The organism is Streptomyces angustmyceticus, assembly GCF_019933235.1.
Taxonomy (GTDB): Bacteria; Actinomycetota; Actinomycetes; order Streptomycetales; family Streptomycetaceae; genus Streptomyces; species Streptomyces angustmyceticus.
The window spans coordinates 954,830-1,010,885 of the sequence record NZ_CP082945.1; the positions used below are offsets into that span (position 1 = coordinate 954,830).

Consider the following 56,056-nt stretch of genomic DNA (forward strand, 5'->3'; position numbering starts at 1 on the left):
GTGCTGGGCAAGGACGGCGCGCACTATCCGCTGACGGCGGCGGAGCTGGCCGACGCGCAGGAGACGTTCGTCGGCGAGTACGGGCTGTCGCTGGTCGGCGGTTGTTGCGGGACGACGCCGGAGCATCTGCGGCAGGTCGTCGAGCGGGTGCGCGGCATCGCCCCGCCGGCGCGTGCGCCGCGCCCGGAGCCGGGTGCCGCCTCCCTCTACCAGACGGTCCCCTTCCGCCAGGACACCTCGTATCTGGCGATCGGGGAGCGGACGAACGCGAACGGGTCGAAGAAGTTCCGGGAGGCGATGCTGGAGGGGCGCTGGGACGACTGTGTGGAGATGGCCCGCGACCAGATCCGCGAGGGCGCGCACATGCTGGACCTGTGCGTCGACTACGTCGGCCGGGACGGCGTGGCGGACATGGAGGAGCTGGCGGGCCGGTTCGCCACCGCCTCCACCCTGCCGGTCGTGCTGGACTCCACGGAGCTGGACGTGATCCAGGCCGGCCTGGAGAAGCTCGGTGGCCGTGCGGTGATCAACTCCGTCAACTACGAGGACGGGGACGGGCCGGAGTCACGGTTCGCGAAGGTCACGGCACTCGCCCGCGAACACGGCGCCGCACTCATGGCGCTGACCATCGACGAACAAGGGCAGGCCCGCACCGTCGAAACCAAGGTCGCCATCGCCGAGCGTCTCATCGAGGACCTGACGACGCGGCGGGGCATCCGCGAACCGGACATCCTCATCGACTGCCTGACGTTCACGATCTGCACGGGTCAGGAGGAGTCCCGCAAGGACGGCGTCAACACCATCGAAGCCATCAGGGAGTTGAAACGCCTCCATCCGGACGTGCAAACGACCCTGGGCCTGTCGAACATCTCCTTCGGCCTGAACCCGGCCGCGCGGATCGTCCTCAACTCCGTCTTCCTGGACGAGTGCGTCAAGGCGGGGCTGGACTCCGCGATCGTGCACGCGAGCAAGATCCTGCCGATCGCGCGGCTGGAGGAGGAACAGGTCACCACCGCCCTCGACCTGATCTACGACCGCCGCCGTGCCGGCTACGACCCGCTGCAGAAACTTCTCGCACTCTTCGAGGGCGCCACCGCCCAGTCCATGAAGGCGGGCCGTGCGGAAGAACTGCTCGCCCTGCCGCTGGACGAGCGTCTGCAGCGGCGGATCATCGACGGTGAGAAGAACGGTCTGGAGGCCGATCTCGACGAGGCGCTGCGGGAGCGTCCCGCGCTGGACATCGTCAACCAGACCCTTCTGGAGGGGATGAAGGTCGTCGGTGAGCTGTTCGGCTCGGGGCAGATGCAGTTGCCGTTCGTGCTGCAGTCGGCCGAGGTGATGAAGAGCGCGGTGGCCTATCTGGAGCCGCACATGGAGAAGTCGGAGGACGGTTCGGACGCCGCCAAGGGCACCATCGTGCTGGCCACCGTCCGCGGCGACGTCCATGACATCGGCAAGAACCTCGTCGACATCATCCTGTCCAACAACGGCTACAACGTCGTCAACCTCGGCATCAAGCAGCCGGTCTCGGCGATCCTGGAGGCCGCCGAGGAGCACCGGGCCGATGTGATCGGCATGTCCGGGCTGCTGGTGAAGTCCACGGTGATCATGAAGGAGAACCTGGAGGAGCTCAACCAGCGCAAGATGGCGGCCGACTTCCCCGTCATCCTCGGCGGCGCCGCCCTCACCCGCGCCTACGTCGAACAGGACCTGCACGAGATCTACGAGGGCGAGGTCCGCTACGCCCGCGACGCCTTCGAGGGCCTGCGCCTGATGGACGCCCTGATCGCCGTCAAGCGCGGCGTGCCCGGCGCCACCCTCCCCGAACTCAAGCAACGCCGGGTCAGGACCGCCACCGTCCCTCTCGACGAGCGGCCGGAGGAGCCCCCGTCCCGTTCGGACGTCGCCCTCGACACCCCCGTCCCGACCCCGCCGTTCTGGGGCACACGCGTCGTCAAGGGACTCCCGCTGAAGGAGTACGCCGCCTGGCTGGACGAGGACGCCCTGTTCAAGGGGCAGTGGGGTCTCAAGCAGGCCCGCACCGGCGACGGCCCCACCTACGAGGAGTTGGTGGAGACCGAGGGCCGCCCCCGGCTGCGCGGCTGGCTCGACAAGCTGCAGACCGAGAACCTGCTCGAAGCCGCCGTCGTCCACGGCTACTTCCCCTGCGTCTCCAAGGGCGACGACCTGATCCTCCTGCACGAGGACGGCACCGAGCGCACCCGCTTCACCTTCCCCCGCCAGCGCCGCGGCCGCCGCCTGTGCCTGGCCGACTACTTCCGCCCCGAGGAGACCGGCGAGAAGGACGTCGTCGGCCTCCAGGTCGTCACCGTCGGCTCCCGCATCGGCGAGGAGACCGCCAAACTCTTCGCCGCCAACTCCTACCGCGACTACCTCGAACTGCACGGCCTGTCCGTCCAGCTGGCCGAAGCACTCGCCGAGTACTGGCACGCCCGCGTCCGCGCCGAACTCGCCATCGGCTCCGGCGACCCGACGACCCTGGACGGCATGCTGCGCACCGAGTACCAGGGCTGCCGCTACTCCTTCGGCTACCCGGCCTGTCCGGACCTGGAGGACCGTGCCAAGATCGCGGTCCTGCTGGAGCCGGAGCGGATCGGCGTCCAGCTCTCCGAGGAGTTCCAGCTCCACCCCGAGCAGTCCACCGACGCCCTCGTCGTCCACCACCCCGAGGCCGGCTACTTCAACGCCGGAGGCCGGGGATGAACACCCGGGGCGAGACGCCGGCGAGGGGAGTGCGGCACCGGGTCCGCACCACATCATCCTGAGCCCTGAACCGCTCCACGGCGACACCGGAGATCCCCAGAACCTCGGCCCGTCCGCCGCCGACGTCGTGCGGCGGCAGCCGGTCCGACCCTAGGAGAGGACGACCCATGCAGCCCCTGGTCCCGGCGGAGGCCGGCCGATGAAAGTCCTGGTGACCGGCGGAGCCGGGTTCATCGGCTCCCACTACGTCCGTACCCTCCTGGCCGGCGGCTTCCCCGGCCAGGAGGACACCGCGGTGACCGTCCTGGACAAGCTCACCTACGCCGGCAACCGGGCGAACCTTCCTGCGAGCCACCCGCGGCTGTCCTTCGTCGAGGGGGACGTCTGCGACCGGGACCTGCTCCTCGGTCTGCTCCCGGGGCATGACGCGGTGGTCCACTTCGCCGCGGAGTCCCATGTCGACCGTTCCCTGACCGACGCCGGGGCGTTCGTGCGCACCAATGTCGGCGGCACCCAGACACTGCTGGACGCCTGTGTCGCCGTCCGCACACCGCGGGTCGTGCACATCTCCACCGACGAGGTCTACGGGTCGATCGCCGAGGGCGCCTGGACCGAGGACCACCCGCTGCTGCCCAACTCCCCCTACGCCGCGTCCAAGGCGTCCGCCGACCTCGTCGCCCGCTCCTACTGGCGCACCCACGGCCTGGATCTGTCGATCACCCGGTGCTCCAACAACTACGGCCCCTACCAGCACCCGGAGAAGCTGATCCCCCGGTTCGTGACGAATCTGCTGCAGGGGGAGCCGGTGCCGCTGTACGGGGACGGCAGGAACGTACGGGAGTGGCTGCACGTCGACGACCACTGCCGGGCCATCCAGCTGGTGCTGACCCGGGGGCGGCCCGGCGAGGTCTACAACATCGGCCAGGGCAACGAGCGCTCCAACCGGCAGATGACCGACCTGCTGCTGGAGCTGTGCCACGCGCAGCCGCACCTGGTGCGCCCGGTGCCGGACCGCAAGGGCCACGATCTGCGCTATGCGCTGGACGACGGCAAGATCCGCCGCGAGCTGGGGTACGCGCCCGCGGTGTCGTTCGCGCGGGGCCTGAGCGAGACGGTGGCGTGGTACCGGGACAACCCGGCCTGGTGGAAGCCGCTGAAGAGCGGGACGGGGTGACCGGGCCCTGGTGTGCGGCCGCCTGAGGGAGGCCGCACACAGCCGCCCGGCAGGGGAGAGGGGTGGTGCGGCTCGCGGGCCGCGCCACCCCTCTCCCCTGTCTCCTCTGCCGGGCCGGTCCGTTCAGACGCCGGCCGCCCCGATCAGGACCGCCGCGTAGTTCTTGCGGGCCGCCGTGTCGTACTGGAGGGCGATGTGGCCGGCGGCCGAGGTGACGTCCCGCCACAGCCGCTGGAGGGGTGCGGACTCCCCCAGGCCGCCGGTGCCCGCCGCACGGACCAGCAGGCCGACCGCGTCGGTGCACAGCTCGGCGGCGAAGGTGGCGTTGCGCTCGTTGCGGGCCATGTGCGCGGGGGTGAAGCGGCGTTCGTCGAGCACCTCGGCGTTCTCCTCGACGAGGTGGCGGGCGGCGTCGATCCGGCCCGAGGCGCGCACCAGCAGCAGTTCGTTCGTCGGGTTGCGGCGCCGCCCGCTCATGGTCGCCGCGCTCGCCGTCAGCGCGCCGGCGGCGGCCCCCACGACGGGCGCGATGAAGGTCAGTCCGCCGACGGCCTGGAACGGCACGTGGTGGGCGGGCACGTCGGAGTCGGCGCTGCGGCCGGCCAGCATGTCGGCCCGGTCGAAGGAGAGGTGACCGGGGACGGCGAGGCCGTCCACCGACACCGTGTGGCTGCCGGTGGCGCGCATCCCCACGTTGTCCCAGGTCCGTTCGACGGTGCAGGCCGCGCGCGGCAGGGCGAAGAACCGCGTCGGGGGCGGCCCGTCGCCGCCGTCCGGGCCGCCGGGCACCGTGGCGCACACCAGCACCCGGTCGGCGAAGTCGATGCCGCTGACGTACGCCCAGCGGCCGGTGAGCCGCCAGCCGTCGCCGTCGGGCACCGCACGGCCGCCCGGCATCAGGGCGGTGGCGATCACCGGGTCCGGCCCCGTGCCCCAGACCTCCTGATGGCCGCGGGCGGGCAGATGGCCGGTGAAGCGGGCCGAGTAGGCGCTGAGCGAGGCGCACCAGGCGGTCGCCGCGCAGACCTCGCCGAGCGTGAGGACCGCGCGGGTCAGCTCGGCGAAGGTGCCCTCGGTGCCGCCCCAGGAGCGGGCGACGAAGTGCCGGGCGAAGCCGGCGGTGCGCAGGGCGTCGACGACGTCGGGGGAGAGCGCTCCGGTGCGGTCCGCCTCGGCCGCGTGCTCGGCCGCGAGGATGCGCACCTTCTCCGCGGCCGGGACGAGCCCGGTGTCCAGCTGTGTTTCGGCAGGCATCCTCATGTCCTCCTGTGCGGGCGGGCGTTGTGGTGGTGACGGGTCAAGGGTGCGGGGTCCGGCTGGAAGCCGGGTGCACCGGCTCTGGAACCGGGGCGGGGTCCCGGGGCGGCCCGGGAGCCGTGGAACCGGCGAGGCCCCGGACCGCGCCATCGGGGTCCGGGGCCTCGGAGGGCAGGGGCGTACGGGGGTGGCGGCGCCCCTGCGCGGTGGCGCGGTGTGCCCTGGGGGTGGTGGACGCACCGCGCGCCTCACGGCGGCGGGGCACCGCCGCGGGAGCCGTTGGACGGACGGGAGAACGGTCCGCCGGGCGAGCGGGCCGGCCGCCGAGTCCGGTGCCGGCCGGTGGCTGTCAGACGGCGCGGGCGAAGCGCTCCAGCGTCTCCCCCGGGCTCGGCCCGTCGAGGGCCTTGAAGATGCCGTGCGCGCCCTCACCGTGCCGGTGCAGCTTGACGTGCGCCAGCTCGACCTTGGTGGTGTGGGGGTCGACGGCCGTGAAGTCGACCTCGATCTCGCTCGCCCGCTCGTCGTCCGGGAGGGACTGCCAGTGCCCGTCGATGCGCCAGGTCATCACGAGGCGGCGCGGCGGGTCCCACTCCAGGACGCGGCCCCAGGCGATCTCGTTGCCGTCCACGTCCCACTCGTAGTAGCGGCCGCCGACGCCGGGTTCGAAGGCGAGGCCGGCGCGCTCCTTCTTGACGAGGATGTGCGAGGGCGGCCACCAGTCGGCGGGGCGCTCGGTGAACACCGCGAAGCAGTGCTCGGGTGTGGCCGCGACCGTCACCGACTTGCGTACGTCCGGGATCGTCTGCGGCGGTGTCGGTGCCTGTGTCTGCTCGGGCACGGCTCCTCCTTCGTGTCCTTCGTTGCGGGGCGCACCGGCACGCTGGACCGCCCGCCTCGACACCGCGTCGAGCCCCGCTCGACCCGCCGGGCGCCCGTCGCGCTCCAGGGGCGGTCGAGACGCGCGCAAGGCCGCGCCGCCACCGTCGTCGGTCCGCGGCCACGACAACGGGAGAGCACCATGACTGACGCACCACGACGAATCGCCTTCGTCACCGGCGCCACCAGCGGGATCGGCCTGGCGGTCACCGAACTGCTGGCCCGCGGGGGCACGGCCGTGTTCGCCGTGTCCCGCGGCGAGGAGAACGTGCGCGGCACCGTCAAACGGCTGCGCGCCGAGGGCCTGGAGGTCTCCGGGACCACCTGTGACGTCTCCTCCGGGGAGCAGATCGGCGCGGCGGTCCGGGAGGCCGTCGACACCTACGGGCGCGTCGACATCCTCGTGAACAACGCGGGCCGCAACGGCGGCGGCGAGACCGCGAAGATCGACGACGCGACCTGGCTCGATGTCATCGACACCAATCTCACCGGCGTGTTCCGGGTCACCCGCGAGGTGCTGACCACCGGGCGGATGCTGGACGGGACCTGGGGCCGGATCATCAACATCGCGTCCACGGGCGGCAAACAGGGCGTGGTGCTGGCGGCGCCGTACTCCGCCTCGAAGCACGGTGTCGTCGGCTTCAGCAAGGCCGTGGGCCTGGAGCTGGCCAAGACCGGGATCACCGTGAACGCGGTCTGCCCGGGCTTCGTCGAGACGCCGATGGCGCAGCGCGTGCGCCAGGGCCACGCCGAGTACTTCGGCATCTCGGAACGGGACGTCCAGGACAGGTTCGAGGCCAAGATCCCCACCGGCCGCTATGTCACCCCCGAGGAAGTGGCCGGCCTGGTGGGCTACCTGACCACCGACGCCGCCGCCTCGGTCACCGCGCAGGCGCTCAACGTCTGCGGCGGACTCGGCAATTACTGATCCGGCACCCCGCCGCGGACCACAGAGACGGAGCCCCACCGATGACCGACCCCGGCACCACCCTGCTGGCCCCTCCCGACACCGCCGCGTTCCGCGCGGCCATGGGAGCCTTCCCCACCGGCGTCACCCTGCTGACCCAGGGCAGCGGTGACGGCACGATCGTGATGACGCTCAACAGCCTCGCCTCGGTGTCGCTCGACCCGCTGCTGATCCTGGTGTCCGTGAAGAAGGACGGCCGGATGCGGCCGAGGATCCGGCGCGGCGGCGGCTACGCCGTCAACGTGCTCGGCGAGCAGCACCGCGAGCTGTCCTCGGAGTTCGCCCGGCCCGACCGTCCGGAGGGGCGGCGGGCGATGACCCGGATCGGCGCGGTCGAGGGCACCACCGGTCACGCCGTCGTGCCGTCCGCCGTGGCCGCCTTCGAATGCCGGCTGGACACCGAGGTCGAGGCCGGCGACCACGTCCTGCTGATCGGCCGGGTGGTGGCCGTGCACCGCGCGCCCGACGGGGCCCGCCCGCTCGTCTTCCACCAGGGCGGCTACACCCGGCTGGCCGGCACCGGGGAGACCCCGTGAGCGCCCCCGCGGCGGCCCGTCCCCCGCTGCCGGCCACCGGCGCGCCCGCCCTGCGGGAGGTGGCGGACGGCGTCCTCGTCTACGAACAGCCCGACGGCGGCTGGTGTCTGAACAACGCCGGAGTGATCACAGGAGGCGGCCGGTGCATCCTCGTCGACACGGTCGCGACCCGTCCCAGGGCCGAGCGGCTGCGCGACGAGGTGGCGCGGGTGGCGCCCGGCGGACCGGACACCGTGGTCAACACCCACTTCCACGGTGATCATGTCTTCGGCAACTCCCTGTTCACCCCGCGCGCCACGGTCATCGCCCATGAGGGGACCCGCAGCGACATGGCCGAGTCGGGGCTCGGCCTGTGCGGCCTGTGGCCGGACGTCGACTGGGGCGAGATCACCCTCGCCCTGCCGGACCTGACGTTCACCGAGCGGCTGACGCTGCGCGCCGGCGAACTGCGTGTCGAACTGCTCTCCGTCGGCCCGGCCCACACCGCCGCCGACGTGGTCGTCTGGGTGCCCGAACGCCGGGTGCTGTTCACCGGCGACGTGGTGTGGTCGCAGGTGACGCCGTACGTCCTGATGGGCTCCGTGTCCGGCTCCCTGCGTGCCCTGGAGCGGCTGCGCGCCCTGGAGCCGCGGATCGTCGTCCCCGGCCACGGCCCGGTCGCCGGCCCCGAGGCGCTGGACGCCACGGAGGACTACCTGCGCTGGGTGGCCGGGCTGGCGCGGGACGGCCTGCGCGCCGGCCGCACCCCGCTGGAGACCGCCCGCGCCACCGAACTGGGCCGCTTCGCGGGCCTGGTGGACCCCGAGCGTCTGGTCGGCAACCTGCACCGCGCGCACGCCGAGGCGAGCGGTCTGCCGCCCGGCGCGCGCCTCGACGTCGCGGCCTCCTTCCGGGAGATGGTCGCCCACCTCGGGCGCCTCCCGGACTGCCACGCCTGACGGCCGCTCCCCCACGAGCGCGACGGGCGCCCGGCACGCGCGTGGGCGGTGGGAGATCTCCCACCGCCCTCCTGGCCTGTGCCTCACCGGGCCGGGCGCCGTGCCGCCCCGCGCCGCGGCCCCGCGGTACCGGGCGGCGTGCCCTCAGACGGCGGCCGGCCCGTCGCGGTGGATCACCCGCGACCGCGTCAGCAGCCGCCCGTCCCGCCGCACCAGCACGTCCTCGACGGTGAAGGTCGGTTCGAAGGTCACCACGCCCGCCCGGTCGGTCCGGGTGACCAGGGAGTAGTACGACACCCGCAGCTCCTCGTCCCGCGGGCCCGCGGGCTCGATCAGCAGGTGGTCGAACCAGTGCCGTACGGCGATGTCGCGGTAGCGGGGCAGCGCCGCGCGCATCCCGGCGACCATGGCCTGCCGCCCCTTCGCCAACTCGCCGTTGGCGTGGAGCACTTCACCGTCCTCGGTGAACGTCTCGGCGAAGCCCTCGATGTCCAGGGCGTCCACGCGGCGCATCTGGCGCGCGTAGAAGGTCCGCACCTCGGCGTAGAGGTCCCCGGTGACCTGACGTTCCGTCGTCCGTACCGCCTGCGACACGGCTGCTCCCTCCGCTGACCGCCGGCCGCCACGGACGGCGGCCGGGCCACGGCCCACTCTCGTGCCCGGGACTGCAGCGCCTCTCCAGCGCCGCTGGAGCCCGGCGGCCGCGACGAGCGGAGACCTGCGGCGACGGACGAGAGCGACGGCAGAGCACCGACCCCGGTCGAGCCGATGGCCCACCCGAACCCGCTTCCACCGAGCCATTGGTACAGTCGCCACTCCCCCGGAAGCCCGCCGCTCCCCCTGAGGAGGCCGTTGCCCCATGGCCGTGGACGCTCTCGACGCCAAGATCCTCCGGCTGCTGCTGGAGCAGCCGCGCACCAGCGTGCGGGAGTACGCCCGCCTCCTCGGCGTCGCCCGGGGAACCGTGCAGGCGCGCCTCGACCGCCTGGAACGGGACGGTGTGATCACCGCCTACAGCCCCCGGCTGTCGCCCGCCGCACTCGGCCATCCCGTGCTCGCCTTCGTCCACATCGAGGTCACCCAGGGCCATCTGGAGGAGGTGGCCGACGCGCTGGCCGAGGTCCCGCAGATCATCGAGGCGTTCTCGACGACCGGTGGCGGGGACCTGCTGACCCGGGTGGTGGCACGGGACGCGGAGCATCTGGAGGATGTGATCCAGCGGCTGATCAGCCTGCCGGGCGTGGTCCGCACCCGTACGGAGGTGGCGTTGCGCGAGCGGGTGCCGCATCGGATGCTGCCGCTGGTCGAGGAGGTGGGCACCGCCGGGTCGCGCTGAGCCGGCCGCTTGGCATGCTGGTGGGTATGCACACCCCCGCCGCCCACCCGGTCACACCCGCCGCGCCCGCTCCGGTGATCTTCGATCTCGACGGCACGCTGGTGGACAGCGAGCCGAACTACTACGAGGCCGGGCGCCGGCTGCTGGCCGGGTACGGCGTGCCGGACTTCAGCTGGGAGCAGCACGCCCGCTTCATCGGCATCGGCACCCGCGAGACCCTGGAGATCCTCAGCCGGGAGTTCGGCATCGACGCGCCGCTCGACGAGCTGCTGGCCGGCAAGAACCGCGCCTACCTGGAGCTGGCGCGGGCGCACACCGAGGTCTTCCCCGAGATGCGGGCCTTCGTGGAGCGGCTGGCGGCGGCCGGGCATCCGATGGCCGTGGCGTCGGGTTCGTCCCGGGCGGCGATCGAGGCGGTGCTGGCCGGCACCGGGCTCGATGCGCTGCTGACCACCGTGGTGTCCGCGGAGGAGGTGGCGCACGGCAAGCCCGAGCCGGACGTGTTCCTGGAGGCGGCACGCCGGCTGGGCGTCGAACCCGGGCGCTGTGTGGTGCTGGAGGACGCGGCGCCCGGTGCGCTCGCGGCACACCGGGCGGGCATGCGGTGCATCGCCGTGCCCTATGTGGCCGCCACCGCCGACGACCCGGCGTTCGCGAGCGCCGGGCTGCTGTTCCGGGGCGGTCAGGGGGAATTCACGGCGCAGGCCGCCTGCGCGTGGCTGGGGCGGCCGGTCCGCTCCTCCCCCTGACCGGGGAAGGTCACGCCAGGTCGAGGGACTTGCAGGCGGCGGCGAGAGCACCGTCGCAGAGCAGGTCGACCCGGACCGCGCCGTCGCGGACGACGGTGTCCTTCATGTTCTTGCGGGTGACGAGCTGCGCCTTGAACAGCTTGGCCGGGATACCGGACTTCGTCTTGTTGTCGGCGGTGTCCGAGGTGAAGGACTTGATGCTCTTGCCCCGCAGCAGGCGGAAGGCGATTTCCGCGGCGGTTTCGGCCTCCGGCCTGACTTCCTTGTAAATGGTGAAGGACTGGGTGCCGGCCACCAGTCGCTGCAGCGCCGGGAGTTCGGCGTCCTGCCCGCCGACCGGCACATTCTTGATACCGGCCGACTTCAGCGCCTCGGCGATACCGCCCGCCATGCCGTCGTTGGCCGAGTAGACCGCGTCGAATCCCTCCGGGCCGTGCGCGTCGATGAAGTCGCCCATCTCCTTCTTGGCCGTCGCCGCCGACCAGCCGGGGATGTCCTTCTCGTAGACGATCTTACGGACCTTGCCGTCGAGGACGTCGTGCGCGCCCTTCTTGTAGGACGGGGCATTCGGGTCGGTCGGCGAGCCGTTCATCATGACGACGTCGGACGCGGCCGCCTGGGAACCGAGAGCCGCGAGAATCCCCTTGCCCTGGAGGCGGCCGATTCTCTCGTTGTCGTACGAGACGTATGCCGCGACATCGCCCTCGGCGAGCCGGTCGTAGGCGATGACCTTGACGCCCTTTTTGGCGGCGGCGTCCACCCAGCTCTTGGCCGCCTGGGCGTCGACCGGGTCCAGGATGATGACCTTGACGCCCTTCTTCACCAGCGCCTCGAACTGTGTCTTCTGGGTGTCGGCCTGCTGCTCGGCATTGTGGTAGTCGACTTTGCACTGGAGGCAGAGGGAAGCAATGCGCGAGGAAATGATGCGGCGGTCGAACTTCTCGTAGCGGGCCGCCTTGCTCTCCGGGAGGAGCAGCCCGATGGAGTCCTTGCCGGCACCGGTGTCCTGCTGCTGGCCGCCACACGCCGCCAAGGGCGCCGCAAGCGAAATCGCCATTGCGCCGGTGAGGGCACGCCGCATTATTGCATTCATTCCCGGTACCTCCAAAGGGGCCTCCTGACCGGCCCAGAACGGCTGAATTGAACGCTATCCGCGGCCGTACCGTCAAGAATCGAAGCAACAGCGACGGGGAAGCGTGCTGCGATTCGACTTCCCGAACCCGGTCACTCGACGGGAGTTCCGGACGGGATCGAAACGGTCAATTCATTCCGGAACACGCCGTATCGCTCCCACCCCTTCCACCCTCCGGGCGGGCGGCCGCGGGGCACCCCGCCACCAGCCAAAACGTCAACCGGGCAGGCCAGGAGGGGAGTTGTGCGGCCCTACCGACCCCGGGCCCACCGGCCGGCGCCGAGGAATCACTCCGCCGCCCCTGCCGGACCACCGGAAGGGAGAAATAGCTGCCGCCCACAGCCTTTCCGGGACACTCTCGATCCGGGCGGCGAGTGGTCGAGACCAATTTGCACACGGCAGCGACATCTGTACACCGGAAGCATCCCGGCCTTTCCACTCCACCGCCGAATAGGACAGCCGTTAATGGGGATTCTCTTGGGAATATCTTTGACGTGACTTTTTACGCCCGGGCCCCCTCGCGGGAGGGCCCGGGCCCCACTCCGTCCGCGCCGGGTCAGCCCACCCAGCCGCCGGTCAGGCCGAGCACCGCCGAGCCGTCCAGGTCGGCGAGCTTGACGCCGGTGAAGTCGCGCGCCCAGTCCGAGGTCTGGAGGCGGAACGCGGGCCGGTCCGCGGTGAGCGCCTCCAGCACGGCCTCGGCAGCCTCGGCCGGGGTCTGCGCGCCGTTGTGGAACTGCGCGACGGTGCGGTCCACGTAGGCCTGCAGCGCCTCCGCGTACGGCCCCGCGGCGGCGACCTCGCCGGCCAGGTCGAGCCCGATGTTGTTGACGAACTCGGTTGCCACGGCGCCGGGTTCGACGACGGAGACCGTCACCCCGAGCCGGGCCGCCACCGGCGCCAGGCTCTCCATGTAGCCCTCGACGGCGAACTTGGCGGCGCAGTACGCCTCATTGAAGGGCTGGCCGACGACCCCGCCGACACTGGTGACGGTGATCAGGCGGCCGCCGGAGGCCCGCAGGTGCGGCAGCGCCGCCTTCGAGACGTGCAGCACCCCGAAGAAGTTGACCTCCATCACCGCGCGCACCGCGTCGACGGACTCGTTCTCCAGCGTGCCGAGGTGACCGGCCCCGGCGTTGTTGATCACGGCGTCGAGGCGGCCGTGGTCCGCGACGACCCCGTCGATCGCGGCGGCGACGGACGCCTCGTCGGTGACGTCGAGCCGCCGCACGTCGAGCTCCACACCGGCGTCCGCGGCCGCCGCGCACAGGGCGTCGGCGCGGCCCGGGTCGCGCAGCGTGGCAACGACCCGCCAGCCGGCCCGCGCCGCGGCGACCGCGGCGGCCAGGCCGATACCGGAGGACGTGCCGGTGATCAGAACAACCTTGGAAGACATGGTGAACCCTTCGGCCCCGTGCGACGGAGCAATTTAAGTGCGTGTACACACACCATAGGCATTATGTGCGCGCACACGCAACCGGTAGCCTGGCGGCATGGCGAAAAGGAAGCTCACCCAGGCCGAGATGCCCGTGGCCGACCATGCTTTCTACGGGCTGGTCTGGGCCGGAACCGTCCTCACCGAACGCGTGGACCGCGCCCTGACCAAGGCGCACGACCTCCCGGTCTCCTGGTTCGAGGTGATGCTCTGGCTCGCCTCCAGCCCGGACCCGGTCCCCGCCTCCGTGCTCGGCAACAGCACCATGCTCAGCCGCAGCCAGGTCTCCCGCGTGGTGGACGCGCTGCGGAACCGCGGTCTGGTCACCCGCACCCCCTCCGCGAGCGACGCCCGCTCCGTGGAGGTGTCCCTCACCCCGGAGGGCCGCCGTCTCTTCGAGGAGGCCGACGCCACCCGCCGCTCCTGCCTGGCCCCGGTGTTCACCGATGTCCTCGACGAGGACGACCTCGCGGCGCTCAGCACCGTCTGGAAGAAGCTCAAGGCGCACAAGAACGCCTGAGGCCCCTGCGGCCGCCGCACGGGCCGGTCCGGACGCCGGCCCGGACGCCCCGCGCCTCAGGGCGCGATCGTGCGGGCGATGTCGAGGGTGAGCCGCTGCCAGGGATCGCGCGGGTCCCGCGCGGTGAGGTCGCCGATGCGGCGCAGCCGGTAGCGCAGCGACTGCGGGTGGAGGCCGAGCCTGCGCGCGGCGGCGGTGGCGGAGCCCGTGTCGAGGTAGGTGGTGAGCGCCTCCATCAGGTGGCGGCGGCCGGGCTGGACGAGCGGGCCGAGGATCAGCCGGCCGATCTGCTCGGGAGTGGCGGCGGGGCGTCCGCCGAGGAGCGCCAGCACCTGGGCGTCTCCGTCCGTCAGGAGCCGCCCGGGGTGGTGGGCGTGCGCGGGTGCCGCGTCCAGGGCGTCGGCCGCGAGACGGTAGGCGACGGCGACCCGGTCCAGGCTTTCCCCCGAGATCGCGCAGCCGCGCAGGCCCCGCTCGCCCAGGACCCGGGGCGCGGCCCGGCCGGACGCGACGGGCAGCAGCAGGACGGCGCGCGGGCCCCGGACCGTCACCAGCGGGGTGAGGCCGCCGCCGGGCCCGTCGAGCGCGGCCAGGAGCCCGGTGGCCGCCTCCGGTGTCAGGCCCGCGCCGTCCGCGTCGGCGGACTCGGCCACCAACAGGCAATAAGGGTCCGGGAGTTGGCTGCCCAGCCGGGCGGCACGGTCGGTCAGCGCGCCGATGGAGGCGTGCCGTCCGGCGATCAGGTCGTCGAGGAGCAGGCGCAGCGACCGGTCGCGGTCCGCGGTGAGGTCGTCGCCGGCCGCGGTGTAGGCCGTGGCCATCTCCTCGGAGAGGGTGTCGAGGGTGGTCAGCGCCATCCGCGCGAGCGCGAAGGCGTCCGACGCGCCCGGCGGGGGCGTCGCGGCGGCCACCTCGTCCGTCATCATCGTCGCCGCGACCCGGTAGGCCCGCAGGACCGCCTGCACCGGGCGGCCGTCCGCGGCCCGTGCCGCCGCGATCCCGCGGAACCGGCGGACGTCGGCCGGGGTGAGGGCGCTGTCGGTGGCCCAGAGGTGGAGCAGCCGGTCCAGCGCCCAGGCGGCGATGGCGCGCACCTCGTGCAGCCGGCCGTCGTCGAGGGCGGCGTAGGCGGGCACCTGCTCGCGCACGGCGGTGACGATCGTCGCGACCACGCCCGGGTCGGCGATCAGCTGCTGCCGGATGCGCTCCCGTTCCTTCATCACGGGGTGATGATTCCACCCGCGTGTTGTGCGCAGCGCGGTGGACGGGTGTGGTCACGGTCGCCAGGATCTCGGGGAGCACGCAGTCTCAGCGACGAGAGGCGGGACCGACGGATGGCGAAGCACTGGGCGGACTTCCAGTACGAGATCTATCTCCACGGCATGACGGGCGCGGTACCGCGGCTGCCGACCGATCCGACCCGGCTGGAGGAGCTCGCCGAGCGGCGCCTGGGGCCCGGTCCGGTCGGCTATGTGGCGGGCAGCGCGGGCACCGGCAGCACCGCCGCCGCCAACCGGGCGGCGCTGGACCGCCGGCGGATCGTGCCGCGGATGCTGCGCGAGGTGCAGGACCGCGATCTGTCCGTGGAGCTGTGGGGGCGGTCGCTGCCCGCGCCGCTCGCGCTGGCGCCGGTGGGCGTGCTGTCGATCATGCATCCGGACGCCGAGTCCGGCGCGGCACGGGCCGCCGCGGCCCAGGGCGTTCCCTACATCCTGTCCTCCGCCTCCAGTACGCCCATGGAGGAGGTCGCCGGGGCGATGGGCGACGGGGAGCGGTGGTTCCAGCTGTACTGGGCCAAGGACCGCGAGGTCACCAGGAGCTTCCTGCAGCGGGCGAAAGCCGCCGGGTACACCGCGCTGTTCGTCACCCTCGACACCCCGCTGCTGGCCTGGCGGCCGCGCGACCTCGACCAGGCGTACCTGCCGTTCCTGCACGGCGTGGGCACCGCCAACTACTTCACCGATCCCGCGTTCCGCGCCGGGCTCGCCAAACCGGTGCACGAGGACCCGAACGCGGCCGTGATGCACTTCCTGGGGATGTTCGCCGACCCCGCCAAGACCTGGCCGGACCTGGCGTTCCTGCGCGAGAACTGGGACGGCCCGATCGTGCTCAAGGGCATCCTGCACCCCGAGGACGCCCTGCGGGCCGCCGAGGCCGGCATGGACGGGGTGGTCGTCTCCAACCACGGCGGCCGCCAGGTGGCGGGCTCCGTCGCCGCCGCCGACGCCCTGCCCCGCGTCGTGGCGGCGGCGGCCGACCGGCTCACCGTGCTCTTCGACAGCGGCATCCGCACCGGCGACGACATCGTCAAGGCGCTGGCGCTGGGCGCCGCGTCGGTGCTGGTGGGGCGCCCGTACGCCTATGGGCTCGGCCTCGACGGACAGGCGGGCGTCGAGCACGTCATCCGCTGTCTGCTCGCCGAACTCGACCTGACCCTCGCGCTGTCCGGGCACTCCCGCCCGGCCACGCTGACCGCCGACGACCTCATCGAGGAATCCGCATGACCACTTCGCCGGACCCGTCCCCCGCCGCGGCACCGCACCCGGTGCGCAACGTCCTCGCGGTCGTCTCCCCGCACGTCGGCGGCCGCGCCGCCGGCGCCGCGCTGGCCGGCCTCTTCCCCGGACAGGCCCGGGTCACCGTCGTCGAGACCACCGACGAGGACCCCGAGGCGCTGCGCGCGGCCCATCTCCTCATCACCGGCCTGGGCCCGGTCACCGCCGCGCATCTGGCGGCCGCGCCGGACCTGGAGGTCGTCCAGTGCGCCAGCCACGGCTTCGACTACGTGGACGTGGACGCGGCCCGCGAGAGGGGCATCCCGGTCTGCAACATCGGCTCCAGCGGAGCGGAGAAGCAAAACGTCGCCGAGCAGACCTTCGCCCTGATGCTCGCCCTGGCCAAGCAGCTGGTCCCGGCCCATCAAGCGCTCGTCGAGGCCGACTGGGCGCTGCCGCGCCTGCAGCAGTCCATCACCGAGCTGTCCGGGAAGACCCTCGGCATCGTCGGTCTCGGCCACATCGGCGAGGAAGTCGCCCGCCGCGCCGTGGCGTTCGACATGAACATCGTGTACACGGGGCCGAAGCCGGCCGCCCCGGAGACCGAGGCCCGCCTCGGCGGCGCCCGCCACCTCGACCTCGACGCGCTGCTGCGCACCTCCGACTACGTCACCCTGCACGCCCCGCTCACCGACCGGACCCGCAACCTCCTCGACGCGGAGCGGCTGGCCCTCCTCAAGCCCACCGCCTTCGTGATCAACACCGCCCGCGGTGCGCTCATCGACCAGGACGCCCTCGCGGACGCCCTGGCGGCCGGCACTCTCGCCGGCGCCGGCCTGGACGTCTTCGACCCCGAACCGCCGACGGCGGCCCTGCGGCTGCTCAAGGCCCCGAACGTGGTGCTCTCCCCGCACGTCGCGGGCGTCACCCGCGAGACGCTGGTGCGCATCGCGCTGGCCGCCGTGCAGAACGTCCTCGGCCACCTGGAGGGCAAGCCGCTGCGGGACGTCGTCGCGTAGCGGCCGCGCCACGTCCGCGTGCTGCCGGTGCCGGCGCGGCCGCTCGCATTCGGCCATTGTCCGGCGCAGCGGTGACCGGACCGGTCCGGTTGTGATCACCATGGGGCGGTGTCCCGCCGATCACGCCCGGCCGGTCCGGCCGGTCCGCCACCGGCCGGGTGTCCGGGCGGCCCGGTGGGGCCTTTGGCAGGACACCCCAGGGCCGTCGCGCGTTCCGTGACGGCCGCGGCAGGAAAGGCTGGTTCACCCGCGTGGCACCCCGTGGACGGATCCGTTGGGCGATGGGCGGACTCCTCGCCACCGGCATCCTCGTCAACTTCCTCGACCGCACCGCGCTCTCGGTGGCGAGCAGCTCGATCGCCGACGACTTCGGGCTGGACCTCGGACAACTCGGGGTGGTCCTCTCGGCGTTCACCTGGTCGTACTGCCTGGTCCAGTTGCCGGCCGGCCTGCTGGTCGACCTCCTGGGCGTCTCACGGCTGACCCGGATCGCCGCCGCCCTGTGGAGCGTCGCCGGGCTGCTGACCGCGGTGGCCGGCGGGGTGGGGCCCCTCATCGCGGCCCGGCTGCTGCTCGGGGTCGCCGAGGGGCCCTCGATGGTCGGCGCCTCCAAGGCGACCGCGGCGTGGTTCCCGCTCAGCGAGCGCGGTACGGCCACCGCGATGTTCGACGGCGCCACCAAACTCGCCAACATGGTGGCCTTCCCGGTCCTGGCGTTCGTGATGAGCGAGTGGGGCTGGCGGGCCGGGTTCGTATTCACGGCCGTGGTCAGCGCGCTGTTCACCGCCGTGTGGTGGTGGGGTTACCGGGACCCGTCCGCCTACCGCTCGCTGCGTCCGGCGGAGCGCGCGTTCATCCTCGAAGGCGGGGCCAGGGACGCCGACCGGGGCGGCGCACGGCAGTTCCGCCCGGCGCTGCGTTCGGGCCGGATCTGGCTCCTGTCCTGCGGCTTCGCCTGTTACGGCTACACCATCAACATCGTGCTGACCTGGATGCCGGAGTTCCTCCAGCGGGAGTTCCATGTGCGGCTGCTGCAGTCCGGCTTCTACGCGATGATTCCGTGGGCGGTGGCGACGGTGGCCGAACTCCTCGTCGGGGGGCTGCTGGTGGACCGGCTGGTGCGCCGGGGACGTGACGCGTGGACGGTGCGCAGGACGGTGCTGACGTGCGGGCTGGCGCTCGGCGCGACGATCGGCGCCGCGGGGAGCGCCGGCTCGCCCGCCATGGCCGTCGTCTGGATGTCCCTCTCCCTGGCGGGGCTGGCCATCGCCGCGCCCGTCGCCTGGGGCCTGCCGGGGCTGCTCGCCCCGCCGGGGACCGTGGGAGCGGTGAGCGGCCTGATGAACTTCCTCAACACGGCGGCCACGGCCGGCGGGGTGCTGCTCACCGGCTGGCTGGCGCAGGCGACCGGGTCGTTCGCGACGCCCTTCCTGTTCGCCGTCGCCGTGCTGGCCGTGGGGGTCGCGCTCTACTGGGCGGCGCTGCGGCAGGCCGCGGTGGCCGACGCCGGCCCGGCCCGGCAGCCGCTCCGGGTCTGAGGGCCGGGCCCACGGTCTCGTGCGAGGTCAACGCACCTGCACATGCCGGGCAGTTGCTGTGTCCGTCATCACAGATTCACCACCGACCGCCCGGGCATCCCTAGGATTGTCAGGCAGTTCTCGGCAGGGGGGCGTGAAAGCAGGTATGCACACCGTCGGCCCGATCCGGCTCACGCCCGGCACCCCGTCGGAACACCCCCCGCCCCTCCCGGAGCCGGGCGATCCCGCTCCGGACACCACCACGCCGGCGGCGAGCGCCGCCGCGGCCGAGGTTCCCCGCCGATGAACGACACGTCCGTCTTAGCGTCCTGCCTGGCGCGATTATCCTGGCCGCCGGAGCGGCTGGCCCGGGAGATCAACAAACGGTGCGGCAACGGCACCATCAGCAGCAAGGCGCCCTACAACTGGCTGAAGGGCGCGTGTCCCCGGCGCCGGCTGCCGCACATCGTCGCCACGATCCTCTCCGACCACCTCGGCGAGCCGATCGGAGTCGCGGCGCTGTGGCCCGAGCACTTCCCCGCGGCCTCCTGCCGGCGCCCGTCCGCGCAGCGGCGCACCGCGAAGCCCCTCTCCCGCCCGGCCGCCCCGGACCCGCTCGCCGCCTCGGTGGACTGGCTGGTGACCGACGACCCGCCGCCGCCCGCCCGGCCCCGCGGCGAGGAGATTCCCGACGTCGCGGTCGGGATGCTCACCGACCGGATCCAGCAGCTGCGCAGGCTGGACGACAGCTGCAGCAGCGGGCTCGTACTGGACTGGGCGCTCCATGACCTGCAGTGGGCCAAGAAGCTGGCGGCGGCCTACTCCTACGACGCCCCGACGGGCCTGCGACTGCACCGGATCATCGCCGAACTCGGCCAGCTCTGCGCCTGGTTGACCGCCGACCAGGGCAGGGACGAGCTGAGCAGCTCCCGCTTCCTGACGGCGCTGGGCGCCGCACGTGCCGCCGGCGACCGGCCGCTCGCCGCGTACATCATCTCCTGCATGAGCTACCGCGCCCTGTGGGCCGGACGGCCGGAGGACGCCCTGCGGCTGATCCGGATCGCCCGCAAGGGATCGGCGCGGGAGGACATGGGCATCGGCCAGGCGCTGCTGGCCACCCGCGAGGCCAGGGCCCACGCGGGTCTCGGCGACGAGGCGGGCTGCCGGCGGGCCCTGGACGAGGCCGCCGAGCTGAGCCGGACCGGGCGGCCCTCGTCCGGCGCGCCCTGGGCCTACTGGCTCACGCCCGGCGTCATGGTGGCCGATGCCGGACGGGCCTGGCTGGAGCTGGGGCGCCCCCAGGAGGCGGAGTCGTATCTCGCCCAGGGCATCGACATGCTCCGCGGCAGCCAGCCGCGCAACCTGCTGCTGCACAGCACCTCGCTGGCCGAGGCGCGGTTGGCGCACCGTGAGGTCGACGGCGCCGCCGAGGCCGCGGCCCAGGCCCTGGCCCTCGCCGAGAACGTCACCTCGCAGCGGGCGCACACCCGGCTCACGGCCCTGCGGCAGGGGTTCTCGCGCCACGACAGCGCGGTGGCGCGCGAGATCGTGCAACGGGCCGACGACCTGCTGGAAGTGGAGCGGGCACAGGCAGCCTGCTAGGCATGGAGCCCGGGGCTCCAGCGGCCGCCCGCCACCTCGGCACCCCCCACCCCCGGAACGGCATCCAGGAGAAACAGAAACACATGCGAGTCACTCACGAGGCACCGCTCGCCCCGCTGACGACGCTGGGCATCGGCGGACCGGCGGCGGCCCTCATCGAGCTGTACGACCCCGCGGACTTCCCCGAGTTCGTGGCGCTGGCCGGCACCTTCCCCGGCGAGCCCGTCTGCCTGGGAGAAGGCAGCAATGTGCTGGTCGGCGACACCGGGTGCGACGGCGCCGTGCTGCGGATGAGCACCAAGGGCGTCCGTGTCGCCGGGAGCACCCCCGACGGGCGGGTGCTGGTCGAGGTCCAGGCCGGCCACCTGCTCGCCGACCTCGTCGAGACCACCATCGCCGAGGGCCTGACCGGCATGGAGATGCTGGTGGGCATCCCCGGGACGACGGGCGCCCTCCCCGTCCAGAACGTCGGCGCGTACGGCCAGGAGACGGCCGACACCCTGGTGGAAGTCACCGCCTGGGACTGGGAGTCGGGCCGGATGGTGACCCTGGACGCGGCGGCCTGCGGCCTGGGCCACCGCACCAGCGTCTTCAAGCACTCCCGCCGGTGGACCGTGCTGAGCCTGGTCTTCGCCCTGCGCCGCGCCGAGCTGAGCGCGCCGGTCACCTACCGGACGGTCGCCGCCGAGCTGGGGGTCCCGGTCGGGAGCAGGGTGCCGCTGGACGAGGCGGCCCGGGCGGTGCTCGCCGTCCGGAAGAGCAAGGGCATGGTCCTGGGGTGCAGTGGCAGCGACGACCGCTCGGTGGGCAGTGTGTTCCTCAGCCCCGAGATCTCCCCCGCGCAGGCCGAGCGCCTGCGGGCGCGCCGGGCACCGGTGAACCGTTTCCCCGACGGCTCGACCCGGGTCAGTGCGAGCTGGCTCATCCGGGAGGCCGGGTTCGCGCTGCGCCGGCCGATCGTCCCGGGCGTACGGATCTCCTCCCTGCACTACACCCTGGTCGCCGAAGAGGGGGCGAGCGCCGCCGGTTTCACCCGGGCGATCGACATCGTCCTCCAGGAAGTGCTCCGCAGCACCGGGGTGCGGCTCACCTCCGAGGTCGACCTCCTCTGAACTCGGCCCGCGCCCGCCGGACCTGCCCGCCGCCGCGCACGCCCCCGCGGCACCGGCTCGTCAGAACCCGCCGGGCGTCGGCCGGATCTCGAAGCCCGTCGGCCCCTGCGGCTCCTCCTCGTGGACGGACACCGTGTTGACGGTCGCCATCGGCGGTCCCTCGTGCGCCCAGTCCACCAGTTCCTGTACGCGCTCGGGCTCCCCCTCGAACACGGCCTCCACCTCCCCGCCCGGCAGGTTCCGCACCCAGCCGGCCACCTGGTGCGTGTCGGCCATGCGCCGGCAGGTGTCGCGGAAGAACACCCCCTGCACGTCTCCGGAGACCACCACCCGTCTGCGGATCATCCGTGCCTCACCTCGTTCGCTCGCCCGGCGGTACGAGCGCAGATATATCCCGCCCTCGCGGTCAACGGGCGGAGCCACGCCCGGACGGCGTACGGCTCACCGAGCGGCCGGCGGCCGAGACGGCGCGGGCGAAGCGGACGGCGTCGTGGACGGCCGCCGCGCCCGTGTCGTTGTTGAAGTACGTGTAGACGTCGGCCCGGTCGGGCCAGGTGCCGGCGATCCGTCGCGCCCAGGTGGTGAGCGCCTGCCGGCCGTAGCGGGGCGCGGGGTCCGCCCGGCCGCCGTGCAGGCGCAGGTACCCCCAGTCGGCGGTCCGCCACAGGGGCGTCACGGGCCGGGAGTCCCGGTCGGCCCAGCACAGCGCGGCGCCCCGCGTCTCCAGCACGGCGCGGATCCGCGGCGTCCACCACGAGGCGTGGCGCGGTTCGACCACCACCCGGGTGCCGGCGGGGAAGCAGCCGAGGCAGGTGTCCAGCAGTCCGGCGTCCGCGTGCAGGGTGGGAGGCAGTTGGAGCAGGACGGGCCCGAGCCGGGGACCCAGGGCGGCGGCGCGCGACATCAGGCGCCCGACCGGCTCCCGGGGATCGCGCAGCCGCTTGATGTGCGTCAGATAGCGGCTGGCCTTGACGGCCATCACGAACCCGTCGGGGGTGCGGTCGCGCCAGTCGGCGAAGGTGGTCTCCTCGGGCAGCCGGTAGAAGGCGGCGTTGCTCTCGACGGTGGCGAACTGCCGCGCGTACTCTTCCAGCCAGAGCCGCTGTGGCCGGTCCGCCGGGTAGAGGACCCCGCGCCAGTCCTTGTACTGCCAGCCGGAGGTTCCGACGAGGACGGTCATGACCCGGATGCCTGCCCGGCCGGGGGCGGGGTCTATCAGCCGTCGCTCGCGGGGACCGGCCGTCCGGCGTACCGTGCCGGCGCCGGGGCCGGGCCCGGGGGCCGGCTGTCCCGGACGGGTGCCGTTCAGCGCAGCAGGCTGTCGAGGAAGTCGCTGCCCAGGCGGGCCACGGTGTTCAGGTCGAGCTGGTACCCGACGTAGCGGCCGCGGCGCTGGGTGGTGATCAGGCCCGCCTTCTTGAGGCGCGCGATGTGGCGGGAGGCCTCCGGTGCGGTGAGGCCGTGGGCGGCGGCCAGTTCGCCGGTGGTGTGCGAGCCGCGGGCCAGGGCGCGGCACATGCGCATGCGCACCGGGTGGGCGAGCGCTTCCAGGCGGGCCTGGAGCAGGTTGACCGTCATGGGGCGGGGCAGGTCGGGGGTGGTGATGGGGTACTGGATGACGGGTCGCCAGCCGGGGGTGATCATGGTGACCAGGTGGGGCCGGCCGAACGCGGTCGGGATGCAGGTGAGCCCCAGGTCGGAGGTCGTTCCCGCGCCGTCCACGAGTTTGTCGATGACCAGACGCTGCTGCTGGTCGTCGAGTTGGAGGGCGGGCGAGATGGCGGTCAGGGCGGGGGCCAGGCCCTTGCGCCGGAGCAGTTCCGTCTTGTGCCGGGCGTCGGCGTACAGGCGGGTGCGGGCGTCGTGCCAGGCGTCCGCGAAGAACTCCCGCTCGCAGTCCTGGAACAGCCGGCGCAGCCAGGCGCGGACCCCCCGGGGGTCGGTGAGCAGCCGGTCGGCGAAGGCGGCCTGCCGCGGGCCGCGGATCGCGGCCCGCTCGCGGGCCTCCTGTGCGTCCTTCGCGCTGATCAGCGGCTGGGGGACGCCCCGGTGGTACTGCGCCATGCAGGAGATCTCCAGGGCGGAGGCCACGAAGGTCTCGTCGTCCCGTTCGTCCAGGGCGTCCAGTTCCTCGGCGAGGGTGGCGGCGGGCCGGGCGGGCAGGAGGATGTCGGCGCGGGTGGCGTGCCAGAGGAAGTCCGCCTCGGCGAGCCGGTCGGCCAGGCCGGAGGACAGCCCCGTGGCGGTGGCCGTGGCCCACGCCCGCAGGCCGGGGTGGTGATCCGGGGCGGACAGGACATGGAGCATTTCCGCCAGTTCCGACAGCGGGGACGGAGCGAACAGCACCTGCCGGGGCTCCAGACGGCTGATGTCGAGGACGACGCTCACGGGGTCACCTTCCGCAGCGGGTGCTGCTCAGGCCACACAGTTGACGTTGATCGTCAACTGTTGCGGCGGCGGGCGGGGCGCTCGGCACAGTGACCGGCATGCAATCACTCCGAGGACGTGTCGGGGCCGCCGCCGGCCGGAATGTCGACGCTGCTCAGGCCCGTTGCGGCGACACGGTAGCCGAGCTGGAAGAGCGTCTGGACGCCGAGGTTCTGCTTGAGCTTGGCGATGTGCGCGGCGCAGCTGCGTTTGCTGAGCCCGACGCGGCGGGCGATGCTCGCCTCGCTCTCGCCCTCGATCAGCAGCTGGACGATGGCGCGGCGCGTCTCGTCGGCGATGTACGGCGCGGCGGCGGGCTCCTGGCCGGTGGGGAACTCGCTGGCGCGCTGCCAGCTGCGGTCGAAGACGTCGGCGAGGTAGTGGACGACGGCCGGGTCCCTGACCACGATCGCGTCGCCGTCGTGGTCGGGCGCGGGGACGAACGCGATCCGCCGGTCGACGACGATGAGGCGCTCGAAGAGGTCGGCCAGGGTGCGGACCTGGCCGCCCAGGGCGCGTACGCCCTCGACGTACTCCCGCGTGGGCCCGTCGAAGCGCGCGCTGTGCAGGTAGAGCGTGCGCATGGCCGCGCCGCGGCGCAGCACGGCGTGGTCGCGGTCCAGGGCCTCCTGCAGGAACTCGACCGGCCGGCCGCCGCCGGGCTGGGCGGTGAGCAGCTCTTCGCGGCATGAGCTGAGCGCCTGGTCCAGATGCCAGTTGACGGTGGCGGAGCCGCTCAGCCGCTCGGACCCGGGGCTCTCCTCGGCCGGCAGGGCGGGTTCGCGGTACTCCTCGATGAAGGGCGCGAGTTCGTCGCCGAGGTCCGAGGCCCGGTCGAGGAGTTCCAGGGCTCTGGCCCGCCAGGCGGATCCGAGGCGTGCCTCGGCGATCCGCGGATCGACGGGGAGGAGTTCGTCCGGCCGTCCGGGCGCGGGCAGGAGCAGTCCCAGGCCGAGGAGTTCGCCGGCCGCCGCCCGTTGCGCGTCGTGCTCGGCGCCCGTCGGCGGAAGGGCGAGCACACCGTTGCGGAGCGCTTCCCGGTAGGCGTTCTTGGCCGCCGTCCCGAGCACCGCCAGGGGCGGTTGCGCCAGCTCGGCGCTCTGCGTCTCGTGCACGTCCCCCATGTCCTCACCTCGATAACCGGCCCGTAGGTACGTCGAATTCGCGTTATTTGACCATGTCCACTCATGTTGGTGCCACTTCGCCGGACGCCGCCGCCGGTCCGCGAAGGCTCCGGACCCGTCACTGGCCCGCGCGGGCACAACCCCCCTCACCTCTCACGGGTCTTGTGCCCGGCGCCGTCCCACGACACCGCCCCCTCCTGCCCGCGACGACGCGGACCCCGAACGAAGGATCGCCATGAAGGTGCAGTATGCCCGTTTTGCCGCCCCTCACTTTGTCGCACTGCGTCAAGGTGATAGCCGCACGGCATTCCCTCCGACCCGCGGCGCCGAAAAGATGGCGATGCGCCAGGGAATCGACGACGCAAAACTCCACGCGTACGCCGAAGTTCATGGGCTCCGTAATCGGACGGCATTCAGGTCACCCACCGATTCCGGATGGGGAAAGAGACCCACTCTCACGTCGGCGTGAAGCGGTTGCCATCCGCTTCGCACACCAGAATAAGGAATTCCGCATGACCACCATGAGCGAACTGCCCCTTTCTCCCTCCGCAGCGCCGAGCACGGACCCGGGATTCGAGCTGCGCAGCGAGATCACCGTGGAACTCGTCGACCACTCCGCGAGTGACATCGGGGTGGTGCGGGCCGCGCGGGTCTCCACCGCCGGCGACCCACGGCGCGTTCAACGAGTTCGGCCGGGTCAGCCCGTGACCCCTCCCCGCGCACGACACGGACACGAGGAGTCGGCATGAAGGTCACCGTCTACGCCGGCTCGGCCCCGGGTAACCGGCCGGTGTTCGCGCAGGAGGCACGCCGGTTCGCCCGCGAACTGGTCGAAGCCGGCTGCGAGATCGTCTACGGCGGCGGCGCCGTCGGCCTCATGGGGGCCGTGGCCGACGCCGCGCTCCAGGCGGGCGGCCGGGTGACCGGGGTGATGCCCCGGTCCCTGGTCCACGCCGAGATCGCACACCCGGGCCTGACGGAACTGCACGTGGTCGACTCGATGCACGAGCGCAAGCAGCTGATGGCCGACCTCGGTGACGGCTTCGTCGCCCTGCCCGGCGGCGTCGGCACCGTCGAGGAGATCGTCGAGGTCTGGGCCTGGCTGGTCCTGGGCCACCACAGCAAGCCCGTCACCCTCCTCGACATCGAGGGCTACTGGGACCGGCTGTCCGGCATGGCGCGGCGGATGGCCGTCAGCGGCTTCCTGACCCCGGAGGAACTCGGCGGCTTCGTGTCCGTCACCGACGCCCGGCACTTCCTGGAGACCTGCGCCTCCTGGACGCCGCCGCCCCCGCGGTGGTCCGCCGCACCCGGCGACGCCGCCCCCGCACACCTTTCCTGACCGCCTCACTCATGGGCTGTGCCCGCAGGGACGGGCCCCGCACAGACAAGGATCCCCATGACCACACTCATCGACCACCCGATGCCGCAGCACGGCCCCCGGTCCCCCATCACCGTGGTCGACGGCTATGTGCCGGTGATCGACCTCGCCTCGGCGCTCGGCGGCGACGCCGCGGACCGCCGGGCGGTCGCCGACGCGATCGGCGAGACCTGCGAGACCAGCGGCTTCCTCGTCGTGGTCGGGCACGGCGTCCCCGCCGAGACGCTGACCCGGATGTACGACGCGACGCGGGAGTTCTTCGCCCTGCCCCAGGAGCAGAAGGAGGCGCTGCGCAGCGACGCCCGCGACCCGCTGATGCGGGGCTTCGGCCGCAAGGGCAGCCTGGCCGCCTCGAACGCGGACGCCACGGTGGAGGAGGAGCGCGCCCGCCCCGACCTCTCGGAGACCTTCACCTACAACCGGCTGGGCGACCCGGGCGACACCTCGCTGCCGCCGACGGCCGGCGCCGGACTGCGCCTGCCCAACAAGTGGCCCGCGCTGCCGGGTTTCGAGGACGCCTACCGCGCCTACTACGCGCGGATGGAGGACCTCGCCGTGGAGATCATGCGGCTGTTCGCGCTGGCCCTCCGGCTGCCGGAGGACTGGTTCGACGCCAAGGTCGACCGGCACATGACGAACCTGACCGCGAACTACTACCCGGCGCAGCCCGTGGCGCCGGACCCCGGACAGCTGCGCAAGGGCGTGCACAGCGACTGGGGCAGCCTCACCCTCCTCTACCAGGACGACGCCCCGGGCGGGCTGCAGGTGCGGGACAAGAACGGCGACTGGCTCGACGTCCCGGTGATCCCCGGGTCCTTCGTGGTCAACATCGGTGACCTCATGGCGATCTGGACGAACGACACGTGGGTGAGCACCGTGCACCGCGTGGTCAACCCGCCGCGCGAGTTCTCCCACCGGGAACGCTTCTCGATGCCTTTCTTCCACCAGCCGAATTTCGACACCCTGATCGAATGCATTCCCACGTGCACCGGTCCGGACACCCCGCCCAAGTACGCGCCGGTGCTGTCCGGCGAATACATCATGGACAAATTCCGCCGGGCGTACGACCTGTAGGCGATATCGCGTCGGCTCGTGCCGGAATCTGCCCCACCGAGCCGATATCCGCGGCGACGACGTACGAAGAGAAACGGTTTTTGAATGGCTCCGCCCCAACCCCCCGCAGCCGGCCAGGAGAGCCTTGTCGCACGGCTCGGATTTCCCGACCTGACGGGCAACGGACGCTTCGTCGCGGCCAATGTCATCGACAGCCTGGCCAGCGGTCTGGTCATGGCGTTCATGGTCGTGTACTTCACCGGCACCACCGACCTGTCGCTGGTCTCGGTGGGCACCTCCCTGACTCTCGGCTACGCGCTCGCGCTCCCCGCGCCCGCGCTCGCCGGCTGGCTCCTGGACCGGATCGGCCCCCGCCGGGTCGTCGCGGTCGGCAACCTCGTCTCGGCCGTGGGCTTCGTCAGCCTGCTGCTCGCCGGCTCGGCCTGGCAGATCGTCGCGACCCAACTGGTCGTCCAGACCGGCGCCTCGCTGTACTGGACCTCCGGCAGCGCCCTGGTCGCCCTGGTCGCCCAGGAACACGACCGCACCCGGTGGTTCGCCTTCATCCGGGCCCTGCGGAACGTCGGCATCGGCTTCGGCGGCGCCGTGGCCGCCCTGGCCGTGGCCGTGGCCGACGTCAACGGGCTCAGGGCGCTGGTGGCCCTGAACGCGGCCGGCTACCTGGCCGCGGCCTGGCTCATCACCTCCTGGCGGCCCGTACGGGAGTCCGCCCCGGACACCTCGGCCCCCGGGGCGAAGGCACCCCCCAGGGCCGGTTACCTGATGGTCCTGCGGGACGGCGCCTATATGCGCCTGGTCGCCGCCAACGTCTCGTTCGTGCTGGCCTCGATGGTGCTGAGCATCCTGCTGGGGCTGTACGCCACCGACAGTCTGCGGGTCGGTGCCTGGGTCGCCGGCGTACTGATCACCTTGAACACGGCCCTCGTCGCCACGACGCAGACCGTGGCCTCCCGGTGGATCGAGCGGCGGCGCACCACCCGGGTCATCGCCCTGGCGGCCGTCGTCAACGCCGTCGCCTTCACCGTCTTCGCCGTCCTGGGAGTGCTGCCCTCCTGGGCCGTGGCGGTGGGCCTGCCGGCCGCCGTCATCGTCTACACCCTCGCCGAGATCCTGGGCTCACCGCCCATGGGCGAGCTCAGCGTCGCCCTGGCCCCCGCCCATGCGCGGGGCCGCTACCTGGGAGTCTTCCAACTCTCCTGGACCCTCGGCGGTGTGATCGCCCCCGCCGCGCTCACCACCCTCCTGTCGTGGGGGCCGGCCTGGCCCTGGCTCTTCCTCGCCGCCGTCAGCGTGCTCTCGGTGCCCTTGGTGCTGAGCCTGGAATCCCGGGTCCGCCGCGGCACGGACCACGCCTCCCCGCCCGCCGGCTCCGCCGAGCCGGCACCGGACACCACCGCTCTCGAAGGAAACCCGTCATGAAGAAGATCCTGCTGATCGAGGCCAATGTGGCCGCCGGTCGCGAACTCCTCGGTGCGGCAGCACAGTTGGGGGCCCAGACCTATGTCGCCACCCACGAGGAGCTGTACGAGCAGTACCCGATCGACCTGCGCGAGGAGATAGCCGGCACGGTCTTCACCGACTTCGCCCGGCCCGACGACGCCCTGCGGGAGCTGGCCGCGTTCTGCCGGTCCACCGGCATCGACGCCGTCGTCACCTCCTGGGAGTTCCTCTCCCCGCTCGCCATCCGCCTCGCCGCCGAACTCGGCCTGCCCGGCCACCTGCCCGAAGCAGCCGACGCCTGCCGCAACAAGCGCGCGATGGCCGAAGCGTTCGCCCGCCACCAGGTGCCCGCCCCGCGCACCGTCTGGGCCCCCGACGCCCGCGCGCTCGCCGAGAGGATCGCGGCGAGCGGCCTTTCGTACCCCCTGGTCGTCAAGCCCGCGGAGAACGCGGGATCCATCGGCGTGACGGTGGTGCGCTCGGCCGGCGACCTGCCCGCGGCAGCCGCACTCGCCCAGGCCCAGACCCACGAGTTCCCCCACAACATCCCGCTGGACACCACGCTCCTGGCCCAGGAGTACGTCGGCGGCGACGAGTTCAGCGTCGAGACCGTGATCAGCGACGGCACCGTGCACCACCTCGCGATCACCGAGAAGTTCACCACCCAGGGAGACAGCCGGGCCGAGCTCGGGCACACCGTTCCCGCCGTGCTCGAACCGCCGGCCGCGGCCGCGGTGCTGGACGCCGCCGAACGGGCCGTCACCGCCCTGGGGCTGCGCAACGGCATCGCGCACACCGAGATCAAGGCCGACGCCCAGGGCCACGCCCGGGTCATCGAGACCGGCGCCCGCCCGCCCGGCGACCACATCATGCGCCTGGTGCAGGAGGCCCTCGGCATCAGCGAGGCCCGCGCCTACCTGCAGGCCGCGCTGGGGCAGACCCCCGATGTCACGCCCCGCCGCGACCGCGCCGCGGCCATCCGCTTCCTGGCCGCCCCGCGCGCCGGGACGCTGCGCTGGATCGGCAACCTGCCCGAAGGCGACGGCATCCTCGACACGAACACCTATGTGATGCCCGGCGACAAGGTCGGCGGCCCGCACGACAACATCGGCAGGGTCGGCCATGTGATGCTGCAGGCCCCCACCGCCGACGAGGTCAACAAGGCCGCCCTCGATGTCGTGAACTCCCTCACTGTGGAGGTGGAGACGGCATGGTGACCCAGCCCCCGGCCCGCGCACAGGCAGCGGACACGATGCGGCGCAGACCGTACCGGATCGCCTTCCTGCGCTCCATCGAGATCCAGCAGACCGCCCCCTACCTCGGCCGCCTGCACGACACCTTCGACGCGGACGGCGTCGAGGCCCGCCTCTACTACACCGACGGCACCTGCGGCCCCCAGGACTTCCCCGGCGAGGCCGTGAAGCTCGCCCCGGACGTCACCGCCGGCCAGATCGTCACCCACCTCCTGGGGTGGCGGGCGGACGCGGTGGTCTCCCTGTCCATCGCCGACGAGAACGCGCTGCGCGACGCCCTGGTCAAGGAAGAACTCGTCGCCCACGGCATCCCCATGGTGATGCACAGCGTCTCCGCCACCCGCCGTCTGGCCAACAAGTGGGACACCAAGGAACTGGTCCGCTCCTTCGGGCTGGACACCCCTCACGGCATGCTGCTGGACGGCGACCTCCTCAACGGCCGCAGCCTCGCCGTGCCCTCCTACGGCGAGCTCGTCGAGCGCAGCGCCCGGCAGTTCGGATTCCCGCTGCTCACCAAGCCGTTGTGGGACTGCCTGGCCAATGGCGTCAGCTTCATCGACAGCGTCGCGGACCTGACCGCCTACCTCCACGCCCCCTACGACGGGAACGTGGTGCTGGAGAAATGCCTGCGCGGCGAACTGTGCTCCGTCGAGGTGATCGGGCGGGCCGGCCAGTACGTCGTCCAGCCGCTCATCTGGAAGGGCGCCACCGGCGGCAAGCCGGAGTTCACCTTCGGCCAGCTCCGCTACTCCGCCCCGCGCACGGACGCCGAGACCGACTTCCTGCCCGTCGCCGAGGCCCTGCGCACGATGTGCGGCGAGATCGGCATCGAGGGCGCCGCGGAAATCGAGATGATCTACGCCGCCGGCACCTACCAGATCATCGAGATCAACCCCCGGGTCTCCGGCTCCACCACCCTGTCGATCGCCGCCTCGGGCTGCAACACCTATGCGTGCCTGACCGAGATGGTGCGCGGCCGCTGGTCGGCGGACCGTGCCAGGGCGCTCGAACGGAGCGAACGGAGGCTGGCCTTCCAGTTCCCCCTCGCGCACACCGCACCCGAAGCGGTCAGCGCCATGCGGCGCGAACTGGACCTCGTCCGCGCCACCACCTTGCACATCGACGGCCAGGAGCACGGCAACGCCATCATCTCCTGCACCCTGGCCGACGCCGCCGGCCTGGCCGCCCGGATGCGCGCGCTCAACGCACGGCACGCCCTCGTGCCCGAGGATCTGATCCAGCAGATCGACGAGGTCGTGCGCCGTGCCCTGGACGGTCCCGGCACGGCCCCGGCCCCCTTGTCCGCCGCCCTGTAACCCCCTTGCCGGAACACGGCGGCGCGGCCCCGGCGGCGCCCCGTGTTCCGGCCCCCTGTTCCACACCTCTCCCGGCACAGAAAGGTCACCTCGTGGCTGGCAGATTCGGCGTGGGCTGGACCCTCCACGGGGACGGCAGCGCCCCCGCACCGGGCCGGTCCGTCCGTCCCGACGAACGGCTGTCCTGGCCCCTCACCATCGGACTGGGCATCCAGCATGTCGTCGCGATGTTCGGCGCGACCTTCGTCTTCCCCACCGTCATGGGGCTGGACGCCAACCTGGCCGTGATGATGTCCGGACTGGCCACCGTGGTGTTCCTGCTCATCGTCAAAGGAAAGATTCCCAGCTACCTGGGCACCAGCGCCGCCTTCGTCGGATCCGTCGCGGCCATCCGGGCGGCCGGCGGCAGCACGCCCACCGTGCTCGGCGCGATCGTGGTGTCCGGACTCGTGATGGCCGCCTTCGGGATCCTCGTGCACACCGTCGGCGCCCGGCTCATCCACCGCCTGTTCCCGCCCGCCGTATCGGGCGCCGTGGTCCTGCTCATCGGCTTCAACCTGGCCCCCGTCGTCTCCGGCACCTACTGGCCGCAGGACCAGTGGGTGGCCTTCGCGACCATGTCCGTGGTCGTCGCCGCGACCGCCCTGCTCCGCGGCTTCTGGGCACGGATCGCCATCGTCCTGGGCCTGCTGTTCGGCTTCGCCCTCTCCTGGTGCCTGGATCGCCTGTCCGGCCCGATCCACGCCCCCGACGCCGCCGGACACCTCAGCGAACACTTCCGTGTCGACCTGTCAGGTGTCATGAACGCCCCCTGGTTCGGGCTGCCGCACATGCAGGCCCCCGACTTCAGGACGAGCGCCGTGCTGATGGCGCTGCCCGCTCTGGTCGCGCTGATCGCGGAGAACACCGGTCACGTCAAGGCCGTCGCCGAGATGACCCACACCGACCTCGACTCCAGCCTGGGCCGCGCCATCGCGGCGGACGGGCTCACCACCGCCCTGTCCGCGGCGGTCGGCGGCGCCCCCACCACCACCTTCGCCGAGAACATCGGGGTGATGGCGGCCACCCGGGTGTACTCCACCGCCGCCTACTGGGTCGCGGCCGCCGTCGCCGTCCTCTTCGGGCTCTGCCCCAAATTCGGCGCCCTCGTGGCCGCCACACCCGGCGGCGTGCTCGGCGGCATCACCGTGGTCCTCTACGGAATGATCGGCCTGCTGGGCGCCAAGATCTGGATCGCGAACCGGGTCGACTTCAACGACCCCGTCAACCTGGTCTCCGTGGCCACCGGCACCGTGATGGGCATCGGCGGCACCTCCCTCCAGCTGTCCGGCACCTTCACCATCAACGGCATCGCCCTCGGCACCCTGGTCACTCTGATCACCTACCACCTCCTGCGCACCCGCACCTCCCGCCGCGTCCCCCTTCCGCCCTCGCACCACGACCGGCCCGCACGGGACCGCCCCGAGGCGGGTCAGGCCACCGCCCTGGCCCCCGCCGCGCCGCTGCCTCCCTCCCCCGCCTCGCGGTGAATCGGCGTCCGCGCACCGGTCAGCGGGACGCCCGTGCCGCCGTGACGTGCCGCGACGATCTCGGCGGCGATGGACAGGGCGGTCTCCTCCGGGGTGCGCGCTCCGAGGTCGAGACCTATCGGCGAGCGGAGTCGGGCCAGTTCGGCCGCGGTGACACCGGCTTCGCGCAGCCGGCGGTCACGGTCCTCGTGGGTGCGGCGCGAACCCATCGCGCCGACGAAGGCGACCGGCAGCCGCAGGGCCTCCTGCAGCAGCGGGATGTCGAACTTGGCGTCATGGGTCAGCACGCACAGGACCGTACGGCCGTCGGTCGCGGTACGCCGGAGGTAGCGGTGCGGCCAGTCGACCACGATCTCGTCGGCCTCCGGGAAGCGGGCGCGGGTGGCGAAGACGGGGCGGGCGTCGCACACGGTCACGTGGTACCCGAGGAACCTGGCCGTACGGACCAGCGCCGCGGCGAAGTCGATCGCGCCGAAGACGATCATGCGGGGTGGCGGCACGTTCGACTCGACGAACAGCGTCAGGTCGGCCGCGCAGCGCGCCCCGCGCTCCGAGACGGCGACCGTGCCGCTCCGCCCCGCGTCCAGCAGGGCCCGGGCCTCCGCCACCGCGGCACGGTCCAGCTCCGGATCCCCGCCGAGCCCTCCTTCGTACGAGCCGTCGGAGCGCAGCAACAGCCCCCTGCCGAGGAGCCCGGCCGGCCCCCGGGCCACCCGGACGAGCGCCGCCGACTCCCCTCGGGCGGCGGCCGACAGCGCCGCCGCGCACACCTCCCCGCCCGGTGCGTCCGCCCGCACCGGCGTGACCAGGACATCGATCGACCCGCCGCAGGTCAGTCCCACCGCGAAGGCGTCCTCATCGCTGTACCCGAACCGCTCCAGCACCGTCGCGCCGTCCCGCAGCGCCTGTACACACAGCTCGTACACCGCCCCTTCCACACAGCCACCGGAAACCGAACCGATGGCCTCACCACGACCATCAACGGCAAGCGCGGCCCCGGGCCCCCGCGGCGCACTCCCCTCAACCGCCACCACACTGGCCACAGCGAACTCCCGCCCCTCCTGCCGCCATTGGTCCAACTCGTCGGCGATATCCAGCATCTGGGCCTCCTTGGGGTGGGGGTGGGATGGGGTGGGGATGGGAGTTTGTGGTGATGGGGAAGGGTCGGGGTCGGGCCCGGACGCCCTGGGGCGGAATCCCCACGCCCGCCCCCGGAGCCCATCAACGCTCGGACCGCCCCGCCGCCCCCAACTCCCCTGCTACTCCCCTGTCCCCGCCCGCAGAACGCGGTCCGGACGGATCGGCAGGTTCCGGTGGCGTACCCCGGTCGCGTGCCAGACCGCGTTGGCGACGGCGGCCGCGGCGCCCACGATGCCGATCTCGCCGATGCCCTTGATGCCGACGGGGTCGTCCTCGTCCGGGTCGTCCACCCAGTCCGCTTCGATGAGCGGTACGTCGGCGTTCGCGGCGAAGTGGTAGCCCGCGAGGTCTGCGCCGACATGGCCGCCCGAGGCCGGGTCCCTGACCGCCTCCTCGTGCAGCGCCATGGAGAGGCCCCAGATCATTCCGCCGATGAACTGGCTGCGGGCGGTCAGCGGGTTGATGATCCGGCCCGCGGCGAAGACCCCGAGCATCCGCCGTACGCGCACCTCGCCGCTGGTGACGTCCACCGCCACTTCCGCGAACTGCGCCCCGTAGGAGTGCCGTTCCTTCTGCGCGAGCGCGCCGATGGCCGCACCGGTGTCCGCCCGTGCCGTGATCCCGTCCGGCGGGATCTCCGCGCCCAGGGCGAGCTGTTCCTTCAGCTCGTCCACCGCGGCCGTGATCGCCCAGGCCCAGGAGCGGGTGCCCATGGAGCCGCCGGCGATCATGGCCGGGCCGAAGTCGCTGTCCGCGATCTTCATGTGGATGCGCGCCGGTTCCACCTCCAGCGCGTCCGCGGTGATCAGGGTCAGCGCGGTCCGCGCCCCGGTGCCGACGTCCGCCGCGGTGATCCGTACGGTGAACGTGCCGTCCGGCTCGGCCGTCACGGCGGCCGTGGAGGGGACGGCACCCGAGGGGAAGGTGGCCGCGGCGGTGCCGGTCCCGAGCAGCCAGCGCCCGTCGCGGCGAGTGCCGGGACGCGGGTCCCGGTCCGCCCAGCCGAACCGTTCGGCGCCCTCCTCGAAGCAGGCGAGCACCTTGCGGCTGCTGAACGGCAGACCGGACAGCGGCCCCACGTCCGGCTCGTTGCGCACCCGCAGCGCGATCGGATCCATGCCGCACTTCTCGGCGAGTTCGTCGAGCGCGGACTCCAGGGCGAACGAGCCCGGCGCCTTGCCGGGCGCACGCATCCAGCTCGGTGTCGGCACATCGAGCGGGACCACACGGTCGACCGTGTGGTGCGCGTCCGCGTCGTACATCACTCGCCCGAACTGCGCGCTCCGCTCGACGAATTCATGCACCGTCGAGGTGACGCACTCCGCTTCGTGGTCGAAGGCGCGCAGCCGGCCGTCGGGGTCGGCGCCGAGTCTGATCCGCTGCACCGTGGGGCTTCGGTAGCCCACGACCGAGAACATCTGGCGCCGGGTCAGTACGACCCGGACCGGTCGGTGGAGCACGGTCGCCGCCATGGCGGCGAGCACCACATGCGGGCGGGTCGCCTTGGCCCCGAAGGCACCGCCGACGTGCTCGGACCGCACCCGTACCGAGGCGGGGTCGAGCGAGAACAGCTTCGCCAGCTCCTCCGCCACGAACCTGCTGCCCTGGTTGGAGTCGATGACTTCGAGCCGGCCGCTGTCCCAGCGCGCCATCGCCGCATGCGGCTCCAGCGGGCTGTGATGCTCTTCCGGCGTGGTGTACTCGGCGTCCACGACCACGGCGGACGCGGCGAGTTCGCGCTCCAGGTCCCCCTTCTCCGTCTCGGTCGGCGAAGCGGGAGAACCAGCGGGTGTACGCACCTCGGGACGCCCGCCGGAGAAGGCGACATCGTGTGGCTCCTGGTCGTACCGGACGACCAGCGCTTCGGCGGCCTCCCGGGCCTGCTCGGAGGTCTCGGCGACGACCAGCGCCACCGGCCAGCCGGCGTGCGGTACCCGGTCGTGCTGGAGGACCTGGAGGATCGGGTCGGGCGCCCCGAAGGCCCCGGTGTAGTCGCCGTTGAGCCGCGGGGCGTTGCCGTGGTGCAGGACGGCGAGGACACCGGGCATGGCCAGTACGGGATCGGACTCCACGGAGCGGATACGGCCCCGGGCGATGGTGGACAGCACCAGCCAGCCGTGGGCGAGTCCGGCGAAGGGGATCTCCGCCGCGTAGCGCGCCGCTCCGGTGACCTTGTCGCGGCCCTCCAGACGCGTGTGGGCGGTGCCGGTGGCCCTCGTCGGCGGGACGGTCCTGGTGGTCGTGGTCATCGGGCGTCCTCCTCGGCGAGTTCGGTCAACACCGCCACGACGAGGTTGCGCATCAGCGTCACCTTGTATCCGTTGTGGGGCAGCGGCTCGGCGGCCGACAGTTCGGCATCCGCGGCGGCCGCGAAGGCGTCGGCGTTCGCCGGTCCCCCGATCAGCGACCGCTCGGCTTCCCGGGCCCGCCACGGCCGGGACGCCACCGCCCCGAAGGCGAGACGCACGTCATGGACCACGCCGTCCCGGACCTCGAGGGCGGCGGCGATCGAGCCGATCGCGAAGGCGTACGAGGCGCGCTCGCGCACCTTCCGGTAGCGGGAGCGGGCGGCGACCGGGGCCGGCGGCAGGGCGATGCCGGTGATCAGCGCCCCGGGCGGCAGCGCCGTCTCCCGATGCGGGGTCTCCCCCACGGGAAGATAGAACTCCGCCAGCGGCACCTCCCCCGGGCCGTCCGCCGTCTCGTAGGCGACGACGGCGTCGAAGGCGCTGAGCGCCACCCCCATGTCCGACGGGTGGACGGCCACACAGTGCGCGGAGGCACCGAGGATCGCATGGTTGTGGTGTTCGCCCCCGACGGCGGGACAGCCGCTGCCGGGATCCCGTTTGTTGCACGGCTTGCTGGTGTCGGTGAAGTAGCCGCAGCGGGTGCGCTGCAGGAGGTTCCCGCCGACCGTGGCCATGTTGCGCAGCTGCCCCGAGGCACCGGACAGGACCGCCTGCGCCAACGCCGGGTAACGGCGCCGCACTTCGGGATGCGCGGCCAGCTCACTGTTGGTGACCGTCGCCCCGATTCGCAGCCCTCCGTCGCCCCGCGCCTCGATCCGGTCGAGGGGAAGCTCGCGTACGTCGACGAGCAGCGAGGGCCGTTCCACCCCGCCCTTCATCAGATCGACGAGATTGGTCCCGCCGCCGAGACAGCGCGCCCCGGGATCGGAGCCGAGCAGCGCCACCGCACCGGAGACATCGAAGACCCGCTGATACCCGAACTCCCTCATACCGCCACCCCCACGCCGTCCGTGCCCTCCACGTCACCGGTGCCGCCCGCACCGTGCCTACTGCCTGCGCCATGCACACCGCCCGCACCCGCAGTGCCGCCCGCGCCGCCCGCAGCCTCCGCACGGCCCGAGCTCTCCGCGTCGCCTGTGCCGTCCCCGTCGCCAGTCCCGGTCCCCCTGGAGTGGCCGCCTTCCGGCCCCGGGGCGGAAGCGGGAGGTGACGGTCTCGCGCCGGCCTCCTCCTCCGCCGCCCGCGCCACCGCCCGCACGATCGACACATAGGCACCGCAGCGACACAGGTTTCCGCTCATCCGTTCCCGGATCTCATCGGCGGTGAGCGCGGGCACCCCTGCCTCGGGCCGCACGTCGGCGGTGACGGCGCTCGGCCAGCCCGCCGCATGCTCCTCGATCACCGCGATCGCCGAACAGATCTGGCCCGGTGTGCAGTAGCCGCACTGGTAGCCGTCCAGATCGAGGAACGCCTGCTGCACCGGATGCAGCCGCTCACCCTCCGCCACGCCCTCGATCGTGGTGATCACGCGCCCCTCCGCGGCCACCGCGAGTTGCAGGCACGCGACGGCCCGGCGCCCGTCGATCAGCACCGTACAAGCCCCGCACTGGCCGTGGTCACAGCCCTTTTTACTGCCCGTCAGATCGAGGTGCTCGCGCAGCGCGTCGAGCAGAGTGGTGCGGTGGTCGACGGGCAGCGTGTACTTCTCGCCGTTGACGTTCAGGGTGATGACGCTGGACGTCGATAGGGCCATGTTCAGCCTTCTTTCGCGGGTGTGAGGGCGCGGCGGATGTGGGCGCACGCGGGCCCGGAAGCCGACGCGGGGCCGGCTCGGACATCGAGCGTTTCCTGTCGCACGGGAGCCAGGGCGCCGGACGCAAGGCCCCCGGAGAGAGCTCGAAAGGCGGATCTCGGAAGACGAATAGGGAGAAGACGGTGTGGTGGGCAACGGCGTCAGCTCAGGCGCCGACGTCACGGGCGCTGGACGGAATGCAGGTCATGGTGGCCACCGGTCATCCACATCGGCCGGTTCTGCCGCTATGGTGGACCTAATCGGACAGCTGTCCGTTACCTGAAGAACTTACCGGACACCTGTCCGCTTAGCAAGACCCGGCCCACCGCGCATTCCGAAAGGAGGACGAGTGCAGCAGAAGAAGGACGCGCCCCTGCGCTCGGACGCGCAACGGAATCGCGAGCGCATCCTGGAAGTGGCCCTGGAGGAGCTCACCCACTCCGCCGACGCCCCGCTGAGCTCCATCGCGAAGAAGGCATGCGTCGGGCAGGGGACCTTCTACCGCCACTTCCCCAACCGCGAGTCGCTGGTCCTGGAGGTCTACCGCCACGAGGTCCAGCAAGTCGCCGACACCGCGGCCCAGTTGCTGGAATCCCGCCCACCCGACGAGGCCCTGCGGGAGTGGATGGACCGCCTCGCCCAGTACGCCATGGCCAAGGCCGGCCTGGCCGACGCCATGCGCCGCACCACCTGCAAACAGAACGCCCTGGCCGGCCTGGGCCACGGCCCCGTCGCCTCCGCCGTCACCCTCCTCCTCAAGGCCAACGAGGAAGCCGGCACCATCCGCCCCGGAGTCACCCCCGACGACTTCACCCTCGCCATCGCCGGCCTCTGGCAACTCGACCCCCACACCCACTGGCAATCCCGCGCCGAACGCCTCCTGAACCTCGTCATGGACGGCCTGCGCGCGGGGGCTCCCGCCGGACGAAGTGGCCTCTGACAGGCACCGACACGCTCAGCAGCCCCGACCCCAATGCACCCCCAGCATCTAGATCCAGACATCAAGCAACACCCCGCTCCTTACCCACACTCGCCCAACTGCCATATATAGGCGCCTTAAGCCGACTTACCCCACCCCGCACAGCGCACCATTTTCGGACAGACGTGCCATATCTCGTTTGTGTGCGGGCCTCCGCCCCCATACTTTGTGGCGCGATCACGGGGCCATGGCAGCAGGCGAGTGCCTCGGTCGGGGGAGGGCGCGTCAGATGGTGGAGAAGGCGATCGCGGGGTTCGCCGTCGCAGCAGCGGCTTCGATGGAGGCACCGTCGACCGCGGCGTGGGCACTCCCCGTACCGTTGCCGGCCTCGATCGCCACCAGCGCGCTCGCCACCGGCCGGCTTACCGCCCCGCGATCGAGCCGGTGGCGTCCCGATGGTGCATGACATATCCCCACGCCGGTACCGGAACCGTCCGGGTGACGTCGAGGCGTTCCGCCAGGCAGACATGCCACCCACAACCCGCCAGGCCAAGAGGGGCACCGTCCGGCACGGTCGCATGGTCCTCTGCGCCGGTCCAGCCGCCCTGGCCCTCGTCCTCGGCCTGTGGGGCATCACGCGCGAGCACAGCATGTGGCGGGACGAGGCGGCGACCTGGCAAGCGGCACACCGATCACTGGCCGAGATAGGGCACATGGTCGGCCATGTCGACGTGGTGCACGGCTTGTACTACGCGGTGATGCACGGGGTGTTCGCCCTCTTCGGCGACAGCCTGATCACCCTGCGGCTGCCCTCGGTACTCGCCACGGCCGCTGCCTGCACACTGACGGCGCTGACCGGCGCTCGGCTGTCGGGACGCTGGGTGGGGATCGGCGCAGGGCTCGCCCTCCCGGTCGTTCCCGCTGTCCAGGAGTACGCCCAGGAGGGCCGGTCCTACGCCCTGGTCCTCGCCTTCGTGGCGCTCGCGACCTGGCTTCTGGTCCGCGCCCTTGCGCAGCCGAACTCCCGGCGGTGGGCTGGGTATGCGGCGGCGTTGCTGATCGCCGCGCTGCTCAACTGGTTCTCGCTGTTCGCGCTGGCCGCACACGCGGTCACCACGCTCCTGGCCCGCCCTGGCCGGGCCAGGAGCATCGGATGGGCGCTCGCCGCCACCGGGGCGGTGGCCGGGGCCCTGCCGGTGGTGCTGATCAGCCGGGCTCAGGCCGAGCAGGTTTCGTGGATCAAGCCGCTCGGATGGCCGACAGTGCTCGGTGTGCTGATCACCGTGACCATCAGCGCTCTCTGCGCCCGCACGCCGCACGCACGGCTGCCGAAGAACTTGAGGAGGGATCGCCCGCACCCGCGTGTGAGCCTCGCGGCCGTCGCGCTCCCGCTGTGCGCGGTGCCCCAGATCGGCCTGGCCGCGGTCTCCCTCGTCAAACCCCTCTACATCACCCGCTACGTCCTGTTCGCATACCTGGGCCTCGCGCTCCTCATCGGAGCCCTACTGGCCACGCTCACCGTGCGTATCAGAAAACACCCCCGCCTCCTGTTGCCCGCCACCCTCACCGTGGCCCTCCTGGCACTGCTCCCCACCGAGCTACGGCTGCGTACCGCCCAGAGCCGCGTCGATGACGTACTGACCGCAGCATCCCTCGTCGCCCACGCGCGCCACGCCGCCGACGGCGTGCTCTACATTCCCGCCGCGCGCCGCGACACCGCCCTCGTCTCACCCCACGAGTTCGCCGGACTACGAGACCTGGCCCTGGCCCAGAGCCCGGTGACGTCCGGCACGTTGAAAGGCATCGAGGCGGGCCTGAGCGACATAGCACGAGCAGTACGGAGCGCACAGCGCATAGTCCTCGTCACCGACCCCGGACTGCTTCCGGCCGACTCGGCACGTGACCGCGCCAAGCAACGCGCCCTCGCAGAGCACTTCGCGCTCCGCTCGGACAGCATCGAGCGGGGCCGCCGGGTGAGCGTCTACGAACGAGTGAAGTGACCCAGTGCCCAGTGCCCCAGTGCCCCGGTCGGAAGCACGTAGGCGGGTCGTGAAGGCCACGAGAGGGGCGAACCCACCGACTCTGTGCCGACCCAGGACACCGGAAGCCGCTGCTCCGGCAGGTCAAGGCCGAGGCTGCCGAGGCCAATCCCCTAGGCACGCCCGCACAGGTCCCGCACCACGGCCCGTTGCTGGTAGCCGGCCGACTTGTAAGTGGCGACGGCGGCGACGTTGGAGCTCGGGGTGCAGACGAGCGCACTCGACGAGCCGAGTTCCTGGAGTGCGGCCGCCGCGGCGACGCTGATCGCCGTGCCCAGGACAATCGCCATACTCCCGATGACACAGCACGGCAGCGACGGTCCGCGCCTGGATTTCGGCCGAGCTGCGCGGTGCGATGCGTGCGTTGCAGGTTCGAGGGCTCGGGCCGGTCGCAGCAGCTCCCCGGCCGCCGGTCTGCAGGGTCCGGAGACCTCACCTCTACTACGGCCACCAGGAATCGGCGGTCGGTACGTTCCAGATCCCGGCTGTTCCGGCGGCGACTGTCTGCCCGTCGCCACTGGAACAACCGGGCCGACCGCCTTCTCCACCGAGCGGCCGAGTTGTCACGCTCTGCCGGTCACACGTCACGGTTCTGTAATACCGCGATCCAGGCATCAACGTGCAGGGCGCTGACGGCATCTCACCTCGCAGCTACGACATGAGGAGTTCGAGATGCTTCGTCGGCCTTTACGCCTGATCGCCGTGCCGATCGCGGCTGTCGCCCTGCCCCTGACCGTCGCCGGCCACCAGGCCGTCGCGGCCGCCGCGCCGACCCCGGGTGGCGCGGCACGGTCCTCCGGCAACGCCACTACGGTGACGGCCCCGTGCCTGGCCGGTGCCGCGACGATGGTCGGCGACCTCGACGGTGACGGTCACGCCGACAAGATCAGCAACCCGGGTCTCACCGGTACCAGGATGACGGTGCAGTGGGGGGCCGCGAACGGCTCGTTCGGCAAGCCGTACGCCGTCAGTGCCCTCCTCGGCGCGAAGAAGGGCGAGGTCACCTCCGCCGCGGTCGCCGACTTCCAGCGCGACGGCACCCTGGACATGGTCGTCAACATCGTCAAGCCGGCCGACGGCGACGACCCCGCGACGGCACGCGTGGCGCAGTACCGCCCCGGCCCCCTCAAGCGGGCCGACCTGGCCTCCGCCAAGGCCCGGCACTCCGACATCGGCGACCACGGCGAGGCCCAGCAGCTCCGGATCGCCAACTACGGCGGCGACGCCTACCCGGACCTCGCGATCCTCAACAACTCCGGTGACGGCGGACTGGACCGCGACGTACGCCTGACGAAACCGGCCACCGGACCGGGGCACTTCGACTACGACCTCCAGGTCAAGTACGGCGCGTTCGGCACCACCTCCGAGCCACCGGCCATGCCCGGCGACGGCTGGAAGCACTTCTACACGCCCTGCTCCTGACCCCCATCGGGCGCCGACGACCCTCCGGATGCCGGTGGCGTCCGACGCCGGAGCGGGCCGGAACACGGGTGAAAGGTGCCGCCCTCGGCCCCGGCCCGCCCCATGACACCCACCAAGAGCCGAAAGAAGCGCCCTGGCCATTGCACGGAGATCAGTCGGAGCTGTGCTGCCAGCGGGGTACCTCCACACCCGTAGGGCGCACGGTTCGGCGAAAGGAGCTGTTCCGGATGGTACGTCGAGTTCGTGTGCTGCTACTGACCGCTTTGCTGCTGGTGACGGGCGTGGTGATGGCGTCCACGCCGGCCTCCGCCGTCATCGGCGGGTCGCAGAGCACCTACGGCCCCTGGGCGGTGCGCATGCTCGTCGACGGCAAACCGGAGTGCACCGGTACGGCCGTCACACGCGAGTGGATCCTCAGCGCCTCGCACTGCTTCTTCGAGCAGGCACAGCCGATCGCCGACAAGCGGATCTCGTTCCGGATCGGCAACCTCGACATGCGGAAGGGCACCACCGTCCGACCGGTACCCGGTCGGCGCGCCGGAAGCGCGCACGCCGACATGATGCTCATCAAGGTCCCGCCGATGAACATCCGCACGGCGCCCCTGGCCACGGCCCCGGTGCACCCCGGGCAGGCCGTACGCCAATACGGGTGGGGCGCCACCTGCACCGGCGACGAGAACACCTGCCAGTCCCCCGTGCTCAAGCAGTCGGACCTGCGGGTCGTACGGCCGGACGACCCGCGGTGCGAGGGCTACACCGCGCCGGGCGGCTCGGACTTCTGCATGGAAAAGGTGTCCGGGATTCCCGCCGGCGGCGACTCCGGCGGCCCGGTGATGAGCATCGCCCCACAGGGCACCGAAACCCTCCTCGGCGTCTTTGACGGCTCCGACCGGGAACACATCGCCCAGGCCGGCGAGGTCTCCCAGCAACTCGCCTGGATCCGCTCGGTCACCCGGCAGTAACACGACCGTCGGCAGGAGCGGACACCCACGACGCCCGCGCATGGCAGCCACACACGGGCAGTCGCGCACAGCAGTCGCGTACGCACCCCGCCATCTCGACACCTCGATATCTCGACATCTCGCCCCTCGACGTATGGCACCAACGCCTCAAACGTCTTCCCGTCGCCCACACAGCCCGTGCGTGGATGCCCGGACGCCCGTCAGTCAGCGCGCCAAGACGGTGTCCACGAAGGCCGCCAGTCGGTCCCTCATCCCCCGGGGGCTCACACCCTCCGCCCCTGCGAGGTGCTCGACCAGGTCGGCCCGGGTGGCCGCCAACAGGGCATGCGCCGTGAAGTCGGCGTCGTCGTCACCCTTACCGGGAAGCCGGCTCAGAGCGTCCCGGAGGATGCCGTGCCACCAGGCGTAATGCGCCGCCTGGTACGGGCTGCCGCTGCCGGCCTCCTCCAGGGCGAGCGAGAGGTGCCGGTTGTCGAGCTTGAACTGCAGGAGCGCGTCGAGCACGGCCGGCACCCGTTCACGCGGCGGGGTGGCGGGGCCGAGCGGTGCGGGGCCGGCCTCCACGGCTGACCGCAGCGGCTCGATGCGGGACTCGAAGACCGCCCGGACCAGGCCGGTGCGGTCGCCGAAGCGGCGGAAGAGGGTGCCCTTGCCGACGCCGGCCGCCGCCGCGACATCGTCCATCGACACGCCACGCGGGCTCTCGCTGCGCGCGAAGAGTTCGTCGGCCGCGGCCAGGACCGCCTCCCGGTTGCGGAGCGCGTCAGCGCGGGCGGCCTTGCGTTCGGCCATGGGAAGCCTCCCCTTTACGAAACGGACCGACGGTCCGTATAGTCAGGCAACAGCCAAGCGGACCACCGGTCCGTATACTCCGCAGTCTAGAGGCGAGGCATTCCCATGCGCGACACCGACCCCGCGGAGCTCTTCCGCCACGGCTTGCAACTGTTGCTGGACAAGGACATGGACGGCTGGGTCGACCTGTGCGACGACCGGGCGGTCTTCGAGTTCCCCTTCGCCCCGGCCGGCTACCCCGCACGGCTCGACGGCAAGGCGGCGATCGCCGCCTACCTGCGCGACTATCCCGACCACATCGACCTCCAGGACTTCCCCCACCTGGAGATCCACCGGACCGACGCCCCGGGCACCCTCGTCGTCGAAATGCGCGCCGCCGGCCGGGTAGTGGCGACCGGAGAGCCGTACGAGATGCCCTACGTCGCCGTGGTGACGGTCGCCGACGGACGCATCACGCACTACCGCGACTACTGGAACCCGCTGGCGATCCCGGCATCCATGGGCGAGGCGAAGGCCGCATGACCGATCACCACACCGTCCTGGTCACCGGCGCCACCGGCACCACCGGCAGCCGCGTCGTGGCCCGCCTGGCCGCCGGCGGCCACACCGCCGTCGCCACGAGCCGCCGTGCGTCCCTGCCCACGGGCGCCGCACGGGCCGTCCGCTTCGACTGGTACGACCCCGCCGGCCACGGCGCGGCGCTGCACGGCGCGGACCGGCTGTACCTCGTGCCGCCCATCGGGGACCCCGAACCGGCCGCGGTGATGCTGCCCTTCCTCCGACAGGCGCGGGCGGCCGGAGTGCGCCGGGCGGTCCTGCTCGGTTCGTCGGCCATCCCGGCCGACGGCCCCGGAGTGGGGCAGGTGCACACGGCGCTTCCCGGACTGTTCGAGGAGTGGGCCGTGCTCCGCCCCTCCTGGTTCATGCAGAACTTCACCGGCGACCACCTGCACGCCGAGAGCATCCGGTCGGAGGGCGTGATCCGCACGGCCACCGGCACCGGTCGCGTCGGCTTCATCGACGCCGACGACATCGCCGCCGTCGCGGCACGCCTCCTCACCGACGCCTCCGCACCACCCGCCACCGACCTGGTACTCACCGGCCCGCAGACACTGAGCCACAACGACGTCGCCACCCTCTTCACAGAAGCGACCGGCCACCCCGTACGCCACCTGCCACTCACCCCCGAGCAACTACGCGACCGCCTGTCCACCACACTGCCCGAGGCATTCGCCGACCTGCTGACCGACCTGGACCGGGCAATCGCCACCGGAGCCGAGAACCGGGTGACCGACACAGTGGAACGCATTACCGGACGCCCACCACGCACCCTCCGCGAGGTGGTGGAGAAGTGGTCCTCATCCTCCTCGGCCGCCCGACACGAAAGTTGATCGCGCCTGGACTGTAGTTCTCGCTTCCCGGCTTCCGTGGGGGGAGGGGCCGGAATGGAGGAGGGTCGGGTGCAGACCCGAGTTTCGGCATACGCCATCGCGAGGAATGACGACCCGCTGCTCCGTCGTCGACTTCATATCCTCAGCACCGGCGGTAGCCGAGACCGGCGGATCCACTGACGCGGCAGCCCGGATTCCCACGACGGATCTGCGGGACTCCATGCTGTCACCAGCGGCTGCCGACACCCGTCTCAACCAGGGGCAGGGCCATGACCGAACAGGTACGCCGGGTGAAGGTGCAGGAAACGGCCTCCACACCACAACGCCCCTTCGAAATCCACTGGTCACAGAGGCTGCGGGCGAGAAGAATCCCTGCTCATGACCTTGCTGACCCACTGGCCGCTGGCGGGCCTGCGATTGACCACACCCCGGCTGGAACTACGGTGGCCGACCCCGGACGATCTCGCTGCGTTGGCTTCGCTGGCGGCCGATGGTGTGCATGACCCGGCGGTGCAGCCGTTCACCGTGGCGTGGACGGATGCCGCACCTGAGCTGCGCGCTCGGAGCGTCCTGCAGTTCCACTGGCGCTGCTGGGGCGAGTGGCAGCCGGAGAACTGGGAACTGAACCTGGCGGTCGTACGGGACGGCACTGTCGTCGGTACACAGGGCATCAGTGCCCGGGACTTCTCGGTCCGTCGTGAGGTGGGCACCGGCTCCTGGCTGGGCAGGAGCCACCACCGTCAGGGCCTGGGCACCGAGATGCGCGCGGCGGTTCTCCACCTGGCCTTTGCCGGACTCGGTGCGCAGGACGCCGTCTCGGGGGCGTACGAGGACAACACGGCCTCACTGGAGGTTTCGCGCAAACTTGGCTATCGCGAGGACGGCATGGAACGTCATGCCGTACGTGCCGAGCCCGTCGTGCTGCGCAGGCTCCGCCTTACGGCTGAACAGTGGCAGCAACACCAACTCGTCCCGGTGGAGACGGCGGGCCTGCAGGAGTGCCTCCCATGGTTCGGACTGACGACGTAGCTGTGTGGCGGCGGCCCGGAGATCCCCCCGGGGCAGCCTGCGATCACCCCGGGGCAGCCTGCGAGACGACGGCATCGGTTGCGGCAGCGTCAGGTCAGGCCGCCGCAGCAAACGGTCGCCTATCCCGCCGGACGCCCTACTCGCCGCGGATGCGGGCGCGTTCGCGGCCCTAACGATCGATACCGCGCCGCAGGAGTATCCGTCTCGGCGGCAGATCGAACGAACTGCTGGTCAACGTCCCATGTTCAGCCAGCGTCGCGCCCCGGCACCCAACGTGCCGGGGCGTGCTCTCCCGAGAAGCGACTCGGTGCGCGGCCGCGGGCAGTGGCCGTGCCGACTGCGCACGGCCGTGCTGCCGTCTCAGCGGACGTGCACCGTCACCACGTCGGAGGCGTGCAGGCGCACGGGATTCTGGTCGTGCGGGCTGGTCAGGCCGTACAGCACCGCACGGAACTGCAGGTCGCCGCGGCGCGCGGACGTGCCGTGTGCGGTGATGTGCGCGTCACCCTCCACCGCGGCGCTGCAATTCTCCTGGTGCCAGCCTTCGCCGAAGCCCTTCTCCTCCAGGCACAGCTGATGCAGGAAGCCGGCGCTGTCATCGCCGCCGTGCGCCTTCACGGTGATGGTCTTGCCGACCTGCGCGGTGCCCGGCGCCGTGATGTCCACGCCCCCCTTGGCGAACGCGGGCCCGGCGGCCAGAGCCACCGAGGCCAGCCCCAGCGCCCCGATCACCGCCACACGGCCGCCCCGCATCTTGCTCCCGGTCTTCTTCGTCCTGGTCATGGACTTCCCCTCCCGCGGGTCCCCCACTTGGTGAGACCCACCGTTCGCGAAAGCGCCCGGTGCGCCTCGCCGACTCTCCAGATGAGCCCGCCGCCCCGCACGTTGCCCCTCGCCCAACACCGTTACAAATTGCCGATATAGACCGCTAACCAGGTCCTGATCCCCTCAACAGTCGCCACATCGCTTCTTGGGAGCGGTAGTCCGCCGACCTGAGCACTCCGACGAAGCGCCTGGGCGGTTTCTCAACGCCGCCGGCCGCGAGTGCCGAAGAGTCGGCGCCTCACCGCGAACGCAGGGCACGGGGACCGGAGCGCCATGGTCGCCGATGGAAGCGGGGGCTCAGTCCTCTCTTCGACGAGCAGGGCGAGTCGAGTCGTCACATCGTCGGCGAAGTGGGAGAGCAGGCGGACGAGGTCGTCCCGGTCCTGGCGGGGCCAGTCGGCAAATGTGTCGGTGAACCAGCCGAGCAGCAAGGCGAGATAGCGGTTGGGTTCTCGGTCCCGGCACCGGTGGGTTCGATGGGGCGAGCCCAGGCGTCATGCGGGTCAGGGATACGGCGGACGCGGTCGCGCTTCCCCAGCATCGGACCTCGCGGGTGATGTGCGGGGGCTCAGAACCTGCATACGGTCGGCGATCTCGCCGATCCGAAAGGGTTCACCGGCCGTGCGCCACAGTGACGAGCACGCCCACTGCGGAGCGGTCGCACCCCAGGTCCGCCTCCTGGTCGGCGCGTTCGACAAGGCGACTCCCGGGCGACAGCGGCGCCGAGCCGCGTTGGAGCGTTGCCCTGGTCGGCGCGTACGTCCTGGCCGGCGAACTGGCCATGCACTCCGGCCACACCGCCGCCTTCGCGGCATATGAGCGCCGGCTGCGCCCCTTCGCCGAGCGCAACCAGGCGCTGGCCACCAGGGGCGACACCGCGGTGACACCGACGACACGGGAACAACTGGAGTCCCGCAACGCCCTGTTGCGCGACCCGGAGTCCATCGCGAAGGAGATGGCAACGGCGAGCGCACAGGCAGGTCGTACCGCACACTCGGGCCTGCTGCTGCCGGAGTACGCCGGGGTGCTGTGACCCCGGCGTAGCTCTCGCCCCTCCCCAGCCCTCCTCGACATCACCACGAACACCCCGGTTGGAGCACCAGCACCACGCACGGACACCGACCTTGATGGGGACCCCATAGAAGGCCGGGCCTCCGTGGCGATGGCGAGCCTCGCCTCTCGGGATTGACCGCGACGCCCTGCCGGGTTCTGCCGCTGAAAGACGATCAGCCGAGGAACTCCTGGGAAGGGAACCGTCAAGGCGAACCCGGTGACGAACTGCTGTTGCGGACCCCTGGGGGCCTGGTCGGCGTGACGGGCTGATCCTGATCAGTTCATCCCTCCGGATCGACCACCCCGGTTTCGAAGGCCAGGACGACCGCCTGGGTGCGATTGCCGACGCCCAACTTGGCCAGCACATTGCCCACATGGGTCTTCACGGTCTCCAGGCTCACCACCATTCGGGCGGCGATGTCCTGGTTGGACAGCCCACGCGCCATGAGACGTAGTGTCTCTGTCTCACGGCCGGTGAGTGCAGTGGTCACGGAGGTATCTCGTCGAACGGGCCGCCCCGCGGCCATCTGGCGGACCGCGTCCGGGAACAATACGGAGTCGCCGGCCGCCACCAACCGGATAGCGTGCGCAATCTGCTGTGAGGGGGCCCGCTTGCGGATGAACCCGCTGGCCCCGGCCCGCAGGGCGTCCCAGACGTACTCGTCGTTCTCGAACGTGGTGATCACCACGACCTTCGGCGGGTCGGGCAGCGCCCGCAGCCGCCGGGTGGCCTCGATTCCGTCCACCCGTGGCATGCGGACATCCATCAGCACCACGTCCGGTCGCAGCCGGGTCACTGCGGCAACCACCTCGGCGCCGTCGTCAGCCTCGCCGACCACGTCCAGGTCGGGCTTGGCCGACAGCAGCGTCCGCAGACCGGTACGCGTCAGTTCGTCGTCGTCCACGATGAGCACGGTGACGGTCGGGTCGACATCCGGGCCCGGAGCTGCGGAGGCGTTCATGACACCGACCGTAGCGGTATCCGGACCAGCAGCCGCCACCGGCTTTCCCCTGCGTCCGGGCCGCCCACGCCGCTCCCACAGCCGCCGCATTCCCTGCCGTCCCCACCGACGCGGCAGCCGCTGCAGTCGCCCTCAACGACACCGGCGTGCGTCGTTCCCCGCAGCAGCCGCACCCGGTCCCTGATCCCCTGCACCCCCTGTCCCCCGGCCCGCTGCCGGGCACGTTCCCCCGTGCCGACCGGATTGGTCAGCTCCAGCTCGAGCCACCCGTCCCGCACCGTCGTCCGCAGCCGGATGCCTGCTTTCCCGCCGTGCCGCAAGGCGTTGGTCAGGCCCTCCTGGACGACCCGGTATGCCTCCCGCGACACCGTGGCCGGCACCAGAGCCAGGTCGCCGTGAACCTGCACCGCCAATTCCGCGCCGGCTCCACGCACACGTTCCACCAGCGGGCCGAGGTCGCTGAGGGTCGGCCGGGGCACTGTGGACGGCCGTTCCTCCCGCAGCATCCCGAGCACGTGATCGAGATCGTCCATGGCGGCCCGTGATGTCTCCTCAATGCTGTTCAGAGCACGTCTGGCCCCCGCCGGGTCACTGTCCATCAGCTCCACGGCCACCGCGGCCTGGATCGTGGACGCCGTCAGGGTATGGCCGATCGAATCGTGCAACTCCTGTGCCAGTCGGTTGCGTTGCGCCAACAGGTTCATCTGCTCCTCGGCGGCGGCCAGCCGCTCCCCGGGCCGGTGGCCGAGGAGCACCGGCGCAAGCCGTCGGAGCAGCACCGCTCCGCCGAGCGTGACCCCGGCCGCAAGCGCCAGGCATCCCACGGCCGGCAGCAGCGCCCACGTACCCCGCCACCCCTCCCCGATCCACAGGGACAGCCCGAAGACGGTCATGCGCTCCTCGCCACCCAGCCAGACCGAGGGAAACGCGACAGCGCCGAACACGGCCAGGCAGGAGACTGCTGTCACCACCCCACCGAGCACCATGTGCGGCACCAGCCACACCACAGTGCGCAACCGGTTCACCCAGCGCGGTCCCGTCGTGTCCACCGGCTCGGGCAGACCGGCCCCCAGCAAGCCGTTGGCCAGCCACACACTCGCGCGCCTGGCCGACCGAGGAGCGCCCATGGCCACGGTCACCACGGTGAACGCACACACGAAGCCCAGCACACGGAGCCCCGCCGGCCACCTCGGCGGCGCGAACAGCAGCGCCGCCGTCAGCGGCGGCAAGCTCAAGGCCGCGCCCAGGGCCGCATACACCCAGTCCCGGAACCCGGTCCCGCACGAAAGCGGGCGATTTAATTTGTCCACGGCCGGACCGTACCCCGGCGCCGCGCCCAGTCGCCTCCCCCGAAAGCGCCAGAACGCACCCCGAAATAGAGGGAATCGGAATTCGCTCTCGACAGCGATACAAAACCCCTCCGCTTGATGTGAGAGTGAAGAGGCCAGGCGGCCACCGCAGAGAAAACAGCGCCGGCGAAAAGCATCACCCGCAGGCCCCTTCATACCGAACGCGGTAACGGATTCCCCACCCCGAAAGAGACGAAATGCAATATTCAATGCTCACCCACCATGCGAAACCCGTCACCCGCAAAGGCGTGACAGTCTTCCTGCTCATTTCCTTCGCCGGCACCTGGCTCTGGCTGCTGTTCGCGCGAGTGGTCCTGGGCCTGTCCTCGCTCCATCCCCTCCTGCAACTACCCGGCTTCTGCATGCCCGGAATCGCCGCGGTGGTGGTCCGCCGCTGGATCACGAGCGAAGGCTTCGCCGACGCCGGACTGAAGCTCCACCTCAAGACGGCCTGGCGTTACTACGGCGTGGCCTGGCTGGGCCCGCCGCTCATCGGGGCGGCCACGCTGGCTCTCGCCGCTGCGCTCGGCCTGTGGGACCCGGACCTGTCCGGCCCGGGCGGCTTACCCGGTACCAAAGAACTGGCGACCGTCCTCGGCCTCATGATGGTGGCCCTGTTCCTCACCCCCCTCTACGCGGGCGAGGAATTCGGCTGGACCAGCTACCTCAGACCGCGTCTTTTCGGCGGCCGTACTGCGCCTTCCACCATCGCCACGGGGCTGATATGGGCGGTGTGGCACTTTCCACTGGCCTTCATTGGATACGCCGAATTCACCAACCTGGTGACCGGCCTGGCGGTGTGGACTCTGTCCTTCCAGCTCCAGGAGATCATTCTCATGTGGCTGTATCAGCGCAGCGGCAGCGTCTGGGTCGCGAGCCTGGCCCACGCCGGAAACAACATGGTCCTCTTCCTGATCCTCGGTGAAACCCTGGACGGGAAGGCAGGCCTGGGCACAATCACCCCGATGCTGCTGGCCCTCGCCCCCATGGCCGTCATCTGCCTGTGGCTCGTCGGCACCCGACGACTGACCCGCGAGCGCCGGCTCCCGAACCCGCTGCTCGCAGGGCACGTCGCCCGAACGGATTGAGGGCATAACGCGAAGCACTCTGGGGAGCGCCCACGACCTCCAGTGGAACCGATCGCCACCACCACACCAGCCGTTCCACACCCGCACCGGCCGTTCCACACCGCCCACGCCGGCACGGCCGCACAGAAGGCGACGGCTGCGAAGTCGCCGACACCGAGCCCGCCCCCGGACACGGAGGCTGAACCAGTGTCACGGCGATCAGTCGCACTCGGCCCCCCGGTAAGCCAAGGGCTCCAGGTCGAGGGGACTCGCGGCGCTCTCCGGCTCGTGGGCGATCCGAACCCCCTGCCCCGCCCGAGCTGGGCAGGGGGCACCTCGCGCTCTCAGCGCCAGAACTCCACCCGGGGAGACGGGCGTCTACCTGGTTCAGTTCGCGCTGCCTACTCCACCGCATACAGCAGGTTGTACTCAGCACCATCCGCCCTGAAGCGGAGACTGCGCTCACCAGGCGTATCCGTGATCCACTGCTCCCCGAGCCTGCCGTCCCCGATTGCTCCGCCGGCCTCCCCAAGAGAGACAGCAATCGTCCCCGTGAAGTCGCAGTCGTACTTGACGGTGAACATCCGGTCGCCCAGCACCGTCCCGTTCCACACGGTGCCACGATTCTGGACAACAAGCTTCGGCTCGTCGAAACCGCTCCAGCCCTCAGTCGTGACGCACTTGAGCTTCTCCAGATAGAGCTTGGCCATACCGTCCCCTGTGAAGGATCCTCCCCGACACTCACATCCTGCCGAGCCTCAATAAACGATCACTAAACGAATGAAGGCGGTATGCCGGCGGTGGCAGGCGACGACCCGGCGGCGAGAGCCATCGGCGAACACCGCGGCCGGTCCCGCGGGTCCAGCACCGCGCAGGGAGAGGTCACGCAGCCGGTCAACGCCCCCGTTCGTTCCGTGACCATCCGCTCGGCAAGCTCCACTGCCGTGGACCGGGCCAGGCTTGAGTGCACGTCAGGCCCGAGACGTGGTCGTCGCCTTCTTCGACGACCACATCAGGTGGGACGCGATGGTGCAGTTCCCGGCGGAATCGATGCTCAGCCGTACTGCCACGCACCGCACTCTCCTACTCCCGCTGGCCACCGCGCCGGAGGGTCGACTCCATGTTCTGGCCGGCTCGGTCTCCGCGTTGCTATGCGGCCGTCTCTGCTTCACCAGCGGCCGGCCGTGGTCTCGGACGTCGTCGACGGCCAGGGGAACATCCGTTCCGCTGCCGCTGGATCCGGCAGCCCCGGGCCCTGGCCGGAGCCCGGATGAAGAAGACGTTGCCGTGGGCGCCGGAGGCGTCCCAGGCAACGTGCACGAGCGATCCCGAGGGCAGAGCAGAGCGACCAGGAGAGCCGCAGGCTCACCCGTCACCGGGGCGGATCAGGAACTGGACGGGAACCATCCGCCGGAAGCAGCGGACTTATGGAGCAAGCCAGCGCACCGTCGTCCACTGTCGACCGGCGCCGGCTTGACCGGAGTCCGAGTGAGCAATCAGGAGACGGGTCGATGGAGCACGGGAACCCGCTCAGACCGTCAAACCGTCAGCCATGACCGCCTGTCCCCGCTTTTCGGTCGGGACCTTCGCAGCGCCCGCAGCATCCGCGGGCGCTTCACCAGCCAAAGGAGAAAGCCAATGCCTTTACGCGTTCAGATCCTCATGTACGACGGGGTGGAGGAGCAGGACTTCATCGGGCCGCGTGACGTTCTCGGTCACGCTGAGCGGGCGGGCGCCAAGGTACAAACGACACTGGTGCGGCCATCGGCCCCTGGCGAGGTGACATGCTTCTTCGGCACCAGAGTCACCGTGCCGACCGCATGGGAGCCTGCCGACTCCGACCTTCTGATCGTGCCGGGCGGCGGCGACCAGTTGATCAAGAGTCCGGATGTCCTGCGGAACCTCGTACGGGCACATCAGGCCGGGGTCATCGTCGCCGGTGTCTGCACAGGGGTCATGGTGCTGTCCGCAGCAGGCTTGACCGCAGGCCGTCCGTGCACGACACACCACCTCGCCAAGGCCGAGCTGGCCGCACAGGGAGGAACGGTGATCGACGCACGAGTCGTCGACGACGGCAATCTGGTGACCGCGGGCGGTGTCACCAGCGGAATCGACCTGGCGCTCTGGATGATCACCCGCGAGTGCGGACCATCCATCGCCCTCAGCGTCGAGTCCATCATGGAATACGAGCAGCGCGGCGTCGTCTGGCGAAGCTCCTGACCGCCGTCGCACTGGGACATCCTCGCTGTCGCCACTCAGAGCGTGCCGCCGACCGCTGACAACCACCGTCCCCCGGGCGCGGACCACCCCTCCCCCGGTTTTCTACCCGCACGAGGCCGTTGACCTTCCGAGGAGCTAGGTCATGTCCGCAAAGTCGTTGGTTCGTTGGTCTGTTCGTGGTGCGTCGTCATGAGCTGACTGATGAGTCGTGGGCGGTGATCGAGCCGTTGTTTGCGCCGTCGCGGATGGGGCGGCCGGTGCGGGACCGTCGCCAGGTGGTCAACGGGGTCCTGTGGAAGTTGTCCACCGGGGCCGCCTGGCGGGACCTGCCCGAACGCTACGGACCGTGGAAGACGGTCTACGAACGCTTCCGCCGCTGGTCGGCCGACGGCACCTGGGACCGCGTGCTGGCCCACGTCCAGCAGCATTCCGACGCCGTCGGCACAGTCGACTGGTCCTTGCTGTGCATCGACTCCACGACCGCGCGGGCTCATCAGCACGCGGCCGGGGCCCGAAAAAGGGGCAGGACTGGCCGGGCGAGGCCATCGGCAGATCCCGCGGCGGACTGACCACCAAGATCCATCTCGCCTGCGACGGACACGGCCGCCCCCTGGCTTTCACCCTCACCGCCGGCAACGTCAACGACTGCACCCAGTTCGAAGCCGTGATGGCAGCCGTCCGCATCCAGCGATGCGGGCCCGGCCGCCCCCGGACCAGACCTGACCGAGTGGCCGCGGACAAGGGCTACTCGTCCACCAAGATCCGCGCCTACCTGCGCAAACGCGGGATCAAGGCCGCGATCCCGGAACGGATCGACCAGATCAACGGCCGCATCCGCAGAGGCGAGAGCCTCTGCCGCCTCGACCGGACCGCCTACCGCCGCCGCAACGTCGTCGAACGCTGCTTCAACAGGCTCAAGCACCACAAACCCTCGCCACCCGCTACGACAAACGCGCCCGCCACTACAAAGCCATGGTCACCCTCGCCTGCCTGCAACTCTGGCTCCCCTGACTTTGCGGACACGCCCTAGGCGTCTGCCATCTCCGGCAAGCCCCGGTAAGGGCACCCTTGAGCCTGGCTCGGGACATGGCAGACAGACCGGAGCCGAGTAAATGCCACGAGGACTGGCGGGGCCTCCGACAGGAAATTCCTCATAGCCCCCTCTCTCACCCCGCTGGAGCAGTCCCAGTTGATTCAGGTCTCCCGAAGAGCGTTCTGCCGGCCAGGCCTTGGGCTGCGGCCTGAGCGCACCTGACGGCGAGGCGCACCAGTTCGGAGTCGGAACCCTCACGCCAGGCAAGGGACAACCGGGCGGCAGGCACATCCGTCACAGGTATGAAGACGACGTCCTGACGGCGCTGGACGGCGATGACAGAGGCAGGAACGAGGGCGGCTGCGTGCTCGAGGGCCACAAGGTCGATGGCCTCCTCGATGCGCGTGGCCGTCGGATGCTCCTTCCAGGTGCGATCGCCTGGGCGCACCTTCCCACCCCAGAAATCGGACCATTCGGGCGACCCTCCGGCAGGCCGGATGATCGGAACCTCGCTCAGGTCGTCAATCGACACGGTCTCACGGCTGGCCAGTTCGTGAACGGACGGCAAGCAGACGACTCGTGGCAGCATGGCCACGGTGGCGCTCTCAAGACCCGTATGGTCTGCGGGCTCCAGCACGAAGGACACGTCCGCATCCCCTGCCTCCAGACATGCCGTCTGGTCGGTCCACTGCACGTACCGGGGTAACACTCGGCATTCAGGGCTTTTTTCGCGAATGAGCTCGATGGTTCGGTGCGCCAGAGGGTGACATACGGCTGGACGGAACGCGATGACGAGCCTCTGGACCTGCTGCCACCCCACCTGTCGCATCCCGTCGACCGTACGCTGCCACTGTTGCAGCAAGCTCTTCGCGCGGT

50 protein-coding genes and 3 pseudogenes (2 of these 53 cut by a window edge) are annotated in these 56,056 nt (G+C 71.5%); 31 read left to right on the top strand and 22 right to left on the bottom strand.

The window, feature by feature from the left end; all coding sequences use genetic code 11:
- Both metH and rfbB read left to right on the top strand, forming a co-directional pair.
- On the top strand, positions 1–2,724 hold the 3' portion of the coding sequence (metH, locus tag K7396_RS04680; RefSeq protein WP_152105088.1) for a methionine synthase. 774 nt of this gene lie to the left of the window's left edge; only the last 2,724 of its 3,498 coding nucleotides appear in the window; the start codon falls outside the window, past its left edge; its stop codon occupies positions 2,722–2,724.
- Positions 2,725–2,923: 199 nt separating this feature from the next.
- Positions 2,924–3,898 (top strand): dTDP-glucose 4,6-dehydratase, encoded by a 975-nt coding sequence (gene rfbB, locus K7396_RS04685; RefSeq protein WP_086720546.1) that lies wholly within the window; start codon positions 2,924–2,926, stop codon positions 3,896–3,898.
- 123 nt (positions 3,899–4,021) lie between these two features.
- Here rfbB and K7396_RS04690 read toward each other — a convergent pair whose 3' ends face one another.
- On the bottom strand, positions 4,022–5,152 hold the full coding sequence (locus tag K7396_RS04690) for an acyl-CoA dehydrogenase family protein (protein ID WP_152105089.1): 1,131 nt from the start codon (positions 5,150–5,152) through the stop codon (positions 4,022–4,024).
- Between the two features lie 352 nt (positions 5,153–5,504).
- The gene (locus tag K7396_RS04695; protein ID WP_158101179.1) at positions 5,505–5,996 is read right to left on the bottom strand and encodes an SRPBCC family protein; all 492 of its coding nucleotides are present in this window, start codon (positions 5,994–5,996) and stop codon (positions 5,505–5,507) included.
- 180 nt (positions 5,997–6,176) lie between these two features.
- Here K7396_RS04695 and K7396_RS04700 point away from each other — a divergent pair, with 180 nt between their 5' ends.
- Genes K7396_RS04700 through K7396_RS04710 form a run of 3 tightly spaced genes read left to right on the top strand, consistent with a single transcriptional unit; the run spans position 6,177 to position 8,475 of the window.
- Positions 6,177–6,962: an SDR family NAD(P)-dependent oxidoreductase gene (locus K7396_RS04700; protein WP_086720204.1), complete on the top strand. Its 786-nt coding sequence runs from the start codon at positions 6,177–6,179 to the stop codon at positions 6,960–6,962.
- A gap of 41 nt (positions 6,963–7,003) precedes the next feature.
- Positions 7,004–7,537, top strand: a complete 534-nt coding sequence (locus K7396_RS04705; RefSeq protein ID WP_086720203.1) for a flavin reductase family protein — start codon at positions 7,004–7,006, stop codon at positions 7,535–7,537.
- Positions 7,534–8,475, top strand: a complete 942-nt coding sequence (locus K7396_RS04710; RefSeq protein ID WP_223659643.1) for an MBL fold metallo-hydrolase — start codon at positions 7,534–7,536, stop codon at positions 8,473–8,475. The genes K7396_RS04705 and K7396_RS04710 overlap by 4 nt, the downstream gene beginning before the upstream one ends.
- 144 nt (positions 8,476–8,619) lie before the next feature.
- On the opposite strand, the gene K7396_RS04715 is transcribed toward K7396_RS04710, so the two are convergent.
- On the bottom strand, positions 8,620–9,069 hold the full coding sequence (locus K7396_RS04715; RefSeq protein ID WP_223659646.1) for a nuclear transport factor 2 family protein: 450 nt from the start codon (positions 9,067–9,069) through the stop codon (positions 8,620–8,622).
- 265 nt (positions 9,070–9,334) lie between these two features.
- Between K7396_RS04715 and K7396_RS04720 the strand changes: the two genes are divergently transcribed.
- Both K7396_RS04720 and K7396_RS04725 read left to right on the top strand, forming a co-directional pair.
- Positions 9,335–9,811, top strand: a complete 477-nt coding sequence (locus tag K7396_RS04720; protein WP_086720200.1) for an Lrp/AsnC family transcriptional regulator — start codon at positions 9,335–9,337, stop codon at positions 9,809–9,811.
- A 26-nt stretch (positions 9,812–9,837) separates the two neighbouring features.
- Positions 9,838–10,560, top strand: a complete 723-nt coding sequence (locus K7396_RS04725) for an HAD family hydrolase (RefSeq protein WP_086720208.1) — start codon at positions 9,838–9,840, stop codon at positions 10,558–10,560.
- A gap of 10 nt (positions 10,561–10,570) precedes the next feature.
- Here K7396_RS04725 and K7396_RS04730 read toward each other — a convergent pair whose 3' ends face one another.
- Both K7396_RS04730 and K7396_RS04735 read right to left on the bottom strand, forming a co-directional pair.
- Positions 10,571–11,653, bottom strand: coding sequence for a sugar ABC transporter substrate-binding protein (locus K7396_RS04730; RefSeq protein WP_373866971.1), 1,083 nt, complete (start codon positions 11,651–11,653; stop codon positions 10,571–10,573).
- A 595-nt stretch (positions 11,654–12,248) separates the two neighbouring features.
- Positions 12,249–13,088, bottom strand: coding sequence for an SDR family NAD(P)-dependent oxidoreductase (locus K7396_RS04735; protein WP_086720198.1), 840 nt, complete (start codon positions 13,086–13,088; stop codon positions 12,249–12,251).
- Positions 13,089–13,185: 97 nt separating this feature from the next.
- On the opposite strand from K7396_RS04735, the gene K7396_RS04740 reads away from it, so the two are divergent.
- Positions 13,186–13,647, top strand: coding sequence for a MarR family winged helix-turn-helix transcriptional regulator (locus K7396_RS04740; protein ID WP_086720197.1), 462 nt, complete (start codon positions 13,186–13,188; stop codon positions 13,645–13,647).
- Between the two features lie 56 nt (positions 13,648–13,703).
- Here K7396_RS04740 and K7396_RS04745 read toward each other — a convergent pair whose 3' ends face one another.
- On the bottom strand, positions 13,704–14,867 hold the full coding sequence (locus K7396_RS04745) for a PucR family transcriptional regulator (RefSeq protein WP_086720196.1): 1,164 nt from the start codon (positions 14,865–14,867) through the stop codon (positions 13,704–13,706).
- 114 nt (positions 14,868–14,981) lie between these two features.
- Between K7396_RS04745 and K7396_RS04750 the strand changes: the two genes are divergently transcribed.
- The 5 genes from K7396_RS04750 (at position 14,982) to K7396_RS04770 (ending at position 21,392) form a co-directional block, all read left to right on the top strand.
- Entirely contained in the window at positions 14,982–16,151 is a 1,170-nt protein-coding gene (locus K7396_RS04750) for a lactate 2-monooxygenase (protein ID WP_086720195.1), read from the top strand.
- Positions 16,148–17,161, top strand: a complete 1,014-nt coding sequence (locus K7396_RS04755; protein WP_086720194.1) for a 2-hydroxyacid dehydrogenase — start codon at positions 16,148–16,150, stop codon at positions 17,159–17,161. The genes K7396_RS04750 and K7396_RS04755 overlap by 4 nt, the downstream gene beginning before the upstream one ends.
- A gap of 251 nt (positions 17,162–17,412) precedes the next feature.
- Entirely contained in the window at positions 17,413–18,699 is a 1,287-nt protein-coding gene (locus K7396_RS04760) for an MFS transporter (protein ID WP_086720193.1), read from the top strand.
- A 282-nt stretch (positions 18,700–18,981) separates the two neighbouring features.
- Positions 18,982–20,280 (top strand): hypothetical protein, encoded by a 1,299-nt coding sequence (locus tag K7396_RS04765; protein ID WP_086720192.1) that lies wholly within the window; start codon positions 18,982–18,984, stop codon positions 20,278–20,280.
- 83 nt (positions 20,281–20,363) lie between these two features.
- Positions 20,364–21,392, top strand: coding sequence for a UDP-N-acetylmuramate dehydrogenase (locus K7396_RS04770; protein WP_233476835.1), 1,029 nt, complete (start codon positions 20,364–20,366; stop codon positions 21,390–21,392).
- A 60-nt stretch (positions 21,393–21,452) separates the two neighbouring features.
- Here the strand turns inward: K7396_RS04770 and K7396_RS04775 are convergent, their stop codons facing one another.
- From K7396_RS04775 to K7396_RS04790, 4 genes are all read right to left on the bottom strand, one after another.
- Positions 21,453–21,737 carry an acylphosphatase gene (locus K7396_RS04775; protein ID WP_174887013.1) on the bottom strand — a complete coding sequence of 95 codons (285 nt, stop codon included), beginning with the start codon at positions 21,735–21,737 and terminating at the stop codon, positions 21,453–21,455.
- Positions 21,738–21,798: 61 nt separating this feature from the next.
- Positions 21,799–22,572 carry a DUF72 domain-containing protein gene (locus tag K7396_RS04780; RefSeq protein ID WP_086720190.1) on the bottom strand — a complete coding sequence of 258 codons (774 nt, stop codon included), beginning with the start codon at positions 22,570–22,572 and terminating at the stop codon, positions 21,799–21,801.
- Between the two features lie 125 nt (positions 22,573–22,697).
- Complete coding sequence (locus K7396_RS04785) at positions 22,698–23,780, bottom strand: DUF5937 family protein (protein WP_152105092.1); 1,083 nt, start codon at positions 23,778–23,780, stop codon at positions 22,698–22,700.
- A gap of 104 nt (positions 23,781–23,884) precedes the next feature.
- Positions 23,885–24,943, bottom strand: coding sequence for a hypothetical protein (locus tag K7396_RS04790; RefSeq protein ID WP_086720002.1), 1,059 nt, complete (start codon positions 24,941–24,943; stop codon positions 23,885–23,887).
- Between the two features lie 512 nt (positions 24,944–25,455).
- On the opposite strand from K7396_RS04790, the gene K7396_RS35900 reads away from it, so the two are divergent.
- The 7 genes from K7396_RS35900 (at position 25,456) to K7396_RS04825 (ending at position 32,936) form a co-directional block, all read left to right on the top strand.
- Positions 25,456–25,692, top strand: a complete 237-nt coding sequence (locus tag K7396_RS35900) for a hypothetical protein (RefSeq protein WP_373866972.1) — start codon at positions 25,456–25,458, stop codon at positions 25,690–25,692.
- Complete coding sequence (locus tag K7396_RS04800; RefSeq protein WP_086720003.1) at positions 25,689–26,285, top strand: LOG family protein; 597 nt, start codon at positions 25,689–25,691, stop codon at positions 26,283–26,285. The genes K7396_RS35900 and K7396_RS04800 overlap by 4 nt, the downstream gene beginning before the upstream one ends.
- A gap of 57 nt (positions 26,286–26,342) precedes the next feature.
- The gene (locus K7396_RS04805; protein ID WP_223659648.1) at positions 26,343–27,398 is read left to right on the top strand and encodes an isopenicillin N synthase family dioxygenase; all 1,056 of its coding nucleotides are present in this window, start codon (positions 26,343–26,345) and stop codon (positions 27,396–27,398) included.
- Positions 27,399–27,482: 84 nt separating this feature from the next.
- Entirely contained in the window at positions 27,483–28,817 is a 1,335-nt protein-coding gene (locus K7396_RS04810; RefSeq protein ID WP_086720005.1) for an MFS transporter, read from the top strand.
- Complete coding sequence (locus tag K7396_RS04815) at positions 28,814–30,055, top strand: ATP-grasp domain-containing protein (protein ID WP_086720006.1); 1,242 nt, start codon at positions 28,814–28,816, stop codon at positions 30,053–30,055. Before K7396_RS04810 ends, K7396_RS04815 begins: the two co-directional genes overlap by 4 nt.
- Positions 30,049–31,407: an ATP-grasp domain-containing protein gene (locus tag K7396_RS04820; protein WP_223659650.1), complete on the top strand. Its 1,359-nt coding sequence runs from the start codon at positions 30,049–30,051 to the stop codon at positions 31,405–31,407. Before K7396_RS04815 ends, K7396_RS04820 begins: the two co-directional genes overlap by 7 nt.
- 92 nt (positions 31,408–31,499) lie before the next feature.
- Positions 31,500–32,936: a uracil-xanthine permease family protein gene (locus K7396_RS04825; RefSeq protein ID WP_218039137.1), complete on the top strand. Its 1,437-nt coding sequence runs from the start codon at positions 31,500–31,502 to the stop codon at positions 32,934–32,936.
- Here K7396_RS04825 and K7396_RS04830 read toward each other — a convergent pair.
- The 4 genes and pseudogenes from K7396_RS04830 to K7396_RS04845 form a co-directional block, all read right to left on the bottom strand.
- On the bottom strand, positions 32,879–34,036 hold the full coding sequence (locus K7396_RS04830; RefSeq protein ID WP_152105093.1) for an XdhC family protein: 1,158 nt from the start codon (positions 34,034–34,036) through the stop codon (positions 32,879–32,881). The genes K7396_RS04825 and K7396_RS04830 overlap by 58 nt on opposite strands.
- Positions 34,037–34,195: 159 nt before the next feature.
- Positions 34,196–36,325 carry a xanthine dehydrogenase family protein molybdopterin-binding subunit gene (locus K7396_RS04835; protein WP_152105094.1) on the bottom strand — a complete coding sequence of 710 codons (2,130 nt, stop codon included), beginning with the start codon at positions 36,323–36,325 and terminating at the stop codon, positions 34,196–34,198.
- On the bottom strand, positions 36,322–37,314 hold the full coding sequence (locus K7396_RS04840; protein ID WP_086719365.1) for an FAD binding domain-containing protein: 993 nt from the start codon (positions 37,312–37,314) through the stop codon (positions 36,322–36,324). The genes K7396_RS04835 and K7396_RS04840 overlap by 4 nt, the downstream gene beginning before the upstream one ends.
- A 227-nt stretch (positions 37,315–37,541) precedes the next feature.
- Positions 37,542–38,078 (bottom strand): annotated as a pseudogene (locus K7396_RS04845) (2Fe-2S iron-sulfur cluster-binding protein); the annotation flags it as partial.
- A 388-nt stretch (positions 38,079–38,466) separates the two neighbouring features.
- On the opposite strand from K7396_RS04845, the gene K7396_RS04850 reads away from it, so the two are divergent.
- Positions 38,467–39,057 carry a TetR/AcrR family transcriptional regulator gene (locus K7396_RS04850; RefSeq protein WP_086719366.1) on the top strand — a complete coding sequence of 197 codons (591 nt, stop codon included), beginning with the start codon at positions 38,467–38,469 and terminating at the stop codon, positions 39,055–39,057.
- Between the two features lie 264 nt (positions 39,058–39,321).
- Here K7396_RS04850 and K7396_RS35625 read toward each other — a convergent pair whose 3' ends face one another.
- Positions 39,322–39,450, bottom strand: a complete 129-nt coding sequence (locus K7396_RS35625) for a hypothetical protein (protein WP_263295769.1) — start codon at positions 39,448–39,450, stop codon at positions 39,322–39,324.
- A 164-nt stretch (positions 39,451–39,614) separates the two neighbouring features.
- Here K7396_RS35625 and K7396_RS04855 point away from each other — a divergent pair, with 164 nt between their 5' ends.
- Positions 39,615–41,036: a glycosyltransferase family 39 protein gene (locus tag K7396_RS04855; protein WP_167392795.1), complete on the top strand. Its 1,422-nt coding sequence runs from the start codon at positions 39,615–39,617 to the stop codon at positions 41,034–41,036.
- Between the two features lie 152 nt (positions 41,037–41,188).
- Here the strand turns inward: K7396_RS04855 and K7396_RS04860 are convergent.
- Positions 41,189–41,350, bottom strand: a pseudogene (locus K7396_RS04860) (GNAT family N-acetyltransferase); the annotation flags it as partial.
- A 397-nt stretch (positions 41,351–41,747) separates the two neighbouring features.
- Here K7396_RS04860 and K7396_RS04865 point away from each other — a divergent pair.
- Both K7396_RS04865 and K7396_RS04870 read left to right on the top strand, forming a co-directional pair.
- The gene (locus tag K7396_RS04865; RefSeq protein ID WP_152105095.1) at positions 41,748–42,497 is read left to right on the top strand and encodes an FG-GAP repeat domain-containing protein; all 750 of its coding nucleotides are present in this window, start codon (positions 41,748–41,750) and stop codon (positions 42,495–42,497) included.
- 227 nt (positions 42,498–42,724) lie between these two features.
- A complete protein-coding gene (locus K7396_RS04870; RefSeq protein ID WP_086718263.1) occupies positions 42,725–43,459 on the top strand; it encodes a S1 family peptidase in 735 nt (244 codons plus the stop codon).
- Positions 43,460–43,663: 204 nt separating this feature from the next.
- On the opposite strand, the gene K7396_RS04875 is transcribed toward K7396_RS04870, so the two are convergent.
- The gene (locus K7396_RS04875) at positions 43,664–44,251 is read right to left on the bottom strand and encodes a TetR/AcrR family transcriptional regulator (protein ID WP_086718262.1); all 588 of its coding nucleotides are present in this window, start codon (positions 44,249–44,251) and stop codon (positions 43,664–43,666) included.
- Between the two features lie 105 nt (positions 44,252–44,356).
- On the opposite strand from K7396_RS04875, the gene K7396_RS04880 reads away from it, so the two are divergent.
- The 3 genes from K7396_RS04880 to K7396_RS04890 all read left to right on the top strand — a co-directional run bounded on the left by K7396_RS04880 (position 44,357) and on the right by K7396_RS04890 (position 46,671).
- The gene (locus tag K7396_RS04880; protein ID WP_086718261.1) at positions 44,357–44,773 is read left to right on the top strand and encodes a nuclear transport factor 2 family protein; all 417 of its coding nucleotides are present in this window, start codon (positions 44,357–44,359) and stop codon (positions 44,771–44,773) included.
- Positions 44,770–45,642, top strand: coding sequence for an NAD(P)H-binding protein (locus tag K7396_RS04885; RefSeq protein WP_086718260.1), 873 nt, complete (start codon positions 44,770–44,772; stop codon positions 45,640–45,642). The genes K7396_RS04880 and K7396_RS04885 overlap by 4 nt, the downstream gene beginning before the upstream one ends.
- 378 nt (positions 45,643–46,020) lie before the next feature.
- A complete protein-coding gene (locus K7396_RS04890) occupies positions 46,021–46,671 on the top strand; it encodes a GNAT family N-acetyltransferase (protein WP_086718259.1) in 651 nt (216 codons plus the stop codon).
- Between the two features lie 360 nt (positions 46,672–47,031).
- Here the strand turns inward: K7396_RS04890 and K7396_RS04895 are convergent, their stop codons facing one another.
- Entirely contained in the window at positions 47,032–47,454 is a 423-nt protein-coding gene (locus K7396_RS04895; protein ID WP_086718258.1) for a hypothetical protein, read from the bottom strand.
- Between the two features lie 673 nt (positions 47,455–48,127).
- Here K7396_RS04895 and K7396_RS04900 point away from each other — a divergent pair.
- Positions 48,128–48,529, top strand: coding sequence for a Rossmann-fold NAD(P)-binding domain-containing protein (locus K7396_RS04900; protein WP_308686921.1), 402 nt, complete (start codon positions 48,128–48,130; stop codon positions 48,527–48,529).
- A 301-nt stretch (positions 48,530–48,830) separates the two neighbouring features.
- Here the strand turns inward: K7396_RS04900 and K7396_RS04905 are convergent, their stop codons facing one another.
- Together K7396_RS04905 and K7396_RS04910 are read right to left on the bottom strand one after the other, a co-directional pair.
- The gene (locus K7396_RS04905; RefSeq protein ID WP_086718257.1) at positions 48,831–49,511 is read right to left on the bottom strand and encodes a response regulator transcription factor; all 681 of its coding nucleotides are present in this window, start codon (positions 49,509–49,511) and stop codon (positions 48,831–48,833) included.
- Positions 49,508–50,821 (bottom strand): sensor histidine kinase, encoded by a 1,314-nt coding sequence (locus K7396_RS04910; protein WP_170314310.1) that lies wholly within the window; start codon positions 50,819–50,821, stop codon positions 49,508–49,510. The genes K7396_RS04905 and K7396_RS04910 overlap by 4 nt, the downstream gene beginning before the upstream one ends.
- 248 nt (positions 50,822–51,069) lie before the next feature.
- Here K7396_RS04910 and K7396_RS04915 point away from each other — a divergent pair, with 248 nt between their 5' ends.
- On the top strand, positions 51,070–51,948 hold the full coding sequence (locus tag K7396_RS04915; protein ID WP_086718255.1) for a CPBP family intramembrane glutamic endopeptidase: 879 nt from the start codon (positions 51,070–51,072) through the stop codon (positions 51,946–51,948).
- A 380-nt stretch (positions 51,949–52,328) separates the two neighbouring features.
- On the opposite strand, the gene K7396_RS04920 is transcribed toward K7396_RS04915, so the two are convergent.
- Positions 52,329–52,637, bottom strand: a complete 309-nt coding sequence (locus K7396_RS04920) for a hypothetical protein (RefSeq protein WP_086718254.1) — start codon at positions 52,635–52,637, stop codon at positions 52,329–52,331.
- Between the two features lie 778 nt (positions 52,638–53,415).
- On the opposite strand from K7396_RS04920, the gene K7396_RS04925 reads away from it, so the two are divergent.
- A complete protein-coding gene (locus K7396_RS04925; protein ID WP_223659653.1) occupies positions 53,416–54,147 on the top strand; it encodes a DJ-1/PfpI family protein in 732 nt (243 codons plus the stop codon).
- Positions 54,148–54,326: 179 nt separating this feature from the next.
- A pseudogene (locus tag K7396_RS04930) lies at positions 54,327–55,158 on the top strand (IS5 family transposase).
- 155 nt (positions 55,159–55,313) lie between these two features.
- On the opposite strand, the gene K7396_RS04935 reads toward K7396_RS04930, so the two are convergent.
- Positions 55,314–56,056, bottom strand: the 3' portion of a protein-coding gene (locus K7396_RS04935; RefSeq protein WP_158101126.1) for a LysR family transcriptional regulator. Its footprint extends 202 nt past the window's final position; 743 of the gene's 945 nt are visible here — the last part of the coding sequence; its start codon lies off the right edge, out of view; its stop codon occupies positions 55,314–55,316.

What these genes read in the sequence shown, in the direction of transcription:
- rfbB (WP_086720546.1), top strand. Translation starts at nt 2,924, where the DNA reads ATGAAAGTCCTGGTGACCGGCGGAGCCGGGTTCATCGGCTCCCACTAC.
- K7396_RS04730 (WP_373866971.1), bottom strand. Translation starts at nt 11,653, where the DNA reads ATGAATGCAATAATGCGGCGTGCCCTCACCGGCGCAATGGCGATTTCG.
- K7396_RS04770 (WP_233476835.1), top strand. Translation starts at nt 20,364, where the DNA reads ATGCGAGTCACTCACGAGGCACCGCTCGCCCCGCTGACGACGCTGGGC.
- K7396_RS04855 (WP_167392795.1), top strand. Translation starts at nt 39,615, where the DNA reads ATGGTCCTCTGCGCCGGTCCAGCCGCCCTGGCCCTCGTCCTCGGCCTG.
- K7396_RS35900 (WP_373866972.1), top strand. Translation starts at nt 25,456, where the DNA reads ATGACCACCATGAGCGAACTGCCCCTTTCTCCCTCCGCAGCGCCGAGC.
- K7396_RS04750 (WP_086720195.1), top strand. Translation starts at nt 14,982, where the DNA reads ATGGCGAAGCACTGGGCGGACTTCCAGTACGAGATCTATCTCCACGGC.
- K7396_RS04920 (WP_086718254.1), bottom strand. Translation starts at nt 52,637, where the DNA reads ATGGCCAAGCTCTATCTGGAGAAGCTCAAGTGCGTCACGACTGAGGGC.
- K7396_RS04830 (WP_152105093.1), bottom strand. Translation starts at nt 34,036, where the DNA reads ATGCTGGATATCGCCGACGAGTTGGACCAATGGCGGCAGGAGGGGCGG.
- K7396_RS04885 (WP_086718260.1), top strand. Translation starts at nt 44,770, where the DNA reads ATGACCGATCACCACACCGTCCTGGTCACCGGCGCCACCGGCACCACC.
- K7396_RS04725 (WP_086720208.1), top strand. Translation starts at nt 9,838, where the DNA reads ATGCACACCCCCGCCGCCCACCCGGTCACACCCGCCGCGCCCGCTCCG.
- K7396_RS04800 (WP_086720003.1), top strand. Translation starts at nt 25,689, where the DNA reads ATGAAGGTCACCGTCTACGCCGGCTCGGCCCCGGGTAACCGGCCGGTG.
- K7396_RS04890 (WP_086718259.1), top strand. Translation starts at nt 46,021, where the DNA reads ATGACCTTGCTGACCCACTGGCCGCTGGCGGGCCTGCGATTGACCACA.
- K7396_RS04840 (WP_086719365.1), bottom strand. Translation starts at nt 37,314, where the DNA reads ATGAGGGAGTTCGGGTATCAGCGGGTCTTCGATGTCTCCGGTGCGGTG.
- K7396_RS04790 (WP_086720002.1), bottom strand. Translation starts at nt 24,943, where the DNA reads ATGGGGGACGTGCACGAGACGCAGAGCGCCGAGCTGGCGCAACCGCCC.
- K7396_RS04835 (WP_152105094.1), bottom strand. Translation starts at nt 36,325, where the DNA reads ATGACCACGACCACCAGGACCGTCCCGCCGACGAGGGCCACCGGCACC.
- K7396_RS04700 (WP_086720204.1), top strand. Translation starts at nt 6,177, where the DNA reads ATGACTGACGCACCACGACGAATCGCCTTCGTCACCGGCGCCACCAGC.
- K7396_RS04815 (WP_086720006.1), top strand. Translation starts at nt 28,814, where the DNA reads ATGAAGAAGATCCTGCTGATCGAGGCCAATGTGGCCGCCGGTCGCGAA.
- K7396_RS04810 (WP_086720005.1), top strand. Translation starts at nt 27,483, where the DNA reads ATGGCTCCGCCCCAACCCCCCGCAGCCGGCCAGGAGAGCCTTGTCGCA.
- K7396_RS04745 (WP_086720196.1), bottom strand. Translation starts at nt 14,867, where the DNA reads ATGAAGGAACGGGAGCGCATCCGGCAGCAGCTGATCGCCGACCCGGGC.
- K7396_RS04875 (WP_086718262.1), bottom strand. Translation starts at nt 44,251, where the DNA reads ATGGCCGAACGCAAGGCCGCCCGCGCTGACGCGCTCCGCAACCGGGAG.
- K7396_RS04820 (WP_223659650.1), top strand. Translation starts at nt 30,049, where the DNA reads ATGGTGACCCAGCCCCCGGCCCGCGCACAGGCAGCGGACACGATGCGG.
- K7396_RS04705 (WP_086720203.1), top strand. Translation starts at nt 7,004, where the DNA reads ATGACCGACCCCGGCACCACCCTGCTGGCCCCTCCCGACACCGCCGCG.
- K7396_RS04755 (WP_086720194.1), top strand. Translation starts at nt 16,148, where the DNA reads ATGACCACTTCGCCGGACCCGTCCCCCGCCGCGGCACCGCACCCGGTG.
- K7396_RS04765 (WP_086720192.1), top strand. Translation starts at nt 18,982, where the DNA reads ATGAACGACACGTCCGTCTTAGCGTCCTGCCTGGCGCGATTATCCTGG.
- K7396_RS04895 (WP_086718258.1), bottom strand. Translation starts at nt 47,454, where the DNA reads ATGACCAGGACGAAGAAGACCGGGAGCAAGATGCGGGGCGGCCGTGTG.
- K7396_RS04865 (WP_152105095.1), top strand. Translation starts at nt 41,748, where the DNA reads ATGCTTCGTCGGCCTTTACGCCTGATCGCCGTGCCGATCGCGGCTGTC.
- K7396_RS04870 (WP_086718263.1), top strand. Translation starts at nt 42,725, where the DNA reads ATGGTACGTCGAGTTCGTGTGCTGCTACTGACCGCTTTGCTGCTGGTG.
- K7396_RS04720 (WP_086720200.1), top strand. Translation starts at nt 9,335, where the DNA reads ATGGCCGTGGACGCTCTCGACGCCAAGATCCTCCGGCTGCTGCTGGAG.
- K7396_RS04880 (WP_086718261.1), top strand. Translation starts at nt 44,357, where the DNA reads ATGCGCGACACCGACCCCGCGGAGCTCTTCCGCCACGGCTTGCAACTG.
- K7396_RS04735 (WP_086720198.1), bottom strand. Translation starts at nt 13,088, where the DNA reads ATGTCTTCCAAGGTTGTTCTGATCACCGGCACGTCCTCCGGTATCGGC.
- K7396_RS04915 (WP_086718255.1), top strand. Translation starts at nt 51,070, where the DNA reads ATGCTCACCCACCATGCGAAACCCGTCACCCGCAAAGGCGTGACAGTC.
- K7396_RS04905 (WP_086718257.1), bottom strand. Translation starts at nt 49,511, where the DNA reads ATGAACGCCTCCGCAGCTCCGGGCCCGGATGTCGACCCGACCGTCACC.
- K7396_RS04805 (WP_223659648.1), top strand. Translation starts at nt 26,343, where the DNA reads ATGACCACACTCATCGACCACCCGATGCCGCAGCACGGCCCCCGGTCC.
- K7396_RS04775 (WP_174887013.1), bottom strand. Translation starts at nt 21,737, where the DNA reads ATGATCCGCAGACGGGTGGTGGTCTCCGGAGACGTGCAGGGGGTGTTC.
- K7396_RS04690 (WP_152105089.1), bottom strand. Translation starts at nt 5,152, where the DNA reads ATGCCTGCCGAAACACAGCTGGACACCGGGCTCGTCCCGGCCGCGGAG.
- K7396_RS04740 (WP_086720197.1), top strand. Translation starts at nt 13,186, where the DNA reads ATGGCGAAAAGGAAGCTCACCCAGGCCGAGATGCCCGTGGCCGACCAT.
- K7396_RS04780 (WP_086720190.1), bottom strand. Translation starts at nt 22,572, where the DNA reads ATGACCGTCCTCGTCGGAACCTCCGGCTGGCAGTACAAGGACTGGCGC.